The 57,671-nt window shown below is 55.6% G+C and carries 45 protein-coding genes (1 of these 45 running past the window's edge); 28 read left to right on the top strand and 17 right to left on the bottom strand.

The genetic code is table 11. From position 1 onward, the window contains the following. The first annotated feature begins 250 nt into the window (after positions 1 to 250). Both IT893_RS02910 and IT893_RS02915 read left to right on the top strand, forming a co-directional pair. Positions 251 to 1,099 (top strand): OmpA family protein, encoded by an 849-nt coding sequence (locus tag IT893_RS02910; protein ID WP_064782449.1) that lies wholly within the window; start codon positions 251 to 253, stop codon positions 1,097 to 1,099. Positions 1,100 to 1,129: 30 nt separating this feature from the next. Further along, complete coding sequence (locus IT893_RS02915) at positions 1,130 to 1,327, top strand: YqaE/Pmp3 family membrane protein (RefSeq protein WP_008890077.1); 198 nt, start codon at positions 1,130 to 1,132, stop codon at positions 1,325 to 1,327. 104 nt (positions 1,328 to 1,431) lie between these two features. Here the strand turns inward: IT893_RS02915 and IT893_RS02920 are convergent, their stop codons facing one another. From IT893_RS02920 to htpG, 3 genes are all read right to left on the bottom strand, one after another. After that, positions 1,432 to 1,662 carry a hypothetical protein gene (locus IT893_RS02920; RefSeq protein WP_197146765.1) on the bottom strand — a complete coding sequence of 77 codons (231 nt, stop codon included), beginning with the start codon at positions 1,660 to 1,662 and terminating at the stop codon, positions 1,432 to 1,434. Between the two features lie 3 nt (positions 1,663 to 1,665). Beyond that, positions 1,666 to 3,000, bottom strand: coding sequence for a deoxyguanosinetriphosphate triphosphohydrolase (locus IT893_RS02925; protein WP_252724062.1), 1,335 nt, complete (start codon positions 2,998 to 3,000; stop codon positions 1,666 to 1,668). Positions 3,001 to 3,156: 156 nt separating this feature from the next. Continuing rightward, positions 3,157 to 5,037, bottom strand: coding sequence for a molecular chaperone HtpG (gene htpG, locus IT893_RS02930; protein ID WP_197146766.1), 1,881 nt, complete (start codon positions 5,035 to 5,037; stop codon positions 3,157 to 3,159). 551 nt (positions 5,038 to 5,588) lie between these two features. Between htpG and IT893_RS02935 the strand changes: the two genes are divergently transcribed. Further along, the gene (locus IT893_RS02935) at positions 5,589 to 5,915 is read left to right on the top strand and encodes an HPF/RaiA family ribosome-associated protein (RefSeq protein ID WP_008890082.1); all 327 of its coding nucleotides are present in this window, start codon (positions 5,589 to 5,591) and stop codon (positions 5,913 to 5,915) included. A 194-nt stretch (positions 5,916 to 6,109) separates the two neighbouring features. Here IT893_RS02935 and IT893_RS02940 read toward each other — a convergent pair whose 3' ends face one another. Continuing rightward, positions 6,110 to 6,697 carry an NADPH-dependent FMN reductase gene (locus IT893_RS02940; RefSeq protein ID WP_197146767.1) on the bottom strand — a complete coding sequence of 196 codons (588 nt, stop codon included), beginning with the start codon at positions 6,695 to 6,697 and terminating at the stop codon, positions 6,110 to 6,112. A gap of 114 nt (positions 6,698 to 6,811) precedes the next feature. On the opposite strand from IT893_RS02940, the gene soxR reads away from it, so the two are divergent. The 16 genes from soxR (at position 6,812) to ftsY (ending at position 37,387) form a co-directional block, all read left to right on the top strand. Then, entirely contained in the window at positions 6,812 to 7,273 is a 462-nt protein-coding gene (gene soxR / locus IT893_RS02945) for a redox-sensitive transcriptional activator SoxR (RefSeq protein WP_197146768.1), read from the top strand. A 157-nt stretch (positions 7,274 to 7,430) separates the two neighbouring features. Further along, on the top strand, positions 7,431 to 10,367 hold the full coding sequence (locus IT893_RS02950; protein ID WP_197146769.1) for a helicase-related protein: 2,937 nt from the start codon (positions 7,431 to 7,433) through the stop codon (positions 10,365 to 10,367). Positions 10,368 to 10,480: 113 nt separating this feature from the next. Next, on the top strand, positions 10,481 to 10,888 hold the full coding sequence (locus tag IT893_RS02955) for an RNA-binding S4 domain-containing protein (protein ID WP_120225835.1): 408 nt from the start codon (positions 10,481 to 10,483) through the stop codon (positions 10,886 to 10,888). 200 nt (positions 10,889 to 11,088) lie between these two features. Next, positions 11,089 to 12,810, top strand: coding sequence for a peptidase domain-containing ABC transporter (locus tag IT893_RS02960; RefSeq protein WP_197146770.1), 1,722 nt, complete (start codon positions 11,089 to 11,091; stop codon positions 12,808 to 12,810). Further along, positions 12,807 to 14,951, top strand: coding sequence for a peptidase domain-containing ABC transporter (locus IT893_RS02965; RefSeq protein WP_197146771.1), 2,145 nt, complete (start codon positions 12,807 to 12,809; stop codon positions 14,949 to 14,951). Before IT893_RS02960 ends, IT893_RS02965 begins: the two co-directional genes overlap by 4 nt. After that, the gene (locus tag IT893_RS02970) at positions 14,948 to 16,303 is read left to right on the top strand and encodes an HlyD family type I secretion periplasmic adaptor subunit (protein WP_008890089.1); all 1,356 of its coding nucleotides are present in this window, start codon (positions 14,948 to 14,950) and stop codon (positions 16,301 to 16,303) included. The genes IT893_RS02965 and IT893_RS02970 overlap by 4 nt, the downstream gene beginning before the upstream one ends. Positions 16,304 to 16,444: 141 nt before the next feature. Next, positions 16,445 to 29,287, top strand: a complete 12,843-nt coding sequence (locus tag IT893_RS02975) for an S-layer family protein (RefSeq protein ID WP_197146772.1) — start codon at positions 16,445 to 16,447, stop codon at positions 29,285 to 29,287. 159 nt (positions 29,288 to 29,446) lie between these two features. Beyond that, on the top strand, positions 29,447 to 29,581 hold the full coding sequence (gene rpmH / locus IT893_RS02980; protein WP_007091264.1) for a 50S ribosomal protein L34: 135 nt from the start codon (positions 29,447 to 29,449) through the stop codon (positions 29,579 to 29,581). Positions 29,582 to 29,597: 16 nt separating this feature from the next. After that, on the top strand, positions 29,598 to 30,047 hold the full coding sequence (gene rnpA / locus IT893_RS02985) for a ribonuclease P protein component (RefSeq protein ID WP_231959723.1): 450 nt from the start codon (positions 29,598 to 29,600) through the stop codon (positions 30,045 to 30,047). A gap of 5 nt (positions 30,048 to 30,052) precedes the next feature. Then, positions 30,053 to 30,352, top strand: a complete 300-nt coding sequence (gene yidD / locus IT893_RS02990) for a membrane protein insertion efficiency factor YidD (protein WP_040824357.1) — start codon at positions 30,053 to 30,055, stop codon at positions 30,350 to 30,352. 45 nt (positions 30,353 to 30,397) lie between these two features. Next, positions 30,398 to 32,104 carry a membrane protein insertase YidC gene (gene yidC / locus IT893_RS02995; RefSeq protein ID WP_063087289.1) on the top strand — a complete coding sequence of 569 codons (1,707 nt, stop codon included), beginning with the start codon at positions 30,398 to 30,400 and terminating at the stop codon, positions 32,102 to 32,104. Between the two features lie 71 nt (positions 32,105 to 32,175). Further along, positions 32,176 to 32,838, top strand: coding sequence for a ribosome biogenesis GTP-binding protein YihA/YsxC (gene yihA / locus IT893_RS03000; RefSeq protein ID WP_197146773.1), 663 nt, complete (start codon positions 32,176 to 32,178; stop codon positions 32,836 to 32,838). Positions 32,839 to 32,877: 39 nt separating this feature from the next. Further along, positions 32,878 to 33,807 carry an acetylglutamate kinase gene (gene argB, locus IT893_RS03005; RefSeq protein ID WP_008891492.1) on the top strand — a complete coding sequence of 310 codons (930 nt, stop codon included), beginning with the start codon at positions 32,878 to 32,880 and terminating at the stop codon, positions 33,805 to 33,807. Between the two features lie 150 nt (positions 33,808 to 33,957). Next, positions 33,958 to 34,980 carry a GGDEF domain-containing protein gene (locus IT893_RS03010; protein ID WP_197146774.1) on the top strand — a complete coding sequence of 341 codons (1,023 nt, stop codon included), beginning with the start codon at positions 33,958 to 33,960 and terminating at the stop codon, positions 34,978 to 34,980. A 227-nt stretch (positions 34,981 to 35,207) separates the two neighbouring features. Then, on the top strand, positions 35,208 to 36,455 hold the full coding sequence (gene mtaB / locus IT893_RS03015; RefSeq protein ID WP_197146775.1) for a tRNA (N(6)-L-threonylcarbamoyladenosine(37)-C(2))-methylthiotransferase MtaB: 1,248 nt from the start codon (positions 35,208 to 35,210) through the stop codon (positions 36,453 to 36,455). Next, the gene (ftsY, locus tag IT893_RS03020) at positions 36,452 to 37,387 is read left to right on the top strand and encodes a signal recognition particle-docking protein FtsY (protein WP_197146776.1); all 936 of its coding nucleotides are present in this window, start codon (positions 36,452 to 36,454) and stop codon (positions 37,385 to 37,387) included. The genes mtaB and ftsY overlap by 4 nt, the downstream gene beginning before the upstream one ends. A 59-nt stretch (positions 37,388 to 37,446) precedes the next feature. On the opposite strand, the gene IT893_RS03025 is transcribed toward ftsY, so the two are convergent. Further along, a complete protein-coding gene (locus IT893_RS03025) occupies positions 37,447 to 38,829 on the bottom strand; it encodes a diacylglycerol kinase family protein (protein WP_252724063.1) in 1,383 nt (460 codons plus the stop codon). A 76-nt stretch (positions 38,830 to 38,905) separates the two neighbouring features. After that, on the bottom strand, positions 38,906 to 39,409 hold the full coding sequence (locus IT893_RS03030) for a Dps family protein (protein ID WP_008891497.1): 504 nt from the start codon (positions 39,407 to 39,409) through the stop codon (positions 38,906 to 38,908). Between the two features lie 228 nt (positions 39,410 to 39,637). Between IT893_RS03030 and IT893_RS03035 the strand changes: the two genes are divergently transcribed. Together IT893_RS03035 and IT893_RS03040 are read left to right on the top strand one after the other, a co-directional pair. Next, positions 39,638 to 40,093 carry a hypothetical protein gene (locus tag IT893_RS03035; protein WP_008891498.1) on the top strand — a complete coding sequence of 152 codons (456 nt, stop codon included), beginning with the start codon at positions 39,638 to 39,640 and terminating at the stop codon, positions 40,091 to 40,093. Between the two features lie 133 nt (positions 40,094 to 40,226). Beyond that, positions 40,227 to 40,781: a YqaA family protein gene (locus tag IT893_RS03040; protein WP_252724064.1), complete on the top strand. Its 555-nt coding sequence runs from the start codon at positions 40,227 to 40,229 to the stop codon at positions 40,779 to 40,781. A 76-nt stretch (positions 40,782 to 40,857) separates the two neighbouring features. On the opposite strand, the gene IT893_RS03045 is transcribed toward IT893_RS03040, so the two are convergent. Next, complete coding sequence (locus tag IT893_RS03045) at positions 40,858 to 41,067, bottom strand: hypothetical protein (RefSeq protein ID WP_197147766.1); 210 nt, start codon at positions 41,065 to 41,067, stop codon at positions 40,858 to 40,860. A 345-nt stretch (positions 41,068 to 41,412) separates the two neighbouring features. On the opposite strand from IT893_RS03045, the gene IT893_RS03050 reads away from it, so the two are divergent. The 4 genes from IT893_RS03050 to chrA all read left to right on the top strand — a co-directional run bounded on the left by IT893_RS03050 (position 41,413) and on the right by chrA (position 45,609). Continuing rightward, on the top strand, positions 41,413 to 41,940 hold the full coding sequence (locus IT893_RS03050) for an RNA polymerase sigma factor (protein ID WP_197146779.1): 528 nt from the start codon (positions 41,413 to 41,415) through the stop codon (positions 41,938 to 41,940). A gap of 1 nt (position 41,941) precedes the next feature. Continuing rightward, on the top strand, positions 41,942 to 42,184 hold the full coding sequence (locus IT893_RS03055; RefSeq protein WP_197146780.1) for a hypothetical protein: 243 nt from the start codon (positions 41,942 to 41,944) through the stop codon (positions 42,182 to 42,184). Positions 42,185 to 42,698: 514 nt separating this feature from the next. Continuing rightward, positions 42,699 to 44,174: an AMP nucleosidase gene (locus tag IT893_RS03060; protein ID WP_008891503.1), complete on the top strand. Its 1,476-nt coding sequence runs from the start codon at positions 42,699 to 42,701 to the stop codon at positions 44,172 to 44,174. Positions 44,175 to 44,385: 211 nt separating this feature from the next. Further along, on the top strand, positions 44,386 to 45,609 hold the full coding sequence (gene chrA / locus IT893_RS03065) for a chromate efflux transporter (RefSeq protein WP_197146781.1): 1,224 nt from the start codon (positions 44,386 to 44,388) through the stop codon (positions 45,607 to 45,609). A gap of 18 nt (positions 45,610 to 45,627) precedes the next feature. Here chrA and IT893_RS03070 read toward each other — a convergent pair whose 3' ends face one another. From IT893_RS03070 to IT893_RS03095, 6 genes are all read right to left on the bottom strand, one after another. Continuing rightward, complete coding sequence (locus IT893_RS03070) at positions 45,628 to 47,085, bottom strand: serine hydrolase (protein ID WP_197146782.1); 1,458 nt, start codon at positions 47,083 to 47,085, stop codon at positions 45,628 to 45,630. A gap of 86 nt (positions 47,086 to 47,171) precedes the next feature. Continuing rightward, positions 47,172 to 48,350, bottom strand: a complete 1,179-nt coding sequence (locus IT893_RS03075; protein ID WP_197146783.1) for a CynX/NimT family MFS transporter — start codon at positions 48,348 to 48,350, stop codon at positions 47,172 to 47,174. 97 nt (positions 48,351 to 48,447) lie between these two features. Then, entirely contained in the window at positions 48,448 to 49,029 is a 582-nt protein-coding gene (locus tag IT893_RS03080; protein WP_197146784.1) for a helix-turn-helix domain-containing protein, read from the bottom strand. Between the two features lie 68 nt (positions 49,030 to 49,097). Continuing rightward, positions 49,098 to 49,667 carry a 16S rRNA (guanine(966)-N(2))-methyltransferase RsmD gene (gene rsmD / locus IT893_RS03085; RefSeq protein ID WP_120225543.1) on the bottom strand — a complete coding sequence of 190 codons (570 nt, stop codon included), beginning with the start codon at positions 49,665 to 49,667 and terminating at the stop codon, positions 49,098 to 49,100. A gap of 5 nt (positions 49,668 to 49,672) precedes the next feature. Beyond that, positions 49,673 to 50,983: a pseudouridine synthase gene (locus tag IT893_RS20285; protein WP_197146785.1), complete on the bottom strand. Its 1,311-nt coding sequence runs from the start codon at positions 50,981 to 50,983 to the stop codon at positions 49,673 to 49,675. Next, on the bottom strand, positions 50,980 to 51,702 hold the full coding sequence (locus tag IT893_RS03095) for a gamma-glutamyl-gamma-aminobutyrate hydrolase family protein (RefSeq protein WP_197146786.1): 723 nt from the start codon (positions 51,700 to 51,702) through the stop codon (positions 50,980 to 50,982). The genes IT893_RS20285 and IT893_RS03095 overlap by 4 nt, the downstream gene beginning before the upstream one ends. Before the next feature lie 279 nt (positions 51,703 to 51,981). Between IT893_RS03095 and IT893_RS03100 the strand changes: the two genes are divergently transcribed. Further along, entirely contained in the window at positions 51,982 to 52,434 is a 453-nt protein-coding gene (locus IT893_RS03100) for a nucleoside deaminase (protein WP_044826992.1), read from the top strand. Between the two features lie 33 nt (positions 52,435 to 52,467). On the opposite strand, the gene IT893_RS03105 is transcribed toward IT893_RS03100, so the two are convergent. Then, positions 52,468 to 52,734, bottom strand: coding sequence for an Atu4866 domain-containing protein (locus IT893_RS03105; RefSeq protein ID WP_252724065.1), 267 nt, complete (start codon positions 52,732 to 52,734; stop codon positions 52,468 to 52,470). Between the two features lie 83 nt (positions 52,735 to 52,817). Next, the gene (locus IT893_RS03110) at positions 52,818 to 53,552 is read right to left on the bottom strand and encodes an SDR family oxidoreductase (RefSeq protein WP_349676402.1); all 735 of its coding nucleotides are present in this window, start codon (positions 53,550 to 53,552) and stop codon (positions 52,818 to 52,820) included. Between the two features lie 194 nt (positions 53,553 to 53,746). On the opposite strand from IT893_RS03110, the gene IT893_RS03115 reads away from it, so the two are divergent. Continuing rightward, the gene (locus IT893_RS03115) at positions 53,747 to 54,652 is read left to right on the top strand and encodes an AraC family transcriptional regulator (protein ID WP_197146789.1); all 906 of its coding nucleotides are present in this window, start codon (positions 53,747 to 53,749) and stop codon (positions 54,650 to 54,652) included. A gap of 72 nt (positions 54,653 to 54,724) precedes the next feature. Here the strand turns inward: IT893_RS03115 and IT893_RS03120 are convergent, their stop codons facing one another. Continuing rightward, positions 54,725 to 55,198: an Rrf2 family transcriptional regulator gene (locus IT893_RS03120; RefSeq protein ID WP_008891515.1), complete on the bottom strand. Its 474-nt coding sequence runs from the start codon at positions 55,196 to 55,198 to the stop codon at positions 54,725 to 54,727. A 172-nt stretch (positions 55,199 to 55,370) separates the two neighbouring features. Between IT893_RS03120 and IT893_RS03125 the strand changes: the two genes are divergently transcribed. Beyond that, positions 55,371 to 56,012, top strand: a complete 642-nt coding sequence (locus IT893_RS03125) for a bifunctional 2-polyprenyl-6-hydroxyphenol methylase/3-demethylubiquinol 3-O-methyltransferase UbiG (protein ID WP_197146790.1) — start codon at positions 55,371 to 55,373, stop codon at positions 56,010 to 56,012. Between the two features lie 76 nt (positions 56,013 to 56,088). Here the strand turns inward: IT893_RS03125 and IT893_RS03130 are convergent, their stop codons facing one another. Continuing rightward, positions 56,089 to 57,671: the 3' portion of a glucan biosynthesis protein gene (locus tag IT893_RS03130; protein ID WP_252724066.1), read on the bottom strand. Its footprint extends 19 nt past the window's final position; 1,583 of the gene's 1,602 nt are visible here — the last part of the coding sequence; the start codon falls outside the window, past its right edge; it ends in the stop codon at positions 56,089 to 56,091.

A 57,671-nucleotide genomic window follows, 5' to 3' on the forward strand; every position in this document is an offset into this window, starting at 1 on the left:
TATATATCTTGGGTTAGGGATAGTTATATCCACAATCTGTGTTGTCTTGGGGCTTCGACCACGGACGTGAGGTGGATCGAAATTCGGGGTCAGGTCAATTGATCTGATTATGACAAGAACGGCATGGAACAGGACGGGCCACAAGGCCCGCCATATGGCCTGACAAGACATTGGAAAAAATGTCAGCAGGGCCGAAAAAATAGAATGGGATTGGGATCCTGATAGTCGGTCAGATCAAGGAGTAACACCGATGAGAGCCAAACTGCTTGCCGTTGTATCCGCCGCCGCCTTTCTGAGTGCGTGCGCGAACATGAACATTCCCGGAGTGCGCGATATGGCCGACGAAGGATCGGCTTTTGACGCAGCTCTTCACCAGAATTATGCAGACCTTGCCCAGGCTGAATATGACGAGGCTGACTGGGCCGATGCACGTTATTTCACCAACCGTTCAAAGACTGCGGCGATGGGCATGGATTCCGGTCCGCAGGCAATTGCCGAACGTAACCTGCCCGAAGGGTCCGAGGCCGAGGTTGAAGTCGCCCGTTCTGACCTGATGGCGGCACTTGAGGCCGGTGGTCGTGAAAAGGCTGCCAGTGCCGCTGCCCGTGCACAGAGCAGCTTTGATTGCTGGTTGCAGGAACTAGAAGAAAACATCCAGCAGGAAGACATTGATAACTGCCGTTCGGCATTCTATCAGGCATTGGCCATCGTACAGGCCGAACTTGATACCGGCCCGGCCCCGATGGCAGCGATGCCGATGCCGGTTCCGATGAATGTCTATTTCGGGTTCGACAGTGCCGCCATTGATAGCAAGGCGATGTCTGTTGTGAACGGTATTGTCGAGGCCTATGGCAAATATGATCCGAAAATGATCAGCCTTGTTGCCTATGCTGACCGTGCCGGTGATGCGATGTATAACGATATCCTTGCCAAATCGCGTGTTGATGCGGTGGTCAAGGCATTGCGTGATGCGGGTGTCCCGGCAAGCAAACTTGCAATCAGCATCAGCGGTGAAGCCAATGTGCCGGTTTCGACTGCTGACGGCGTGCCCGAACAGGGCAACCGCGTTGTGACGGTTACTTTCGAAGACGGCATGTAAGCACGTCGAACTAAAAAGGGGATTTCATCCATGCGTCTATTGATTGCACTTCTTCTGCCCTGGTTGCTTTTCTTTACCATCGGGCGTCCGATTGCCGGTGTTATCTGCCTGATCTTGCAGATCACGCTGATTGGTTGGGTTCCGGCAGCAATTTGGGCCGTTTACGCGCTCAGCCAGTATAACACCGACAAGAAAATCAGCAGCGCCATGGGTGGCGGTCAGGAATGATTGGTGTGGTTTGCCAAATGGCAAACAGCAGCGATCCCGACATCAGAAGGCAGGCTTTCGAGCCTGCCTTTTTCTTTATCTGAATAGAATACCGGGCGGGTGTCCTAGTGCAGTTTACGGCGTACACCGCCGATAAACCGACCAATCAGCCGGGAAATGATAAAGCGGGTCAGAAAAAACGTCACCGCACTGGCAACAGACGGCCAGTACCACGCCTGTATTTCCGGGCGCATGCTTTGATCAACCAATCCATAGATGACTGCGGCAAGTGCGCCGGCGGCGAAAAACGCCGTTCTGCGTCGATAGCGGGCAATAAAAGGACCGAGGAGCCACATCGCCTAGTGCTGTCCGCCACCAATGTCACGTGCAAGACGGGCGGCAAAATCGTCGGTCATGCCTGATACGTAATCGAGAATGACCAGGTAAAGATCATAAAGCGACGCCCCGATGGGCATGGCATCATTGCCGATCAGTTCGCGGACCCGTCCGGTTCGATAGGAAATGTCGGCTTCTGATTGTGCATGATGCACATCAAGGGCGGTTTTGCAGAATGTCTCGAGCAAGGTTTCAAGATGGGCAAAGGCGCCGACCTCGATCTGGACCTTGCGACGGTTTAGAATGATCTGCTTTTCGGAGAATGACTTGGCCTGCGCGATCAGATCATTAAAGGGCCCCTTGGCACATGCCAGAAGATCTCCCTTCCATTCGCCAGCCAGAAGCGCCTCCTCGTTGGCGACAAAGGCGTCAACCAGTGCATCAAGAACACCGGCAATGATTTTACCCCGCAGGAATGAAATCTTGCGGCTGATATTGGGTTCACGGTTGTACTCGGCCGGCAGCTCATCGGTGATGCAGGGCAGCAGCATCTTTTCAAGAATTGCGAAATCGACAAGTTCCAGTTCAACGCCGTCCTCGATATCGATCAGGGCATAACAAACATCATCAGCAGCCTCGACCAGATAGACCAGGGGGTGACGGCAAAAGGCCTGATCGCCGGTGCGGATCAACCCGGTGGCATCGGCGACTTCTTCAAGCAGGCCGAATTCCTTTTGAAAGGCGCCGAATTTCTTTTTCTGCGGAAAGGGACTTCCGGCGGCTGACCACGGATATTTCAAAAAACTGGCCAGGGTCGCATAGGTCAGGCGCATACCGCCGTCATACAGACCGGTCCGTTTGTTGGTCAGAAGGCGGAAGCCCTGAGCATTGCCCTCATATGTTGTCAGATCGGCAAACTGTGCCTCTGTCAGGCCTTCGGTGAATTTCGGGTTTGCGTCGACAAACCATTGGCGGATGGCATATTCCCCGGCATGACCAAAGGGCGGGTTGCCAATATCATGGCAAAGTGCCGCTGCCTGCACGATGGCGGCCATATGGTCGGGCTCGATCGCGTCGGGCAGGCTGCCCTTTTCATGCAGGCGGTTTCCAACCATCAACCCCAAAGACCGGGCAACACAGGATACTTCCAGACTGTGGGTCAGGCGGGTGTGGACATTGTCATTTTCCGGCAACGGATGAACTTGCGTTTTGCGCTGCAAGCGGCGAAAGGCCGCCGAAAAAATGATCCGGTCATAATCCTTGTGAAAATCGGACCGGCCAAATGTACCCACACTGGAATGACGCGACCCAAGCCGAGCTGCAGATAGCAATTGCTGCCAGTTCATCATCGCTGTCATCGTATTTCGTACCTTCCGGTCGGACTTCAGTTCTTGGATATCTGGGATGTTTATGCCCGGTTTTAGTAAATAAGCATTTTAAATTCTGCGCAAAACCAAAAGAAAACGGCGCATCTGATGACACGCCGTTTTACAAAGATCGGGCCTGTGGAGCGATTAAGCGCCCAGACCTTTTTCCATCACAAGATCAAGGCGACGGGCAAAGCTGACCGGATCGGGCAGGGCTTCGCCTTCGAGGATGCGGGCCTGATCAAGCAACAGCAGGGCTGCGTCATGAAGGATCGGGGCCTTGGCATCCTTGGTGGCAATGTCAGACAGCTTTTTGATCAGGCTGTGCTTCGGATTGATTTCAAGGATACGCGGGCTGATTTCATCGACACGGTTGTGCTGTTTCATCAGGCGTTCCATGCGCAGATCCATGCCCATTTCATCGGCAATCAGACAGCAGGCCGAACTGGTCAGGCGATCTGATTCCCGAACGTCCTTGACCCCGGTGCCAAGGGCAACCTTGAGCGCGGCAATCAGGGCACTGACCGATGCCTCATTTGCGGCATCATCCTTTTTCTCGTCCTTGGCGTCATCCTTGTCATCTGACTTGATGTCGTTCAGGTCCGCACCGCCACGGGTGACCGATTTGAAGTCTTTGCCATCAAAGTGGCCGACAGACGGCATCCAGAATTCATCAACCGGATCGGTCAGAAGCAGGACTTCGATCCCCTTGGCGGCAAAGCCTTCAAGTTGCGGGCTGCGTTTAAGGGCGTCGATATCCTCGCCACTGATGTAATAGATGGCCTTCTGGCCGTCCTTCATGCGTTCGACATAGTCGGCAAGTGTGGTCCAGCCGTCGCCATTGGTCGAGCGGAACCGGGCGAGTTTGAGGATACGGTCACGGTTGGTTTGGTCTTCGTAAAGGCCTTCCTTGACGACCGAACCAAAGTTTTCCCAGAAGGTTTCGTAACCCTCAGTATCTTTCTTGGCCGCAGTTTCAAGTTCGGACAGGACCTTTTTGGTCAGGCCGTTCTTGATCTTGGTCAGAAGCGGATGGTCCTGCAACATCTCGCGCGAGACGTTAAGCGGCAGGTCCTGGCTATCGACCACACCGGATACGAAACGCAGCCATGGCGGCAGCAATTCGTTGGCACCTTCGGTGATGAAGACCTTGCGGACATACAGCTTCAGATGGCCTTTGCGCTGCGGATCATAGAGATCGAACGGGCGCATGGTCGGCAGGTAAAGCAGCCCGGTATATTCAATCGCACCTTCGGCCTGATAGTGGATGGTTTTCCACGGATCATCAAAGGCGTGCGAGGTGTGCTTGTAGAATTCCTTGTATTGTTCTTCGGTGATCTCGCTTTTCGGGCGGGTCCAGAGGGCGGAGGCCTCGTTCAGCGTTTCATCACCGTCGCCCTTCATCAGCACCACCGGAATGCCGATATGGTCGGAATAGGTTTTGACGATATGACGCAGACGATGTTCGTCCGTGAACTCCTTGTTGTCGTCGGTCAGATGCAGGGTGATCTGCGTGCCGCGGCCTTCCATTTCGGCCTCGGCAATGGTGTATTCGCCCTTGCCGTCAGATGACCATTTCCAAGCCTGATCATCGCCGGCCTTGCGGCTGACGACTTCGACCTTATTGGCGACCATAAAGGCGGAATAGAAACCGACCCCGAACTGACCGATCAGGTCGACATCCTTGGCGTTGTCGGATTTCGAAACGGCATCCAGGAACTTCGCGGTGCCGGAATTGGCAATGGTGCCCAGGTTTTCGACCAGATCTTCCTTGTTCATCCCGATCCCGTTATCGGCAATCGTCAGAACATTACGGACATTATCTGTCAGAAGGCGCACCTTGAAATCGGCATCACCAGCGAGCAAATCCGGTTTGGCAATCGCTTCATAGCGCAGCTTGTCGCACGCATCCGAGGCGTTGGAGATCAGCTCGCGCAGGAAGATGTCCTTGTTGGAATAAAGCGAGTGGACAACGATATCGAGCAGTCGGCTAACCTCAGCCTCGAACCGCATTTTTTCTTCCGTCATGACCTCTTTTTTCTCCTTTGTTTCAAGCGTCTGTCAGCCTCCTCCGATATTGGCAGAAGGACCGACACCTTAACGGGGTGAACTTTAGATTCAGGACCTGTTAATTTTGCCGCCATGGTCAATCGGATTTGTACGGGTACGAGGAGAAAAACTGCAGGAAGATTGCCATCTTTCAAAGTTTTACGACAAAGTAGTCCGTGCCAATCCGTTTGATCCGTAGGACAACCATTATGTTTGAGAACTCCTGTGTCAAAACCCTTGTCCGGGGAGCCATCCCGCACAGCGGGCTTTTCCTCGGATTTCTCAAACATAATGGTTGCCATGACGACAAAATTAACAGGTCCTGAATCTAAACCGAGCTTGATATGCGTCAACGCATCTTGCAGCGCAAGTCTTGTATCCTAAGTATAAACATAGAGGCTTTAACAACAGGGGCGCACGCCACAGTCTGGAAGCGTTCCCGAAAGTTCCCGAGCAGCAAAAATGCGAGGGTAATCGGCAGGGTGCAACGCCCTGTCTTGCGTCCAAGGCTTTACACAGGAGGCCGTACCATGAAGGTTCCCGTTCAAATCACCTACCGTGATGTTGATCAGTCTGATGCGCTGGACGAGCGCATTCGTTTCAAGGTGCAAAAACTGGAAGAAACCTTCGATCGCATGACCAGTTGTCATGTTGTAGTGGAACGCCCGCAGGCATCTCATAACCATGGAAACCGTTTTGCCGTGCATTTCGGCATCAATGTGCCGGGCAAGGAAATCATGGTGAAGCGCGACAGTGCCGATCATGCCCATGAGGATGTCTATATCGCGCTGAAAAACAGTTTTCAGGCCGCACGTCGGCAGCTCAAGGAATATGCCGACAAGATGCGCAACCACTAAGGTCACTGAATACGTTTGAAAAGGAGGCGGGGCGACCGGATGGTCGCCCCGCTTTGTCGTGTGGTGGCACGAGGTGGTTGGAAAAATGTATCAGCCCGACACTGCCGGGGTTGGGGGATTTAAACAGTGCCGGACTGATACAGGGGGTGAACCGACGCGGGGGGAAGTCGCTTCAGCCACGGGGAGGACGTGCGTTATGCAATCGCCTCAAGAAGATGGTGTTTGCCTTGCGGGTAACGGGCATCGCGCAGTGCGGCAGCCCACCATTTGAAGTCGGTCATCATGTGATGAAGGGCGTTATTCGTACCTTCGAGGTCTATTGGCCGACCGGTATCATCGAACTTGTCCCAGGCTTGGGCAAAGCTTATGACATCGCGCAGGGTCACCGCATGCAATTCGGCAAAGACAAGACGCAATTGTTCAACGGCGCGCAGGCCACCTGACATTCCGCCATAGGATACAAACCCGACGGGTTTGCGTTTCCATTGTTGCTTGGCGGCATCGATCAGAAGCTTTAGCTCGCCAGTAAAGCTGTGATTGTATTCCGGGGTAACGACGATGAAACCATCGGCCTCAGTCAGGGCATTATGAAGGTGCGCGACCGCAGGGTGATCAGCGCCAACATGGGCCGCGGGCAGGTTCAAAACAGCGGGATCAATCGTATCAACAGAAAGCTCGTGATCCGATTTTAGGGTTTCAACGACCCAGGTCCCGACCGTATCGCAAAAGCGACCTTCACGCGCACTGCCAAAGATGACGGCGATATTAAATGTCTCTTTCACGGCGTTCTCTCCTTGCCAATTTCGCTTCAATGAGTAAGGTTCTAAAACCTCAATTAATGTTAAGGTCAAGCGCGTTTTGGAACTTTTTCAAAGCTGGCAAGGGGAGCAGGGGAAATGGCAGAAAAAGGCGTGTTGCAGCGCTATCTGAGTGTCGGCGAAGTCGCAAGTCGTTGCGGTATTGCCGTATCGGCGGTGCATTTTTATGAACGCAAAGGCTTGATCAGCTCGATCCGGACTGACGGCAACCAGCGCCGTTTTCATCGCGGCGTGTTGCGCAAACTTGCCATTATCAAGGTCGCGCAGAAAACAGGTATTCCGCTGTCGGAAATCGGTGCGGCGCTGGATAAGCTGCCCCCCAATACCGTGCCGACCATCAAAGACTGGGAAAAGCTTTCATCGCAATGGCGCGATGATTTGAACGAACGCATCGAACAATTGACCCGTTTGCGCGATCAGCTGGGAAAATGCATCGGCTGTGGTTGCCTGTCGATTTCCGCATGCCCGCTATACAACCCCGGAGACACCCTTGGCAGCGACGGTCCGGGGGCCAGGTTGCTCGAACTCACGGAAGAATAGGCGGGTTTGCGCGGCATCAGCGGTTTGGGCCGCGATGGGCCAGTTTGATGCGCCTTAGGGCGGCAGGCAGAAAGCTTGACATGGTGTTGGTTCGCGTGTTGAAAGGCCCAATGATTGCGATGGCCCGGATCATTGGGCTGTCGATTGGAAAAGTTTGATGCAGATTTCAACCCGAACCGGTCCTCGTATCCTTGCCATATTGGGGCCGACCAACACCGGCAAGACCCATCTCGCCATGGAACGGATGTTGGCACATACGACCGGGATGATCGGGTTCCCGTTACGGCTTCTGGCGCGCGAAAACTATGACCGCGCAGTCGCCAAGGTCGGCAAGGGCGCGGTGGCATTGATCACCGGCGAAGAACGTATTCTTCCCAAAACAGCGCGCTATTTCCTGTGCACGGTCGAAGCCATGCCGGTCGCCAAGCAGGTCGATTTCCTGGCCATTGATGAAATCCAGATGTGTGCGGACCCGGAACGTGGCCACGTCTTTACCGACCGGCTTTTGCATGCGCGCGGACGCCATGAAACCATGTTCATGGGGGCGGAAACCATTCGCCCGGTGATCCGCAAGCTGGTTGATAATGTTGAATTTGACCGCCGTGAACGGTTTTCGACTCTGACCTATAACGGGGCCAAAAAGATCCAGCGTCTGCCGTCCCAGTCGGCCGTGGTGACATTTTCCGCCCAGGAAGTTTACGCCGTTGCCGAACTGGTGCGTCGTCAAAAGGGCGGGGCGGCTGTGGTGCTTGGCGCGCTGAGCCCGCGCACGCGTAACGCCCAGGTCGAGATGTTCCAGAATGGCGAGGTCGAACATCTGATTGCGACGGACGCAATCGGCATGGGCTTGAACCTTGATCTCAACCACGTGGCCTTTGCCGCGATGACCAAGTTTGACGGCAAGTTCAATCGTGGCCTGACCGCGGCTGAAACCGCCCAGATTGCCGGCCGTGCCGGACGTCACATGAATGACGGAACGTTCGGGGTAACGGGAAATCTTTCGGGGATTGATCCCGACATCATCGAACAGATCGAAGAACACGAGTTCGAGCCGCTTGCAAAAGTGTTCTGGCGCAACGCGCGACTTGATTTTCGGACGGTGGATGCGCTGCAGAAATCGCTGCGTCGTCGTTCGGATGACCCGACCCTTATTTTGGCGCGCGAACCGGTTGATGAGATCATGCTCGATCATCTGGCGCGCAACGAGGACGTCGCGCGCATCGCAACCGCCCCGGATAGGGTGCAATTATTGTGGGAAATCTGCCAGATTCCCGACTTCAGAAATATCCATACCGATGCCCATCCGAGGCTGCTAACATCTATCTATCGCTATCTTGCGAAACCCGGAAGCAAACTGCCCATTGACTGGTTGGGCGAACAAATCTTGCGTCTGGATCGTTATGATGGTGATATTGACCAGTTGTCATCACGTTTGGCAGGTATTCGCGTCTGGACATATGTATCGCATAAGCATCACTGGCTCGAAGATGCCAATCATTGGCAGGAACGCACGCGGGCCATTGAGGACAAGCTCTCAGATGTGCTACATGAACGCCTGACCCAAAGGTTCGTTGACAGACGGACCTCGGTTTTATTGAAAAGTCTCAAGGACAAGTCTGAACTCATGTCTACCATCACTGCGAATGGTGAAGTACAGGTCGAAGGTGAATTTGTCGGCCGTCTTGACGGATTCCGTTTCATTGCTGATGAAACCGATGCTGCTTTTGAAGGCAAGGCGATTGCCAGTGCCGCACGTCGCGCGTTGACCGGCGAAATTGCCCAACGTGTTAAACAACTTGAAACTGACGAAGACGACAAGTTCGCAGTAAACGGCCAGCTTCAGGTGCTGTGGAACGGTTCGCCGGTTGGTGTGCTGAAAAAAGGTGACACGGTTCTGTCGCCCGAAGTTCAGGTCATCGACAGCGAGTTCTTTGACGGTCCGACCCGCGAACGGGTACGTACCCGTCTGCAGAATTTCATCAATTCCCATATCGAAACGCGCCTTAAAATGCTGACCCGCCTGCGCGACTGTCAGTTGTCCGGGCCGATTCGCGGACTTTTGTTCCAGTTGAACGAAGGTCTGGGCTGTGTGCCGCGTTCGGAACTCGAAAGTCTGGTCAAGGACCTGTCGGACGAAGACCGCAAGGCACTTGCCAAGCTTGGCGTGCGTCTGGGTGTTGAAACCGTCCATGTGCTTGATGCGCTCAAACCGGATCCGGTTGAGCTGCGCGGCATTCTTTGGGCGGTTGCACGTGAACTTGATGCCCTTCCGGAACTGCCGCCGGCAGGCCGGACCTCGGTCCCCAATGACCGTGCGAATTCCAAGGGCTTCTATCTGGCTGCCGGTTACATGCCGGTTGGCCCGCTTGCTGCGCGTGTCGACATGCTTGAACGTTTTGCCGCCCTTCTGCGTCAGAAGGCGCGTGAAAACGACGGCAAGGTGCGTCCGGATCCCGATCTGCTGTCGCTTTTGGGCTGCACGGTCGAACAGGCCGAAGGTGTGTTTACCGCACTTGGCTGGCGTGCGGAGGTAACCAAGGTCAAGAAATCCGAACTTGAAGCCAAGGAAGTCGAGAAAAAGGCCGGAGAAGCGGCCAAGGCAGCCAAGCCCGAGGAAGCAAAGCCTGAAGCGGGCAAAGCCGAAGCTGAAACCGCAGAAGGTTCTGAGGCGGCTGCAACCGAAGCCAAGGCTGATGCCCCGGCTGAGGAAGCTGCAGCGGTTGAAGCAAAGGCAGAACCGGCAGAGGTCGCTGCGGATGCGTCTGCAGAAGCAACTTCGGAAACGCCGGCGGTTGAAACCGACGCCGATGGTGACGAACTGGTCGAAGTCAAATACTTCGTCCGTGTTGATCGTCGCAAACGCGGTGGCGGACAAAACCGTGGTGGTCAGCGCGGCCCGCGTCAGGAAGCCCGTGGTGGCGGCAAAGGTGGCCCGAAAGGCAAGGGCGGCAATCGTCCGAACCAGGGCGGTGGCAAGGGTGGCCGTGGTGGCAAACCGGGCGGTGGTCGCAATCAGGCCCCGGAAAAAGCCAACCAGATCAATGAAGATTCGCCGTTTGCCAAGCTTAAGGAAATGCTTGAAGCCAAGGGCTGATCGTTTCAGATATCATGTATCGAGCGGCGACCCTTGTGGGTCGCCGTTCTGCTTTCCAACTGTATAATATCCCGTTTGCACAATATCCCGTTGATTTCAGGAAATCGGTGGCCGTGAAGGAACAGGCAGAGAAGCTTCGTATTGATAAATGGCTTTGGCATGCGCGGTTTTACAAAACCAGATCGCTTGCCAGCAAGGCTTGCCAAGCCGGGCATATTGTTCTGAATGGTCAGTCGGTTTCCAAGGCCAGCGTCACGGTGGTTGCCGGTGATCGCCTGCAGTTCTTTCAGGGGCCGCACCTGCGCGTGGTCGAGGTTGTCGCCCTTGGTGAACGACGCGGCCCAGCGCCCGAGGCCCAGGCGCTTTATGCCGATCATTCCCCGCCGCGAACACCCAAAAAAGAAGTGGCTTCGGATATCCGTACAGCACCTGTGGCCGAACGCGAAGCGGGGGCAGGGCGCCCGACAAAGGCCGAACGTCGCGCACTTGATCGTTTGCGCGGTGACGGCAGTAATGAATAGTATGTGCGGGTATCGCTAATATATATCCGATAACTGACCCATGCCCGTTTACACGGGGTGGAATAGATCGCATCAGGTTGTAACCTCGTCACGATTTTCTTGCTTTGGCTGGTGCAATCCGGTATGCATACTATCTGATTGTATATATCCCCTACTTTGGGGTGGTAGATTTTTGTGAAGATCTGGAGCTCGCCTGCGTGATGAGACGTCGGTCTCGATTGAATATCGGTACATTGTCGCACTTGCGCACCGGCCGTTTCGCACTGTTGATCACAGCGTTGGTGATCAACCTGCTGACGCTTGCCCTGCCAATTACCCTTTTGCAAGTCTATGACCGTGTCCTGCCACACAGTTCCATCCCGACACTGACCCTTTTGATTTTCGGGGTGCTGGGGGCGCTTGTGCTTGAGGCGATCCTGCGTCTTGGCCGGGCTTATATCTCCTCGCTCTCGGCGGCGAAGTTTGAACATTACAGTTCCCAGCAGGCGGTCGGACATTTGCTGTCGGCAAGCTTGACCGACTATGGCAAAACCGCACCGGGTCTTCATCTGCAACGCCTTAACAGCCTGAATATGCTGCGCGACTTCTATTCCGGGCAGGCGATTGGTGCGGTGGTCGATCTGCCGTTCATTGTTTTGTTCCTGGCCCTGATTGCCGTGATTGGCGGTCAATTGGTGCTTGTGCCGCTGGGCATTCTTGCAGCCTTCCTTTTGACGGCGATGTTTCTGGGCCGCCAGTTGCGTGGCGCACTTGATGATCGCAGTCAGTCGGATGAACGTCGCTATAACTTCATCATCGAAACCCTGACGGGCATTCACACCATCAAATCGATGGCGATGGAAAACCTGATGATCCGCCGTCATGACCAGCTCCAGGCACAATGTTCGGGTGATGACCTGCGGGCCGCGCGCTCGGCCCACACAGCGGTCAATGCCAGCGCGACCTTTTCGATGCTGACCATGGTACTGGTGGCAGCCGTCGGCAGTGTTTTTGTAATTAACGGGACGTTGACAGTGGGTGGGCTTGCAGCCTGCACGATGTTGTCGGGCCGTTCGATCCATCCGCTTCAGCGGGCCATGACCCTGTGGACGCAGTTCCAGAACATTCGCGTTGCGCGCCAGCGGGTCAACGAGCTTTTTGAAATCGAAGAAGAAGACCAGCTTGGGGCGGCGGAAATGCCGTTGCTTGATGGCAAGATCGAATTGCGCAATGTCGCGTTTTCCCATGCGGATGGCAAAAAGATCTTCGAAAACCTTGATCTGTTGGTGGAGCCGGGCGATTCCATCGCCATTACCGGCGACAACGGTACTGGCAAAACCACACTTTTGTGGCTTCTGATGGGGGCCTTGCGCCCGGATCGGGGGGAAGTGCTTTTGGATGGCAAGGACCCGGCCGATTACACCGCCGAATCCACCCGTCGTCAGATCGCCTATCTGCCGCAGCATGGCGTGATGTTCAAAGGCACGATCCTTGAAAACATCACCGGGTTTCGCAAGGAAATCGGTGTCGACCGCGTGATCGAGATTGCGCGGCGTCTGGGACTTGATGACATCGTCATGCGCATGCCCGAAGGCTATGACACCGAAGTTGGTGGTCAGGCGTCCGAAACCCTGCCGCGTGGTGTAAAACAGCGCATCGCGGTTGCCCGTGCCCTGATTGATTACCCCCGCATTGTCCTGTTTGACGAAGCCAACAGTTCGCTTGATATGGCGGGTGACAACATCATGACCAGCCTGATGGTGGAACTTAAAAAGCATTGCACGCTGGTGATGGTGTCACATCGCCCATCCCTGATTGCCATGGCCAACAAGCAATACCGTCTGATCGACAAGCATCTTGTGCCTGTTTTGCGTCGCACCAATAAAACTGCCGATCCGGCCAAAAACACCGGCGCCCGGGCCGCAGCGGGGTCGAAGGCATGATGAAAAAGCTCGAAAACATGGACTATGCGATGAACTATCGGATGGGGCTGGAAAGCACCGATGCGCTGTCCGATTTCGACGCATGTGTCTGGCCGCTGCTTCAGGCGCTGGGCTGGCGCGGATTGCCCCGTCAGGTCGCAGAGGCGCTGCCACATATGGATCAGGCGCTTGATCTGACTGATTTCCGCAATGTCATGGCGCATCTGAACTATCAGTCGCGCGAAATCGACGCGACGCTTGACCTGATCGACGAACGCCTGATGCCGTGCCTGTTTGTCCCGGACGAGGGAACGGCCCTTGTCGTGATCCGGCCTGAAGAAAATGGTGTGCGCGTCTTTGACGGTGGCACGGATCGGGAAATGGTCATCAGGCTGTCGGCCCTTCCGGGCAAGATTTATCAGTTTTCGGCGGCGGATCGCCGTGAACGTTATCTGGAAGATGACAAGCGCGGCTGGTTTGGGGGGATTGCCGACCGGTTTTCGGGGCTGCTTCATCAGTTGCTGGCGATGACGTTTGTTTTGAACATCCTGGCGCTGGCAACCCCGATTTTCGTCATGGGCATCTATGACCGGGTCATCGGCACGCGGTCGATCCCGATGTTGATCCAGTTTTCCATCGGGATTGGTATCGTCCTCATCCTGAGCTGGGTTTTGCGCACACTTCGCAGTCAGATCATCAGCCACTTTGGTGCACGCCTCGATACGCTTGTCAGTGGTGCCATTTTCGAACGGTTGTTGTCCTTGCCGCCGGCCTTTACCGAACGTGCGCCGGTGGGTGTGCAGATCTCGCGTATTCGCGATTTTGAAAGCGTGCGTGAATTCTTTACCGGACCGATGGCCCTGGTGATCATGGAAATGCCGTTTGTGCCGCTGTTCCTGATTGTCATGTTCTATCTTGGCGGCTGGCTGGCATTGATTCCGATTGCATTGATCGGTGTGTTCGCACTGATCGGCATCGTTGCCTTTCCGATTGTCGCGCGCCGTGTTTCCGAACTTGGTCGTCATGGCGCAAACCGTCAGGAATTCCTGGTCGAGACCGTCGGCAAGATGTCGGCACTGAAATACACCGCATCCGAGCAACGCTGGTTGGCACGCTTTCGCGATATTTCCGCTGATACGGCCTATTCCGGCTATCGGGTTGCGATGGTCAATAACGTCATCAATACATTGGCCCAGGTTCTGATGATCACGTCCGGGGCGCTTGTACTGGCCTTTGGCGCGCAGCGGGTGATGGAAGCCCAAATGAGTGTCGGTGCGCTGGTGGCATCGATGATGCTGGCCTGGCGGGTTCTTGGCCCGATCAATCAGGCGTTTCTCGGCATGCCGCGACTGGCGCAGTTGCGCGGCAGTGTGCGTCAGATCAACCGCCTGATGACCATTGCGCCCGAAGGGGACCTTGTCCCGCGTTCGGTCGAGCAGCATCGCTTTGACGGGGCGGTGACATTTTCACGTGTCAGTTTCCGTTACAGTGCGGATTCCGATCCGGCCCTGGTCGGGGTTAATTTCGATATCAAGCCGGGCCAGGTGGTTGCCGTGGTCGGTGCGAACGGGGCAGGGAAATCATCGCTGATCAAACTGATTGCCGGGATGTATCAGCCGCAGGCGGGGGCTGTGTTGATTGATGGTGCGGATATCCGCCAGATGGACCCGCAAACCTTGCGTCAGGCCATTTCCTATGTGCCGCAGGATATCGAGTTTTTCCGGGGGTCGATTGCGCAAAACCTGCGTCTGGCCAATCCGGTCGCAACCGATGACGATCTGCGCATGGCCTGTATGTCAGCAGGGATCCTTGATGACGTCGAAGCCCTTCCCAACGGGTTCAAGACCCGTGTTGGTGATCAGCATTCGTCGCGCTTCTCGGCCAGTTTCCTGCAACGACTTGCGCTGGCGCGTGCGTTTGTGCGCGAAGCGCCGATCATTTTGTTTGATGAACCGACCAATGGTCTCGACCAGCGGGCCGACCGTGCCTTCCAAAGCACGATCAATCGTCTGCGTGGCGGTTCGACCATTTTCCTGATTACCCATCGACCAAGTCATCTGGATTTGGCGGACCGCATTCTTGTGCTTGAAGGCGGACAGTTGCGCGGCGACGGGCCGCCCGAACGGATCAAGCAGCAAGTGATAGACGGAGGCTACCTATGAGTGAAGCAGCAGTTCAGGATACTGCGATCCAGCGGTTCCGGCGATCCCGGCGCATGGCGCGGTATTTGTCGCATGCGGTCCTGCTTGAAGAAGGCGGGATTTCCGTCTTTGTGCGTTCTGCGATGGTGATGCTTTCGGTTGGCTTCCTTGCCTTGATCGCATGGTCTGCGACCACCGAAATCAAGGAAACCGCGATCACATTCGGGCAGGTCATGCCAACAAGTGCGGTCAACAAGATCCAGCATCTTGAAGGCGGCATCATTGAACAGATCATGGTGCGCGACGGTGACCTTGTGGAACAAGGACAGGTTCTGATCCGTCTCAAGGCCGACGGGGCGCAGGCGGAACTTTCCCAGACCGAAACACGTCTTGGCAACTTGCAGCTTGAAGCAGAACGTTACCGCGCCTTGGCCGAGGGCCGCGAACCGGATTTCACCACCCTGATGGTGCAATACCCGGAACTCGCGCAGAATCAGGATGAGATTTATCGCATCCAGACCGAGCTTGATGCCAACCAAAGCGAAATCCTTGAGGTCCAGATCAAGGAACGCAATGCCGAACTGGCCCAACTGAGCGAGCAGGAAGCAACCCTTCGCAAATCGGTTGATCTGCTGAGCCAGGAAGTCACCATGCGCCGTTCGCTCTATGAGCAGGGGCTTAATTCCAAGGTGCTGTTCCTCAATATCCAGCGCGAACTGAACGAGGCCCAAGGCAACCTTTCGGGCGTGATTGCCGAAAAGGCGCGGGCGCGCGAAACCATCGCCGAGGCCAACTTGCGCCTGAACGAGCTTGAAAAAACGCAACGCGAAGAGGCCATTACCGAACTTGGCCGACTGGGAGGCGAAATCGCCCAGGCCCGCGAAGCGCTGCGCAAATTGCGGGACCGCGTCGACCGCCTTGAAATCATTGCGCCCACGCGGGGCTATATCAAAGGCCTGCAATTCACCACGATTGGCGGGGTGATTGCGCCTGCGCAGGTGGTGATGGAGCTGGTGCCGGTCGATGATGTTTTGATCGCCGAAACCCGCATTTCGACCGAGGATATCGGCCATGTTCACCTTGGGCAGCCGGTGACGGTCAAGGTCAGTGCGTTTGACTTCATCCGCTATGGCGGGATCAACGGTGAATTGGTATCGATATCGGCCTCTACTTTTGTTGATGAGGATGGACGTCCGTATTATAAGGGTAAAGTTGCGCTGGAAGCCGATGCAGTTGGCGAAGGTGCTTCAGCTCAGAAGATCATACCCGGGATGACGGTTCAGGCCGATATCCAGACCGGGGAGCGTACCCTTCTTCAATATCTGTTGAAGCCGGTCTATGTTTCGCTTGATCAAGCGTTTAGCGAACGCTGAGCAATTTTGGTCCCGCTGGAAATGATCTCATTTCTACTGCCTGGCCGTACATTTCACTGGTTAACGCCAGTGTTTCTATACTAATGTATAGAAGTGTAGGTTGGGGCTATCCCGTCCTGCACTTTACGGAGAATGGGTTAGATGGCGGACGACGCGCGCGATACTGAAAATTCCCGCTCTGACGATGGTCGGAGTGATCTTGACCAGCAGGCCTCGACAGAGGATCTGGAGCGTTCGCTTGGTCAGGATGGCGAAAGTGATGAACTGGTCGAATTGCATCACGACCAGGACAGTTCCGCGCGTCCGCAGGAACAGGAACTGGGATCGGTTCATTACGGTACCCAGATACGAAATCCGGAAGGCGAAGAACAACAGGCTTTCCAGCGCCAGAATGCCGCTGCCCAGCGCCAGGAACGTGCGCAGGCCAGAGAGGCCACCGAACAACAGACCATTTCCCTGAACGAAGCGGCCGAGATCGAAAACAATCTCGATACCGGGGCAGACACATTCCAAAGCAACCCTGGATCGGACGGGGCCGATGACCTGTCCCTGCAATCGGAACCGAGCACGGTTGATTTACCGGAAATTCCGCTTGCGACCAATGATACCAACGCGCTGCGCGGTGAGCGCGATGAACCTGGCCCGGGTACGGACGAAGGTCTTCGACCCGATTTCATTCCCCCCGTTGAACAGGCAGCAGCGCCAGAAGCCGTGGTTGCCGACGACGAGCTTGAAGAAGACGACGAGCTTCTTCTTGAGGATGAACTTGATACCGAGGACGAGCTCGAGGTTGAAGACCCCAAGGTCGCGGATGCGCCGTCTCTGAGTGCGGATGATGTTACCGGTGCCGAAGACAGTGCCATTGCCCTTGATCTGTCGGCATCGCCTAATGATCTTGATGGCGGCAGTGAAACGCTCACCATCACGATTTCCGGGTTGCCTGACGGGGCTGTTCTTTCGGCTGGTACCGATAATGGCGATGGTACCTGGACCCTCACGCCGGGACAGCTGAGCGGTTTGACCCTGACGCCGCCCGATAATTTCAGCGGATCGATTGATCTCGACATATCGGCAACCAGTCGCGAAGCCAATGGCAGTGTTGCGACAACAAACGCCAGCTTTACCGTTGAGGTCACCGGTGTTGCAGACGGTGCAACGCTTGATGTTTCCGATGCCAGTGGCGCGGAAGACAGCGCGATCGCGCTTGATATCGATACCGAACTTTTGGATGGCAGTGAAAACCTCGCGATCACCATTGAAGGTGTTCCGGATGGTGCGACGCTCTCTGCCGGGACGGATAATGGGGATGGCACCTGGACGCTGAGTGCGGATCAGCTCGAGGGCCTGACGCTGACGCCTGCGGAAAACTTCAGCGGCGAAATCGATCTTTCGGTTCTGGTGTCGACCACCGATGGTGATGATACCGCCGTCGTGATGCAAAACCTCACTGTTGACGTCGAAGGCGTAGCCGATACACCGACGCTGGATATCAGCGATGCTGCAGGCAACGAAGATGGTGCGATTGCGCTTAATATTGATGCGGGCCTGACCGACAATTCCGAAACCCTGACGGTCACGATATCTGGCGTCCCGGATGGTGCAACCTTGTCGTCTGGTACCGATAATGGCGACGGCACGTGGACGCTGAGCTCTGAGCAGCTTTCAGGTCTGACCATCTCGCCACCAGAAGACTTCAGCGGTTCGTTTGATCTGGGGGTGACAGCGACGTCCGCTGATGGCTCCGGTTTAGCCACGACCACTGGCAGCATTACAGTTGATGTCGCTGGTGTTGCCGATGCGCCGACGCTGGACGTCAGCAATGCTGCTGGCAACGAAGATTCTGCGATTGCGCTTGATATCGATGCTGGCCTTACGGATTCCAGTGAAACCCTGACAATTACGATCTCCGGTGTTCCGGAAGGTGCTGCCTTGTCGGCCGGCACTGATAATGGTGACGGGACTTGGACGTTGAATTCGGATCAGCTGGCAGGTCTCACAATCACACCGCCCGAAGATTTCAGCGGCTCGTTCGATCTTGGTGTAACGGCGACTTCGGCAGATGGATCGGATGTTGCAACAACGACCAGCTCAATCACCGTTGACGTCGCTGGGGTCGCTGATGCACCGACGCTCGATCTCTCCGATGCAAGCGGCATTGAGGACAGTGCCATTGCGCTGAACATCGACGCCGGGCTGACGGATGCCAACGAGACCATGACAGTTACCATCTCCGGCGTTCCGGACGGTGCAACCTTGTCGGCAGGTAATGATAATGGTGACGGCACTTGGTCGTTGAGCTCTGCGCAACTTGAAGCGCTTACAATCACGCCGCCCGATGATTTCAGTGGTTCGTTCGAACTTGGGGTTACTGCAACCTCGGCTGACGGTTCGGATGTTGCAACCACCACCGACAGCATCACAGTTGATGTGACGGGTGTCGCCGATGCACCGATACTGGATGTGTCGGATGCATCTGGTAACGAAGACAATGCCATTGCACTGAATATCGACGCAGGTTTGACGGACAGTTCCGAAACCCTGACGGTCACAATCTCTGGTGTTCCGGATGGCGCCACACTGTCGGCTGGTGCGAACAACGGTGACGGCACCTGGACGTTAGGATCTGAGCAGCTTGCAGGTTTGACCATTACCCCACCTGAGAACTTTAGTGGGTCGTTTGATCTTGGGGTGACGGCAACTTCTGCGGATGGCGAAGACGTTGCGACCGCGACCGGTTCTATTACGGTTGACGTGACTGGTGTTGCCGATGCACCGACGCTGGATGTCAGCAATGCTGCGGGCAACGAAGATTCGGCTATCGCACTCGATTTTGATGCGGGTTTGACGGATAGCTCTGAAGCTCTGGCCATAACCATTAGTGGTGTTCCCGATGGCGCAACCCTGTCAGCTGGTACGAACAATGGCGATGGCACATGGTCGCTGGAGCCGGGCCAGCTTGAAGGTCTGACGATCACGCCGCCTGAGAACTTTAGTGGGTCGTTTGATCTTGGGGTTACTGCAACCTCGGCTGACGGTTCGGATGTTGCGACCACCACCGACAGCATCACAGTTGATGTAACGGGTGTCGCCGATGCGCCGACACTTGATGTCGCAAATGCAAGCGGTTCTGAAGATAGTGTGATCGCACTCGATATTGATGCTGGCCTGACGGATTCCAGTGAAACCCTGACGATTACGATCTCCGGTGTTCCGGAAGGCGCTTTCTTGTCGGCCGGCACTGATAATGGTGACGACACTTGGTCGGTGAATTCTGATCAGCTGGCAGGCCTCACAATCACACCGCCCGATGATTTCAGCGGCTCGTTTGACCTTGGCGTGACGGCAACGTCGGCTGACGGCGAAGATGTTGCGACGACGACGAGTTCGATCTCCGTTGATGTCGCTGGTGTTGCAGATGCACCGAATCTAGATCTCTCAAACGCAAGCGGCAACGAAGACAGCGCCATCGCGCTCGAAATTGATGCAGGCCTGACTGACAGTTCTGAAACGCTCACGGTCACGATCTCTGGCGTTCCAGGCGGTGCAACCTTGTCGGCAGGTACCGACAACGGTGACGGCACATGGTCGTTGAGCTCTGATCAGCTTTCAGGTCTGACCATCACGCCACCAGAAGACTTCAGCGGTTCGTTTGACCTTGGCGTGACGGCAACGTCGGCTGACGGTTCGGATGTTGCAACAACGACCGGCAGCATCACCGTTGATGTAGCGGGCGTAGCGGATGCGCCGACATTGGATGTATCGGATGCATCGGGTTACGAAGATCGGCCCATTGCGCTTGATATCGATGCAGGCCTTACGGACTCGAGTGAAATTCTGTCTGTGACAATCTCTGGCGTTCCAGACGGAGCAACCCTGACCGCTGGTACGAATAACGGTGATGGCTCCTGGACGCTAAACCCGGATCAACTTGATGGCCTGAGAGTTCGGGCACCGCAAAACTATAGCGGCTCGTTTGATCTTGAGGTAACGGCGCAATCTGCCGACGGATCTGATATCGCCAGCAGCAGTGAGACCATTACTGTTGATGTCGAAGGAGTTGCAGACCGACCGACGCTTGACGTTTCTGACGCGCAAGGGCTTGAAGATACTGCTATTGCCCTTGATATTGATGCCGCGCTGACGGATCCCAGTGAGGTGCTGAGTGTCATCGTCAGTGGTGTGCCCGATGGTGCGGAATTGTCGGCTGGCACAGACAATGGTGATGGTACCTGGACACTTGATGCCGATGACCTGTCCGGATTGACGATCACACCACCGGAAAACTACAGCGGTTCGTTTGATCTTAAGGTGGTTGCGCAATCAAGAGACGGAGATTCTGTCGCCTCTACCGCCGATCCGATCCGTCTGACGCGTGGTTCCAGTGGTGGCAATAGCACAATTACCGTCGAGGTTACCGGTGTCGCAGATGCGCCTACACTGGATGTGTCGGATGCATCTGGTAACGAAGATGGCGCGATTGTACTCAGCGTAGATGCGGGCCTCACTGACAGCTCGGAAACGCTGACCGTGACCATTTCCGGAGTCCCGGATGGCGCAAGTTTGTCTGCGGGCACGGACAATGGTGACGGTACGTGGACGCTGAGTTCCGATCAGCTTGAAGGTTTGACGATCACGCCTGCTGAAGACTTCAGCGGGTCGTTTGATCTGGGCGTGACGGCGACGTCTGCTGATGGCTCAGATGTTGCAACCGCAACTGACAGCATAACTGTAGATGTGACTGGTGTTGCCGATGCCCCGACGCTCGACTTCAGTGATGCTTCAGGTAACGAAGACAGTGCCATTGCGCTCGATATTGATGCAGGGCTTACCGACAGTTCGGAAACCCTCACAGTCACGATAAGTGGTGTGCCTGAGGGCGCGACTCTGTCTGCCGGTACAGATAATGGTGACGGCACCTGGACACTGAGCTCTGATCAGCTTGAAGGTTTGACGATCACGCCGGCTGAGGACTTTAGCGGTTCATTTGATCTTGGTGTGACGGCAACCTCCGCCGATGGATCTGATGTTGCCACCTCAACCGGTTCGATCACGGTTGATGTTGATGGCGTTGCTGATGCGCCAACGCTGGATGTGTCGGATGCTTCGGGTAACGAAGATAGCGCGATTGCGCTCGACATTGATGCAGGCCTGACTGACAGCTCCGAGACACTCACAGTCACAATCAGTGGCGTTCCGAACGGCGGGACCTTGTCGGCTGGTACCGACAACGGTGACGGCACATGGACGTTGAGTTCTGATCAGCTTTCAGGTCTGACCATCACGCCGCCAGAAGACTTCAGCGGTTCGTTTGACCTTGGCGTAACGGCGACCTCGGCAGATGGATCGGATGTTGCCACGACGACTGGCAGCATCACGGTTGATGTTGCGGGCGTTGCAGATGCACCGACGCTGGGTTTGTCTGATGCTTCCGGCAACGAAGACAGCGCCATTGCGCTGGACATCGATGCTGGGCTTACCGATAGCTCAGAAACGCTCACGGTAACGATCTCAGGCGTTCCGGGCGGTGCAACCTTGTCGGCAGGTACCGATAATGGCGACGGTACTTGGACGCTGAGTTCTGATCAGCTTTCAGGTCTGACCATTACGCCCCCAGAGGACTTTAGTGGTTCGTTTGACCTTGGCGTGACGGCGACCTCTGCGGATGGCGAAGACGTCGCGACCACGACTGGTTCGATCACAGTTGACGTGAGCGGCGTTGCAGATGCACCGACGTTGGAGGTCAGGAATGCTGCTGGCAACGAAGATTCGGCGATAGCACTCAATCTTGATGCAGGTCTTACGGACAGTTCTGAAACGCTGACGGTTACGATCTCGGGCGTTCCAAACGGCGGGACCTTGTCAGCTGGTACCGACAACGGTGATGGCACATGGACGCTAAGCTCCGAGCAGCTTGCAGGTTTGACGATCGCGCCACCAGAGGACTTCAGTGGGTCGTTTGACCTTGGCGTGACGGCGACCTCTGCGGATGGCGAAGACGTTGCGACCACGACCGGTTCGATCACGGTTGACGTCACTGGTGTTGCAGATGATCCGACCTTGGATGTTTCCGACGCCAGCGGCAATGAAGACAGCGCCATTGCCTTGAACATTGACGCTGGTTTGGCGGATTCGAGTGAGACGCTGACCATAACGATTAGCGGTGTGCCAGAAGGTGCGACGCTGTCGGCTGGCACAGACAATGGTGATGGCACCTGGACTCTGAGCAGTGATCAACTCGAAGGTCTCAGTGTTACGCCACCGTCTGATTTCAGTGGCAGTTTTGATCTCGAAATTACCGCCAGCACGCAGGACGGAATTGATATCGCATCGGTTACCGACACCGTCATGGTTGACGTTGCCGGTGTCGCCGATACGCCAACACTTGATGTCGCAAATGCAAGCGGTTCTGAGGATAGTGCGATCGCACTCGATATCGATGCTGGCCTTATGGATTCAAGTGAATCACTGACCGTGACCATCAGTGGTGTCCCAGAAGGTTCCGCCTTGTCGGCTGGAACCGATAATGGTGACGGCACATGGACGTTGAATTCTGAGCAGCTTGCAGGTTTGACCATCACGCCGCCTGAGAACTTCAGTGGGTCGTTTGATCTCGGGGTGGCGGCAACTTCTGCGGATGGCGAGGACGTCGCGACCACCACCGGTTCGATTACGGTTGATGTGAGCGGCGTTGCGGATGCGCCGACGTTGGACGTCAGCAATGCATCTGGTAACGAAGATTCGGCGATCGCGCTCAATCTTGATGCAGGTCTTACGGACAGTTCTGAAACCCTGACGGTGACGATCTCCGGCGTTCCAGACGGCGCGACCTTGTCGGCCGGTAATGATAATGGTGACGGCACCTGGACGCTAAGCTCAGAGCAGCTTAATGGTTTGGCGATCACCCCGCCCGAGAACTTCAGCGGTTCGTTTGATCTTGGTGTGACGGCGACCTCTACCGATGGCGAAGACGTCGCGACTACGACCGGTTCTATTACGGTTGACGTGACTGGTGTTGCGGATGCACCGGCTCTGGATGTCTCAAACGCAAGCGGGAATGAAGACAGCGCCATCGCGCTTGAAATTGATGCGGGCCTGACTGACAGCTCCGAGACACTCACAGTTACAATTAGTGGCGTTCCGAACGGCGGGACCTTGTCGGCTGGTACCGACAACGGTGACGGCACATGGACGTTGAGTTCTGATCAGCTTTCAGGTCTGACCATCACGCCGCCAGAAGACTTCAGCGGTTCGTTTGACCTTGGCGTAACGGCGACCTCGGCAGATGGATCGGATGTTGCCACGACGACTGGCAGCATCACGGTTGATGTTGCGGGCGTTGCAGATGCACCGACGCTGGGTTTGTCTGATGCTTCCGGCAACGAAGACAGCGCCATTGCGCTGGACATCGATGCTGGGCTTACCGATAGCTCAGAAACGCTCACGGTAACGATCTCAGGCGTTCCGGGCGGTGCAACCTTGTCGGCAGGTACCGATAATGGCGACGGTACTTGGACGCTGAGTTCTGATCAGCTTTCAGGTCTGACCATTACGCCCCCAGAGGACTTTAGTGGTTCGTTTGACCTTGGCGTGACGGCGACCTCTGCGGATGGCGAAGACGTCGCGACCACGACTGGTTCGATCACAGTTGACGTGAGCGGCGTTGCAGATGCACCGACGTTGGAGGTCAGGAATGCTGCTGGCAACGAAGATTCGGCGATAGCACTCAATCTTGATGCAGGTCTTACGGACAGTTCTGAAACGCTGACGGTTACGATCTCGGGCGTTCCAAACGGCGGGACCTTGTCAGCTGGTACCGACAACGGTGATGGCACATGGACGCTAAGCTCCGAGCAGCTTGCAGGTTTGACGATCGCGCCACCAGAGGACTTCAGTGGGTCGTTTGACCTTGGCGTGACGGCGACCTCTGCGGATGGCGAAGACGTTGCGACCACGACCGGTTCGATCACGGTTGACGTCACTGGTGTTGCAGATGATCCGACCTTGGATGTTTCCGACGCCAGCGGCAATGAAGACAGCGCCATTGCCTTGAACATTGACGCTGGTTTGGCGGATTCGAGTGAGACGCTGACCATAACGATTAGCGGTGTGCCAGAAGGTGCGACGCTGTCGGCTGGCACAGACAATGGTGATGGCACCTGGACTCTGAGCAGTGATCAACTCGAAGGTCTCAGTGTTACGCCACCGTCTGATTTCAGTGGCAGTTTTGATCTCGAAATTACCGCCAGCACGCAGGACGGAATTGATATCGCATCGGTTACCGACACCGTCATGGTTGACGTTGCCGGTGTCGCCGATACGCCAACACTTGATGTCGCAAATGCAAGCGGTTCTGAGGATAGTGCGATCGCACTCGATATCGATGCTGGCCTTATGGATTCAAGTGAATCACTGACCGTGACCATCAGTGGTGTCCCAGAAGGTTCCGCCTTGTCGGCTGGAACCGATAATGGTGACGGCACATGGACGTTGAATTCTGAGCAGCTTGCAGGTTTGACCATCACGCCGCCTGAGAACTTCAGTGGGTCGTTTGATCTCGGGGTGGCGGCAACTTCTGCGGATGGCGAGGACGTCGCGACCACCACCGGTTCGATTACGGTTGATGTGAGCGGCGTTGCGGATGCGCCGACGTTGGACGTCAGCAATGCATCTGGTAACGAAGATTCGGCGATCGCGCTCAATCTTGATGCAGGTCTTACGGACAGTTCTGAAACCCTGACGGTGACGATCTCCGGCGTTCCAGACGGCGCGACCTTGTCGGCCGGTAATGATAATGGTGACGGCACCTGGACGCTAAGCTCAGAGCAGCTTAATGGTTTGGCGATCACCCCGCCCGAGAACTTCAGCGGTTCGTTTGATCTTGGTGTGACGGCGACCTCTACCGATGGCGAAGACGTCGCGACTACGACCGGTTCTATTACGGTTGACGTGACTGGTGTTGCGGATGCACCGGCTCTGGATGTCTCAAACGCAAGCGGGAATGAAGACAGCGCCATCGCGCTTGAAATTGATGCGGGCCTGACTGACAGCTCCGAGACACTCACAGTTACAATTAGTGGCGTTCCGAACGGCGGGACCTTGTCGGCTGGTACCGACAACGGTGACGGCACATGGACGTTGAGTTCTGATCAGCTTTCAGGTCTGACCATCACGCCGCCAGAAGACTTCAGCGGTTCGTTTGACCTTGGCGTAACGGCGACCTCGGCAGATGGATCGGATGTTGCCACGACGACTGGCAGCATCACGGTTGATGTTGCGGGCGTTGCAGATGCACCGACGCTGGGTTTGTCTGATGCTTCCGGCAACGAAGACAGCGCCATTGCGCTGGACATCGATGCTGGGCTTACCGATAGCTCAGAAACGCTCACGGTAACGATCTCAGGCGTTCCGGGCGGTGCAACCTTGTCGGCAGGTACCGATAATGGCGACGGTACTTGGACGCTGAGTTCTGATCAGCTTTCAGGTCTGACCATTACGCCCCCAGAGGACTTTAGTGGTTCGTTTGACCTTGGCGTGACGGCGACCTCTGCGGATGGCGAAGACGTCGCGACCACGACTGGTTCGATCACAGTTGACGTGAGCGGCGTTGCAGATGCACCGACGTTGGAGGTCAGGAATGCTGCTGGCAACGAAGATTCGGCGATAGCACTCAATCTTGATGCAGGTCTTACGGACAGTTCTGAAACGCTGACGGTTACGATCTCGGGCGTTCCAAACGGCGGGACCTTGTCAGCTGGTACCGACAACGGTGATGGCACATGGACGCTAAGCTCCGAGCAGCTTGCAGGTTTGACGATCGCGCCACCAGAGGACTTCAGTGGGTCGTTTGACCTTGGCGTGACGGCGACCTCTGCGGATGGCGAAGACGTTGCGACCACGACCGGTTCGATCACGGTTGATGTGACCGGCGTTGCGGATGCACCGACGTTGGACGTCAGCAATGCATCTGGTAACGAAGATTCTGCGATCGCACTCAATCTTGATGCAAGTCTTGCGGACAGTTCTGAAACGCTGACGGTGACGATCTCCGGCGTTCCGGAAGGTGCTGTGTTGTCGGTTGGTACGGATAACGGTGACGGCAGCTGGTCGTTGAGCTCTGAGCAGCTTGCAGGTTTGACGATCACGCCACCCGAGGACTTCAGCGGGTCCTTCGACCTTGGCGTGACGGCAACTTCTGCGGATGGCGAAGACGTTTCGACCACGACCGGTTCGATTACTGTTGATGTGACTGGTGTTGCCGATGCGCCGACGTTGGATGTCAGTAATACATCTGGCAGCGAAGATTCGGCGATCGCGCTCAATCTTGATGCGGGTCTGACGGACAGTTCTGAAACGCTGACGGTGACGATCTCCGGCGTTCCGGAGGGTGCTGCCTTGTCTGCCGGGACCAACAATGGCGACGGCACATGGACGTTGAACCCTGAGCAACTTGACGGTTTGACGGTGACCCCGGCTGAGGATTTCAGCGGGTCGTTCGATTTGAGTGTTACGGCGACTTCCGCCGACGGCGAGGATATTGCCAGTGCGAGTGACACGATCACGGTCGATGTTGCCGGGGTTGCCGATACGCCGATATTGGATGTGTCGGATGCATCGGGTTCGGAAGACAGTAATATTGCGCTTGATATCGAGGCCGGGCTTTCCGATGCGTCGGAAGTGCTGTCGGTGACAATTTCGGGTGTGCCTGAAGGTGCGCGCCTGTCTGCGGGTACCGATAACGGTGATGGGACCTGGAGTTTGGCAGCGGCAGACCTTGCAGGGCTGACATTGACACCGGCAGAGAATTATTCCGGCGCGTTTGATCTGGATGTCACTGTGACCTCGACCGATGGCGCAGATACCTCGACGATTAGCGATACCATTACAGTGGATGTTGGCGGTGTGGCGGATACGCCAAGCCTTGATGTGTCCGATATCTCTGGCAACGAAGACACGGACATCGCGCTTGCCATCGATGCAGGCCTGAGTGACAGCTCCGAAACCATGACGATTACGGTGTCCGGCGTGCCAGACGGGGCGAGCCTTTCGGCCGGTACCAACAATGCCGATGGCACCTGGACCCTGAGTGCTGGCGACCTTGAGGGGCTGACAATCACGCCGCCAGATGATTATTCCGGCGCGTTCGACCTTGAGGTCACGGTGACCTCGACCGATGGCAGCGATACCAGCAGTGTGAGTGATACGATCACGGTGAATGTCGCTGGCGTGGCGGATACCCCGACCCTTGAAGTCGAGGATGCCAGCGGCGATGAAGGAACCGCCGTTGCACTTGATATTGATGCGGCGGTCACAGATGCCAGTGAGACCTTGACGGTTACCGTCAGTGGCGTGCCAGACGGCGCGACCTTGTCAGCCGGTACCAACAATGGCGATGGCACCTGGACGCTGACATCGGCACAGCTGTCGGGCCTGACCATTTCGGCGGCCAGCGATTATGCAGGCACGTTTGAACTGACCGTTTCGGTTCAGTCACGCGATGGCGACGATACCGCAACCACCACAGCCATTCTTGAAGTGACCTTTGACCCCGTTCAGGACGGTGACGAAGTCATCTGGGACCCGAACGATGATGGCGTGATTGAAACCGGATCCGGTAACGATACGGTCGGCGGCAATGATGGGGATGACACCATCAGCACCAATGCCGGGAACGACACGATCTGGGCCGGCAATGGTGATGACGTGGTCTATGCCGGGGATGGCGATGACAGTGTTACCGGTGATGGTGGTAACGACACGATCTATGGTGGCGGAGGCAACGATACCCTGCACGGTGGCGAAGGCCGCAACACTATCGATGGCGGCACCGGGAATGACTATATTACCGGCGGCAGCGACCGTGACACGATCAGGTCCAGTGCCGGTGACAACATTGTTTATGCCAGCGAAGGCCAAAACTATATCGAAACCGGTGCGGGTAATGACAGTCTCTATGCCGGAAGTGGTGATGACACCATTCTGGGCGGTGATGGCGATAACTATGTCAGTGCGGGCGAAGGTCGGAACGACATCACGACCGGATCGGGGGATGACAGCATCCTGGCCGGCAGTGGCAACGACACCATCAGTGCCGGGGATGGCGACAACTATATAAATGTCGGCGAAGGCAAAAACACCATCGCATCCGGGATCGGTGATGACACCATCATGACCGGATCGGGCGACGATGTGATTGATGCCGGTGATGGCAATAACACCATTACCGCCGGCGAAGGCCGCAATACCATCGATACCGGCAGTGGGGATGACAGTATTACCACCGGCAGCGACAAGGACACCATTTCGGCTGGTGACGGTAACGACAGCATTGATGCCGGGAGTGGTCACAACACCGTCTGGGGCGGTGATGGTGATGACTCGATCCACGGCGCCTGGGGGGATGACACCTTCTATGGTGGCGATGGCAACGATATCCTCAATGCTGATGGCGGTGACAACGTGTTTGACGGTGGTGCCGGGGACGATACCCTGAGCGCCGGTTGGGGCGAAGACACGTTCACTGGTGGTGCTGGCAACGATACGCTTGATGGCGGCGGTGGTGACGACAGCCTTGATGGTGGTGACGGCAATGACCGCCTTCTTGGTGGTGCTGGCAGTGACATGCTGCTTGGTGGGACTGGCAACGACATCTTGCTGGGCGGTGAGGGGGATGACACCCTGATCGGCGGCATTGGCGATGACAGCCTTTATGGCGGGGGTGGATCGGATCTGTTCATCTTCAACATGGGCGATGGCAATGATCATGTGGATGGCGGTGCCAACGGATGGACCACCGACACCATTGAATTGCACGGGGCCGGTGGTGGCAATATCGACTCGAGCGACTGGACCCTTGTCCTTGATGAGGGCGAGATTACCAAAAGCAAGGGACACTCCCTTGAACTCAGCACCGATTCGTCGGGAACAATCGTGTTTTCTGACGGTTCCGAGTTGACATTCTCCAATGTCGAACGTATCGAGTGGTGACGAATTCGCATTTCGGATGCCGTCGGGACGAAATCCCGGCGGCATTGCCGGTTTTCTGGGGGTAAATGCCCTGTCACGAGTTGACAGCTCTGGTGTGAAGCCCTATACAGCGGACCTCGAATTTTATCGGATTACCTTATTTAGAACGGAGTAAGTGCAGTGAAGCGCACCTACCAGCCAAGCAAACTCGTACGGAAACGCCGCCACGGCTTCCGTTCCCGCAGCGCGACCGTCGGTGGCCGCCGTGTGCTGACCGCACGCCGCGCCAAGGGCCGCAAGCGTCTGTCGGCCTAATGTCGTGACCGTTTCGGTGGAACGCCTTAAAAAGCGGGCGGAGTTTCTCCGTGTTGCGGGCACCCGCCGGAAATGGGTTACACAGGGATTGATCCTGCAGGGCGCACCGCGGCCGGGGATCAAACCGGACACAGAATACGCCGGTGAAGACCGACTCGTACGAGTCGGGTTTACCGTCACCAAAAAGGTGGGAAAGGCCGTCGTCCGCAATCGCGTTCGGCGGCGTTTGCGTGCTGTGGCAGAGCAATTGATGAGCGAACACGCATTGCCCGGTTGGGACTATGTTGTGATCGGTCGTGCGCAGACCATTGATCGGCCGTTTGACAAGCTGATTGATGATATGCGTTTTGCCCTGCGTCGGGTTCCTGATGCCAAGCCGTCTGCGCCTGATGCGCGTCGTCCGAAAAAAGGACGCGCCAACAGCAAGTCAGCCGGTTCGACGAAGGCAGGAGGCCCGGGAAAATGACATTCATGCGTGCTCCCGGTTTTTTTGCCCGTCTTCTTCAAGTCGCAGTTCGCGGCTATCAGCTGTTTTTGTCGCCATATATCGGGTGGTCGTGCCGTTATCAGCCGACCTGTTCGGCTTTTATGCTCGAAGCATTGGCCCGTCATGGTGCATTAAAAGGCGGCTGGATGGGATTTAAACGGATAATGCGTTGCCATCCATGGGGTGGTCATGGTTATGATCCCGTGCCCGGATGTGGCTGTGAACAGAACAAAGCGTCGTCGGATGGTGAAAACCGGTCCCCGGCGCTTTCGTCATGTAAATAGAATATGCGGTCGGCACCTGCTGGCTGAAAAAAGCGGAAAGAGGCGATGAACGAACAACGTAACCTGTGGGTAGCAATTGCATCGGCAGTTGTGATTCTTATCGGGTGGCAATTCTTCTTTGCGCCCGAGCCTGGTCCTCAGGTTCGTGAAGCGCAGGTTCGCGAACAGCTTAATGCGGACGGAACCAACGCGCCGCAGGTATCCGGTCCGGCCGTACCGGGTGGTCAACCCACTGTTCCGGCTGTTAAGCGCGAAGACGCGCTGGCCAAATCGCCACGAATCAAGATTGATACCCCGCGCGTCGAAGGTTCGATTCGTCTTGTCGGTGGTGTGATCGACGACATTCAGCTTCAGGATTACCGCGAGACCGAAGAACCTGACAGCCCGCTGATCCACGTTCTGAACCCGACCGGCAGCAACGATGCCTATTTCGCAGAGTTCGGCTGGGTCGGTGCGAAAAGCGGTATGGCGCTGCCAAGCAGCGACACCCAGTGGACCGCTGATAAAGAATTGCTGACACCAGACAGCCCGGTCACCCTGACCTGGGACAACGGTGAAGGCCTGACCTTCAAACGTGAAATCGCGATTGACGAGAACTATCTGTTTACCGTCAACCAGTCGGTGGTCAACAATACCGGCGGCGATGTCGTTCTGTATCCCTATGGCCTGATTTCGCGCAAGAACAAGCCGCAGACTGCCGGGTTCTATATCCTGCATGAAGGTCCGCTTGGCGTGATCGACGGTACGCTCACCGAGATCGATTATGACGATCTGGCGGATGACGGTGCGATCGAACAGAAAACCACCGGTGGCTGGCTTGGCATTACCGACAAATATTGGCTGGTTGCACTGGCACCTTCCTCGGACGAGGAAATGACCACGCGCTTTAGCCATCATGTTGCGGAAAATGCTGACAAGTATCAGACCGACTACCTTGGTGCCCCGCGCACGATTGCGGCTGGTAGTGAAGGTGCTGCCGAGACGCGCCTGTTTGCCGGTGCCAAGGAAGTGACCCTGCTTGATACTTATGCCGAGGATTACGGGATCACCAACTTCGATCTCGCGATTGACTTTGGCTGGTTCTACTTCCTGACCAAGCCTTTCTTCCTGTTCCTGCAGTATCTCTATCATCTGGTTGGCAACTTTGGCGTTTCGATCCTGATCATCACGGTCATCATCAAGGCGATCATGTTCCCGCTGGCCAACAAGTCGTACAAATCGATGAGTGCGATGAAAAAGCTGCAGCCGCAAATCACCGAGATGCGCGAGAAGTTCAAGGACGACCGTCAGCGTCAGCAACAGGAAATGATGGCGCTTTACAAGCGTGAGAAGATCAACCCGGCTTCGGGCTGTCTGCCGATCATTGTGCAGATCCCGGTCTTCTTTGCGCTGTATAAGGTTCTGTTTGTCAGCATTGAGATGCGCCACGCGCCATTCTTTGGCTGGATTCAGGATTTGTCGGCGCCCGATCCGACCTCGCTGTTTAACCTGTTCGGTTTGATCCCATGGGATCCGCCGCAGATGCTGATGATTGGTGTCTGGCCGTTGATCATGGGTGTTACCATGTATCTGCAGCAGAAACTGAACCCGGCGCCGGCTGATCCGACCCAGGCGAAGATCATGATGTTCCTGCCGTTCATCTTTACCTTCATGCTGGCAAGCTTCCCGGCAGGTCTGGTGATTTACTGGGCGTGGAACAACCTGCTGTCCATCGCACAGCAGCGCTACATCATGTACAAGATGGGGATTTAATCCCCATCTACCCTTCACGGGTTGACCTTCCCTTCGGGGAGCATCCCCGACAGATCGGGGAAGGAAAGACGATGACACAAGAAAACCTGCCGTCGGCAACTTCAATACCGACGCATGAAGACTCAGTGATCGAAGCCGGGCGGAAGCTTTTTAGCCGCCCGGTTAACTTCGTTCTTGGCGTCGCACAGCTCGAACAACTGCCGCCGGAAGACAAAACAGAAATCTGTTTTGCCGGGCGTTCAAACGTCGGCAAGTCCAGCCTGATCAACGCGATCACCGGCCGTAAGGACATTGCGCGTACGTCAAACACGCCGGGCCGGACCCAGCAGTTGAACTATTTCGATCTTGATGGTGCGTGCTATATCGTGGACTTGCCGGGCTATGGCTTTGCCCAGGCACCCAAGGATATCGTTGATACGTGGCATGCTTTGATCAAACAGTATCTGCGCGGGCGTGTAACGCTGCGCCGTGTGTTTGTTTTGATTGATTCCAGACACGGCTTCAAGAAGGCTGATCTGGATATGATGAAGCTGCTTGATGAGGCTGCTGTGCCTTATCAGGTTGTGCTGACCAAGGCAGACAAGTTAAAAAAGGGACAGCTTGAAAAACGCATCAAGGAAGTGGTCGACGGGTTGATCAAACACCCGGCAGCCCTGCCGCAAATTTTTGCGACTTCAAGCGAGAAGAATACCGGCCTTGCCGAATTGCGGGCAGAAATATCCACCCTGCTTTGATCCCGGCAGGCACATAAAGCGACAATATGGGGAAGTGACATGAACGACCAAACCCGTTCTGAAGAAGACCAATCGGAAGCCAGCGCATATCGCATGCTGGCACGTGCCCAGGTGCTTTCCGAGGCTCTTCCCTTTATGCGCCGCTTTAACGGGCAGAAAATAGTCGTCAAATATGGCGGCCATGCGATGGGTGATCCTGAACTGGCGCGTTTGTTTGCCCAGGACATGGTGCTGCTCAAACAGGTCGGCATGAACCCGATTGTTGTGCATGGCGGCGGACCGCAGATCGGTCAGATGCTCAAGCAGCTTAATATCCAGTCGGAATTCGTTGATGGCCTGCGTGTCACCGATCAGCAGACCATCGATGTTGTCGAAATGGTTCTGGCCGGCAAGATCAACAAGGAAATCGTATCAAACATCAATGCCGCAGGCGGCGTTGGTGTTGGTCTGTGCGGCAAGGATGCCAACCTGATTACCGCGCGTAAATTGACGCGGACCAAACGCGATCCGGAAAGCAATATCGAGAAGGTCCTTGATCTTGGCTTTGTCGGCGAACCGGTGAAGGTTGATCCGCACGTTCTAGATTGCTTTATCGATACCGACATTATTCCGGTCATTTCACCGATTGGTGTTGGTGAAGACGGTCAGACCTATAATATCAACGCCGATACGGCTGCCGGTGCGATTGCAAAGGCCGTTGGTGCCAGCCGTCTTTACATGCTGACCGACGTAAAAGGGATCCTTGATCAGAACAAGAACCTTGTACGGGACGCCGACACCGCCCACATCAATGCAATGATTGCGGATGGCACCATTCAGGGTGGAATGATTCCCAAAACCGAAACCTGCATGGATGCTGTTGAAAACGGGGTCGAAGCCGCCGTGATCGTTGATGGTCGCGCACCACATGCAGTTTTGCTGGAACTGTTCACCGAACGCGGTGCAGGCACAATGATCAGAGGTAACTAAAGGTCGATATTAAACCACCACTTTAGGGTAGTTTATTTCGACCTATATCTGGCTCCGAAGGGCAATTTGGAGTATGTTGAGGCAAATCGGTATGCACTAAACGCATAACGCATTGTCTTTGCGAATGAAAACAAGCCCGGAGCACCCGTTGTGACCACAGCGGAAAAACAGATTTCCCGTCATTGGGATTTTGCGGATGCGACCCTTAAGGCGTTGCGTGAGCGTGGCCTGCGCCCGACACCCGAACTGTATCATGTTTGGTTTGTCTATTTTGCCGAGGAAAACCCCGAAATCCTGCGCGTCATCGACGCTGTGCAGGCCAGCGGGGAACCCTTGGCCGAGGATACGCTTCTTCAGTTGTATTACCGCTATATCTTCGACCGTCAGGCCGCAGACTTCCTGCAGCGCGGGATGGAAGATTTTTCCGAGCTTGTCGAAAGCAGCGATGAATGTTTGACAACCGCGCGAAGCGGTTTTCAGGATTATGGTGCGCTGCTGACGCGATCTCTTGATACGCTCAAGGATCATCAGCATGTCAGCCCGGTTCTAAGCGAGATCATCGAAAAGACCGACGAGATGCAACACACGGTTGAAGGCCTGCATCAGCGCCTTGATCAGTATCTTGGCAAGGTCGAAAGGCTGCAACGCGAACTCGAAGAAACCCGTGAACGATCCTATACCGACGGCCTGACGCGCGTTTCCAACCGGATGTATTTTGAAGAACAGCTCAACCTGCTTGTTGCAGAGCACGACTCGTCAAAGCACCCCGAACCATTCTGTGTGATGATTGTCGACCTTGACCAGTTCAAGGCGATCAATGACCGGTTTGGTCACCGCATCGGGGATGAAATCCTTGTCCTGATTGCGTCGATGTTGAAGGCCAATATCAAGGGGCGCGATGTTGTCGCGCGCTATGGGGGTGACGAGTTTGCCATTCTGCTGCCGCAGACGCCGCTGGTCGATGCCATGTCACTGGCAAATGATATGAGTAAACGCATTGCCGAACGTGAAATCAAGGCAAAGCAATCAGGCGTATCGTTTGGTCAGATGACCATATCGATTGGTGTTGCGGAATATGTCGCCAAGGAAGGCGGCGCAAAACTGATTGACCGTGCCGACGGCGCGCTTTACCGGGCGAAGAAAGAGGGCCGTAATCGCAATTTCGCGGCGTAAGCAGCCTTTTCCAACCTTTGATATCAGTGGCAGACGATGATTTGCGCGCCCGATGCATGCGTGCCATGAGGGCCGCGGACTTGCATTGAAGCGTTCAAAAGCGTATGTAACCAGCGCCCGGCAAGGATCAATGTCCTTGCCGGGCGTTCCGCACTTGCAGCATCCTTTTTGAATTGCGCTGGCGGAATAATTCCCAAAACCGAACTTTGGATCGCAGAAGTCCGAGCATGAAAGAGCCGCGCGTCGTCACATTTGGTTGTCGCCTTAACACCTATGAATCCGAGGTGATGCGCGACCATGCCAAAAATGCCGGACTTGATGATGCCATCATCATCAACACCTGTGCCGTCACGACCGAGGCCGAACGCCAGGCACGTCAAAGCATCCGCCGTCTGCGCCGCGAAAACCCGGACGCCAAGATTTTCGTTACCGGCTGTGCTGTTCAGGTCAATCCTGACAAGTTCGCCAATATGGGCGAGATTGATCGCATTTTTGGCAACGACGCCAAGATGAAGGCCGAAACCTTCATGATGCCTGAACATGAACGGGTCGTGGTCAACGACATCATGTCGGTCGAAGAAACTGCAAGCCACCTTGTATCGGGCTTTGAGGGCCGTGCGCGCGCCTTTGTGCAGGTCCAGAATGGCTGTGACCATCGCTGCACGTTCTGCATCATTCCCTATGGCCGCGGTAATTCACGCAGTGTGCCGATGGGGGAAATCGTCAGCCAGGTCCGTGAACTGGTGGCGAATGGTTATGGCGAAGTGGTTCTGACCGGGGTCGATATCACATCCTATGGCCATGATTTGCCCGGCAAGCCGACACTGGGGCAAATGTCGCGCCGGTTGCTGGCGCAGGTGCCGGAACTGCCGCGCCTGCGCATTTCATCGATTGACCCGGTCGAGGTGGACGAAGACCTGTTTCGTCTGATCGAAACCGAGCCACGCCTGATGCCGCATATGCATATCAGCCTGCAGGCCGGGGACGACATGGTGCTTAAGCGCATGAAGCGCCGCCATCTGCGTCAGGACGTTGTCGATTTCTGTAAAAAGGTCCGCGATCTGCGCCCGGATGTGACGTTCGGTGCTGATATCATTGCCGGTTTCCCGACCGAAACCGATGAAATGGCGGAAAATACCCTGCGTCTGGTTGATGAATGCGGCCTGATTTATCTGCATGTCTTCCCGTATTCCTCGCGCCCGGGAACACCAGCGGCCAAGATGCCGCAAGTGCCCAAGGACCTGCGCAAGGAACGGGCAAGTGCCCTTCGCGAAGCGGGCGAGATACAGCTGAACAAGTTCCTGCAATCGCGCATCGGCATGACCGAGAATGTGTTGGTTGAAAAGGAAAATACCGGCCATACGGAGCATTTTGCTCCCGTTCTGCTGGATCGCGTGATAGAAGCGGGCACGATAGCAAAGGCCAAAGTCACCGGCCTTGAAGATGGAAAACTGATAGCGGAGCTTGCGGGATGAGTGAAGAGGGGAAAAAAAGCTGGTTTAGCCGCCTGAAAGACGGGCTGAAACGGTCCTCCTCAAAACTGACCACCGGCATTTCCGATATCTTCACCAAGCGCCGTCTTGATGATGAAGCGCTTGAAGAATTCGAAGACCTTCTGATCACATCCGACCTTGGCGTGACGACAGCCGCGAAACTGAGCGCGGAACTGTCCAAGACCCGGTTTGACAAGGAAGTCGATTCCGCCGAAATCCAGGAATTCATCGCCGAAGAAGTTGCCAAGATCCTTGAACCGGTCGCGCAGCCGCTGGTGATTGATGCCAGCAAGAAACCGCATGTGGTGCTGGTGGTTGGTGTGAACGGATCGGGCAAAACCACGACTATCGGCAAGCTTGCCAAGACCTATAAGGATCAGGGCCTCAAGGTCATGATGGCAGCCGGCGATACGTTCCGTGCGGCTGCGGTCGAGCAGCTTAAAGTCTGGGGCGAACGCACCGATTGCCCGGTGATTGCACGCGACACGGGGGCCGATGCCGCAGGTCTTGCCTTTGATGCGATCGAGCAGGCTCAGCGTGAAGGTTATGACCTGTTGCTGATTGATACGGCCGGTCGCCTGCAAAACAAGGCACACCTGATGGACGAGCTTAAAAAGATCGTCCGCGTGATTAAAAAGCGCGATGAAACGGCACCGCATGACACGCTTCTGGTGCTGGATGCCACCACCGGTCAGAACGCGCACTCACAGGTCGAGACCTTTGGTCAGGCAACCAATGTATCGGGTCTTATCGTCACCAAGCTTGATGGCACAGCAAAGGGCGGCGTCGTTGTCGCACTGGCCGAGAAGTTCGGCAAGCCGGTGCATGCGATTGGTGTGGGTGAGTCTGCCGAAGATCTGAGACCGTTCGAGGCCAAATCCTTTGCCAGAAGTCTTGCCGGTCTGGAAGACTAACCAAGAGTTACAAAAGAAAGCCCAAAAAAAAGACCGCCGTTTGGCGGTCCTTTTGTATCTCAGAGATCCTTGGCGATACGATCCAGCGTTTTGGAAAAATCGACTATTTCCGTTGCCAGCCCGTCGAGGGCCTTTGAGACCTCAGCCGGTTGGTTGTCCAATGAGATCGCGTGTATTTCTGTTGTCAGGGTGTCCGCCCGTGCTTTCAGGCCATTGGCAAGGCGGGTATCGGCATTGCCCAGCAACCAGCCCATAACCTTGTCGCGGAGTTCTTCAAGGTTCTGAAGATCCGGGTCGGGGGAGGCGGCATTGATCCCGAAGGGACGCACGCCCAGTTCAAGCTGGCGGGCATGGCTGCGCAAATGGCCTGCCGCGTCATGGCAAAGCGATTTGAGCGCGCTGTTCTGTGCGACAGGGTAAATCGCCTCCAGACGTACGGCGAAATCAATGGTGTCGCGCATGACGTCATTAATCTCGTTCTGCTGGGGCAAGGTTTTGGTCTTTGCCTCCCCGTCATTGATAACCTCGTCGACGAAACTGTTCGGGGCAAAGACCGGCAGAACCGCCGCCCGGATGGCAAATTTGGCCGGAAGTTTGCCGATGATTTCGCCGTCGGCCAGAATGGGCGCACCGTCTTCGCCGTCGACCTTGATCGTGTCGCACTGAATTGACGTCGCATAGCTGCTGTCATCGACCGAGCCAAACAACAGTTCGGCTGCGATATCAAGGCCGCTTAGCGTGTCGACACTGTCGCGAATGGCAAACATGTGCAAAAGACCGTCTTCCGGGCTTTTGGTTTCGCTCGGGCGCAATCCGCCGCCGAAATATCGGCCATTGGTGATGGTGACCTGGCGCAGCTTCATGGCTTGTGGGTCGTCTTCGCCGCACGTGATGGTCAGATCAAGCGGATCCATTTCATGCCAGCTTTGCCAGTTGGCAACCGCATAGCTGATGGCCCCCAATGTCTGCTTAAGGTCGGGATTGATGCGTTTGCGGGCATCGGCGGGTACGCCAATGCTGGCCGCATTGACAAAGCTTTTGTCATTCACGCTGCCGATATCAAGCATTCTGATCTGGCCGTGGATGGACGCGCGCGCCGCATCAATCAGATCGTCAGGCAATGTCAGGGTGCGGGCAAAATCGTTTGCCGTGCCAAGCGGCACCGGAATGAGAACGACCTTTTGCGAAATCACGGTATCAAGGACCGCATTAATGGTGCCATCACCACCGCCAACCGCGACGATATCACCCGGTGCGCAGGTGGTGCTGATCTGTTCCTTGATGACGTCCGGGTTATCGCACAGCGTCAGCTCGGTCTTGTAACCGGCATCTTCGAACACATTGCGCAGCGGCTGTGCGCCGTTATCACGCCACTCGTCGGGGAGTTTCGACTTCGTCAGCAGCAAGTGGACCTTGCCAGTCAGATCAGAGCTTTTCATCATGCTGTACCGTTGGTTTGGGGGCACAAAAAAGAACCGGCACCCGAAGGCGCCGGTTCATCATATCATATTGGCATGATTACGAGATCGTTGCACGCAGCATCCATGCTGCTTCTTCGTGAACACCGATCCGCTCGGTCAGCATGTCGGCGGTTTTCACATCATCAACTTCCTCGGCGGCAGCCACCCCGTCACGGAGCAGGCGGGCCATTTTTTCGTGATCCTCGACCAGTTCCTTGACCATGTCTTCGGTCGAAAGAAGTTTGGTCTGATCCTTGATGGACGAGTTTTCCATCATCTCGCTGAGACCCGTTGGCGCCGTAAAGCCGATGGCGCGGATGCGTTCCGCCATGTCGTCAATGGCGGTGTTGAGGTCCTCGTAATGCTCCTCGGTCATGTTGTGGAGCGAATAGAAAGCCGGACCCACCACATTCCAGTGAACACCACGAACTTTGGCATACAGTACATGCGACGAGCCAACGATCTTGGTCAGCATTTTCGCCAGTTCGCGACGATCCTTGCGGTCCACGCCGGTCTCGACGGGAACTTCCTTCGCAACGGTCTGCATACTGCTATGTGCCATAACTAAAACTCCTTTTGTTTACAGCGTGCCCGTGAAATCGGATTGCGCATTCTTTATTGCGCTGTACCCCGTTTCGTTTTGTGGGCGCTTGCAGATGAAACGTGCATTCCGCCAGAAGGTTCCAGAAAATAAAATCAACACAATTGGAACATTCTTTCGCACCATCCGTTGTGAATGGTAAGCAGCGTGCAAGTAATTGTGCTGTGTTTGTTTAATAAGGAGGTTGTGATGTTGAACAAGAATATGCTGATGATCGGTACTGTACTTATGTCTGTTTCTGTAATGGCGCCGGCTTATGCCGGGTCTGACAGCTCGGACACCATGGCGACCGACGATGCAGTGAAGTCCGACGTCAATGAACTGGGCAATGAAATTGCAGCCCAGTATGAAGAAGCCAAAGACTTTACGTTCGAGCAGAAAGAAGACTTCCTTGCCTGGGTTGACGCCAAATCCAAACAGCTTGGCGAACAGTACGACGAGGTTTCTGCCGAAGTTAAGGATGATAGCGAAGATGCTGTCGAAGAAATGGCTGAGGCCTGGGACAGCGCAAGCGATGAGCTGAGCGATGCCCTGGAAAATGCCAAGGATGCATCTGCGGAAACCTGGGAAGATGTAAAGGCCAACACTGTAAATGCGCTTGAAGATGCGCAGAAGGCCATCTCGGATACTCAGACCGCCGAATAAGACGTCACAACCTGAACTCGGCGGATGACGTCCGAGGTTAGCAGCCCGCCCGGCTTCGGGCGGGCTGCTTTTATTTTGGGGCAGGACCGCCAACAAGGAACAGAATATGTCGGGCGATAATCAAAAAACAGGAATGCGGATAAAAAACGGGTTGGCATATGCCAAGTCCCGCCTCGCCAAACTTGCAGAGGGACGCAAGGGACTTGGGGGGATTTCTGTCGCGTCGTTTCTTGAAACCACGATCATCCCGATTCCGATCGAAGTCATCGTTGCCCCGATCATGGCGGCTTCACGGACGCGCGGGTTTATTGTGGCATCCGTAACACTGGCAGGCAGTGTGCTGGGTGCGGTGGCCTTATATCTTTTGGCGTGGGTTTTGTTTGATGACCTTGCCCAGCCGCTTATTGATCTGGTTGGCGGGCAGCAGGAATTCGAAGATCTGGAAGGCCGATTTGCCGAAGGCGGATTCTGGGTGGTCTTTGCGATCAGTATTACACCGGTCCCGATGCAGCTTGCCGCCCTGGCCGCAGGGGCGACATCCTATCCGATCTGGTTGTTTCTGATTGCGATCACGGCATCGCGTGCGATCCGATATTACGGATTGTGGTTGCTGGTTCTGGGATTTGGTGCAGGAATTGCCCGAATCTTCGAAGGCCGAAAGCCCGAACTCGGGCGTGAAAGTCCGTAATTTCGGTTCAAAATATCTGCGAAATACAAAAATCCCCGGCTTTGGCCGGGGATTTTTGTTAGGGAAATCAAATTTTTTATTCCGGCTCGATGCGGAAATCACTGGTGCTTTTGCCCTCGGTGTCGGGATCATCGATGTCCTCGGTGACCAAGCCGCGACGAATAAGTTCGCGGATTGCGGCCGCACGGGTCGGCATCCGATGGTCAAATCGCCAGTCATCAATGACTTTCAGCTCGTCGTCATCAAGCATGATCTGGAGCTTTTCTGTTCTCTTCGACGTCGGCACTTAGGGGTTTCCTGTCATTTTCAGGGGTTCTTAAAACCGCCTGAAGCCATTGAAAATCAAAGCGTTCAAGAATTTTGGAGTAAGTTACGTTACCGCTGTTTGTTCCATAACACAACCATCTTGCTGAGTATGTGTCAGTTCGATATCTGATGTAAGTAATGTAAAGTAATCATAAGTCGTAAATAAGGTAAAGTGATCAATCGAATTACGTTGTGTAAAGTAGGTTTGTTCATTGTGTTGTGTAGTATATGTGTGTTCCTTGTGTTGCATAAGTAGAGCATACGATTTTACTTTTATTTTTATTTTGGTTTGTTACGGTCAGCTCATCCGAACAAGGAGGTTGTGATGTCTGAACAAGTGATGAACGAAATCGAAAATCATGTGCCTGCACTGCGCCGTCATGCATATCGTCTGACCGGCAGCAACGACATGGCTCAGGATCTGGTCCAGGACACGCTGTTGAAAGCCATCAGCAAAAAGGACCAGTTCGAAGAAGGCACCAGCCTGAAAGCCTGGTTGCACCGTATTCTGTTCAACACGTTCATTTCCGGAAAACGTCGTGAAAAGACGCGTGGCCCGCAGGTCGATTGGGATGACCTTGGCGATGTCTATGGTCACGGCAGCAATCAGATGGCCCGTCTGCAGCTTCGTGATGCTGATCGCGTACTTGAAAGCCTGCCCGAGCAGGAACGCGAAGCCATCATGCTGACGGCTGTTGATGATGTGTCTTACCAGGACGCCGCCGATCAGATGTCAGTTGAGATCGGTACCGTTAAGTCCCGCGTGGGTCGGGCGCGTCGCAAGTTGCGCGCATCGGTTGGTCGAATCGAAGCCCGCGAACACGCATCACGTTATGTCTCGGAGGCCGCATGATATGAGCCTGGTTCTTGCGATATATGGCAAAGATCACATTCTTGGCTATGTACGCGGGACGCTTGAAGACGACGAAGAAAAACAGGACATCGAGAGCCTGGTCGAGAGTGACCCGCGCGCTGCCAGAATCGTCAAAAAGCTTGAAGTTACCGACTGTGGTGACCATTGGACATCTAAGGATACTGTGCGCAGACGGCTTAAAAGATTGCAGAGCATAGCGGATAATTCAGATGTCCTGAATTGATGCGAAAGTGAGAAAATTTCATCTTGCATTAAATAGAATTGACATAAATGACCGCTGGTCATATAAATACAGTACATCAGGGTTGATCGTCTTTTCCCTCAACGTCTAAGGCCCTTCCCTGAAATTGCCGAAACCGTCCCCCGGTTTCGGCATTTTTTTTGCCCTGTTTTCAAAATACCGGTCGTTTCGCGCCGCCAGCTTTGCGTGCAGACCTTGCGGGTTATGACGGTCTCCTCAAAACTGTCATTTGGAATTTTTGAAAATAGACCCGACATATATTTCATAAGTTTCTGAAAATGCCGGGAAAGGTGCGAATTATAAACTTTCCGATATCCACAAATCAGCCGTTTTGACGTCTGGATTGAAAGTGATGGCAAAGTTTTCGGTTGTCAGAAGCCGGGCGAGCGGTGATAAATCTCTCGCTCCAAGGGGTTTTGTCATTGATCCGTCGCTGTTTTATGCTTCGTGATCTGGCAAAAGACCCAAACAACAATAACAAAAAGGAGCAACCAATATGGTTTCAGAAGTCCATGGATCGGTACGCGATCTGTTTGAATTCACGGACGCCGACCGGGCACTTGCGCGCATCAAGGATATTTATGCGACCGGTGCCAATGCCGTCCAAGAGGCGTTTAACCGTTTCGGTCAAGGCCAACAATCTTCTCCGATACGTGCGTATTATCCGTATCTCGGCATCGAAGTGCCGCCGGAAAAGCTGCATGTCGAAAGCACCCTGTCATTTGGCGCACCGCGCGATCCGGGTGTTTATGGAACGACCTTGACCCGGCCCGACCTGTTTGAAGAATATTACCGCGAGCAGATCGAACTTCTGCTCAAAAACCATGACGTTCCGGTCGTGGTGGGGGTGTCGGACCGTCCGATCCCGTTGCCGTTTCTGGTTGAAACGGCGACGGACAGTATCGGTCCGAATGATATCCGCCCGATGCAGCTGATTTTTGATATGCCCGATCTGGCGCGGACCGATGATGATATCGCCAATGGCGTTCATTACGGCGCGAACGCGACCCCGGGGCCAAAGCCATTGTCGCTGTTTTCCGGTGAACGTGTGGATTATTCGCTGGCACGCCTGCGTCACTACACGGCAACAGCCCCCGAACATTTCCAGAAGTTCGTTCTGTTCACCAACTATCAGCGCTATGTCGATGAATTCATCGAATTCGCCAAGGCACAGCTTGATGACCCGAAAAGCCCCTATGTCGCATTTGTCGAGCCGGGGCCGAAAGTCAGCGTGCGCAAAAACGCGCCGAAGGGCTGGGTTGAAAGCGGTGAGGCGGTCAAACAACTGCCGCAGATGCCATCCTATCATCTGATCCGCGAAGATGGTCTTGGTGTCACGCTGGTCAATATCGGTGTGGGGCCGTCGAACGCCAAAACGGCAACCGACCATATCGCCGTTCTGAGGCCGCATTGTTGGTTGATGTTGGGGCACTGTGCCGGATTGCGACGTAGCCAGCTGCTTGGTGATTATGTTCTGGCACATGGCTATGTCCGTGACGATCACGTGCTTGATTCGGACCTGCCGCTGTGGATTCCGGTGCCGCCAATTGCCGAGGTGCAGGTCGCCCTGGCAGATTCGGTCACAAAAATCACCGGCCTTAAGGGCCGTGAAATGAAGGCGCGCATGCGGACCGGCACGGTGGCAACCACCGATAACCGGAACTGGGAACTGCGGTATAGCGAACTGTTTGTTCGCCTCAACCAGTCACGTGCCATCGCAGTCGATATGGAAAGTGCGACCATTGCTGCCAACGGTTTCCGGTTCCGGGTACCGTATGGCACGCTTTTGTGTGTGTCGGACAAACCAGTCCACGGCGAATTGAAGCTGCCCGGTATGGCGAACAATTTCTATCGCCAGCGTATAGGTCAGCATTTGCAGGTGGGTCTGGATACGATTGATACGCTCCGTCAGGACGTCAATCAGCTCCATTCGCGCAAATTGCGTTCCCTGGACGAACCAGCCTTCCGCTAAGGCGTGAATGATCACACCAAAACCCCGCCTGTGGCAGATCGCCACAGGCGGGGTTTTGTTATGGAATTGTGACGAATGGCTGTGGTCCCGATTTTGGCTTTGCCGCCTTTGTGCGATTGCGTATGGTCAGGCAAAATCAGGGGTAGGGCAGGACAATCATATGCCAAACGCAACGCCACACAACAAAACCACAAAAAGTTCCACAGATAACATGGCATCTTCATTGCCGATTGGTGATGTTGGTCTTTGGAAAATCTTCCTGATTTTTCTGCGTCTTGGCTTGACCAGTTTTGGTGGGCCGGTTGCGCATATCGGTTATTTCCGTGAAGAGTTTGTCGCGCGCCGCAAATGGCTGAGTGATGCGCGCTATGCCGATCTGGTGGCACTTTGCCAGTTCGTGCCGGGGCCTGCCAGTTCGCAGGTCGGTATGGGTATTGGCATGGCGCTTGGTGGTTTGCGCGGATCACTGGTCGCCTGGCTTGGATTTACCATGCCATCCGCGATTGTGTTGGCCGCCCTTGGCATGGCCTTTGTCGGATTTGATCTTGGCACGGTCGAGGGGATCATTCGCGGCCTTAAGCTGGTGGCGGTCGGGGTTGTTCTTCATGCCCTGCTTGGCATGGCGCGCAGCCTGTGTCCGGATGTTCCGCGTGCCATTCTTGCCGTGTTGGCCGCGGCTATCATGATTGCCAGTGAAACGGTGATGGCCCAGTTTGGCGTCATCCTTGGCGGGGTGCTGGCGGGCTTTTTGCTGCTTCGCGACAAGGTGGGCGCGGATGCCGATCCCGGCTCTGTGCCGCGCTCGGCCAAGGGGGCTGTTGCGGCCCTTTGCGCATTCTTTGCTCTGCTTGTTCTGTTGCCCATTTTGGCAAAGCTCGATCCCACCGGACTTTTTGCCGTGATTGACGGCTTTTATCGCAGTGGTGCCCTGGTGTTTGGTGGCGGGCATGTGGTTTTGCCCCTGCTGCAAAATGCTGTGGTGACACCGGGCTGGGTTGATGCCGAGACGTTCCTTGCGGGATATGGCGCAACCCAGGCCGTACCCGGTCCGATCTTTACCTTTGCCGCCTATTTGGGGGCAGCCCTGCATACCGGGTCTGGTGGTACGGGAATTTGGGTCAGTGGCATCACATCCGTTGTGACATTGATCGCGATTTTCCTGCCGGCATGGTTATTGGTGGTGGGGCTTCTGCCGTTCTGGGATCGTGTGCGGCATATCCCATCCATGCGGGCCGGGCTGATGGGGGTGAATGCGGCCGTGGTCGGCCTTTTGGCGGCGGTTTTGTATGATCCGATCTGGACCGGTGCCAATCTTGATATCTTTGATATCGGGTGCGTGATTTTGGTTTTCGCAATCCTGCAATGGCGGATTGCCCCGGTCTGGGCCGTTGTCGGTGCTGGTGCTGTGGTTGGGTATCTGACGGGTCTTTTGTGATTACACCAACTGGCGCAATCAGCCGTCATTTGCCCCTGTCGTTGTGGCGTCCGATCCGATCGGCGCATCCGCCGGGGCATCTGAAGTCGCCGGGAAAATGGCACTCAGGTCGGCAATGAACTGACGCAGCTTGAATGCGCCGGAATTGCGGGTGACGCCGAAACGTGCCACCACGAGGTTTCTGGACGGAATGACAGTAAGCGACTGGCCATCATGACCAAGCGCGAAATAGGCGTCCTCGGGGATGTGCGGCACGTCATTACGGGGGGTGCCATCCTCGTTCCGGCTGCCGGGCAGGTCAATCCACCAATGTGCGCCATAAAGACCATACGGGTCTTCTGCGGCGGGGCTGGTGGAATATCCGACCCATCCTTCGGGCAGCAGGCGTTCACCCTCCCACACGCCATCTTGCAGGAACAACTGGCCGATCTTGGCCCAGTCGCGTGCGGATGCATGCATGAAGCTTGAGGCGATAAAATAGCCTTCCGGGTCGGTTTCGATCACCGCACTGCTCATGCCAAGCGGACGGAACAGAAGTTCTGTCGGTCGGCTGAGATAGGTCGAACGTGACCCGCTCAGATTACGGATGGCTGCTGACAGGATGTTACTTGCCCCGGAATTATAGGCGAAATCACTGCCCGGCGTGTTTTCCAGCGGCATGGATACCGCATAACCCGCCGCCGCAGGTTCGATAAACAGCATCTGCACCACGTCTGATAGCGGATTGGCGTAGCTTTCATCGAACTCAAGGCCGCTTCGCATGCGAAGCAGATCATCGTAATTGATGGTTGCGCGAGGGTCGTTTGGCTCTGCCTGCCATTCGTTGATCAGGACCGGGTCCTGGATGTCGGGCATCATGCCTTCGAACTGCATGCGACCGAGGATGACGTTGAAAACGCTTTTGGTCATCGACCAGCCGGGCAGCGGCGTGTCGGTTGTTATACCCTCGGCATAGCGCTCCGCAACCACCTTGCCGTTATGTAAGATCACAACTGCACGCGTCCGCCGTTCCGGATTCAGGCCCGGCTCATCCATGACGTCAAACAGGATGTTGTTAAGCGCCCGTCGGTCAACATTGGCGGGTGGCGGTGTCGTCAGAAGCGGGCGCGGTGCGACCGGCCGCATCACCGGGGTCGAATTGCGCAACTGGGCGACATGATCCAGATCGTCTGCCAGCGTGCAGCCAAGGTTGGGGCGATAAACGGCAAACCGTTTGCGGAACCCGAAGGCATGCGCACTGACAGTCTGGTTGCGCAGATCCACATTGGTGGTGATCAGGGATAAAAGGGCATTGTTGTCGGCGAGAACATCAACATCGCGCGCCCGTGTGGAGGTCAGGCCATCGACAAAAATGGCGGAGCACATGATCTTGGCGCTATAGGCAGCCCCCACCGGGGCCAGCCAGATGAAGAAGACAGCAAGAACGGAAATGCCGATCAATACCAGTCCGATAAAGATGGCTTTGATCAAATGCATTCCACTTCCCTGAATCTTTTTGATTTGTGTGGGAGGGAAGGGTCGCCTGCTTCGCTGGATAGGTCAAGCCATCGTATCGTATAGTTCTAAGATGAATTTTGTCTAATGGGGGCTGCCATGCCCGGTTTTCGTAAGGTAATCAGGAAGCCTGCAAAGTAAAAACCACCCAGAACCACAGCCGCCCCGGCCCAGCCATTTTGATCAATCATCGCCCCGGCAAATGGGGGAACAATCACGACAAAAATCTCGGCGAATTGTGCCAGCATGCCCTGCAGGGCGGGCATGGAAAGGCCGTCCTTTGCGATCCTTGGCAAAAGTGCAAAGCACGTTCCGGCGACCATGCCTTGACAGACGTTAAATATAATCAGCGCGGTGACGCTAAGCGGTAGAGAGGTACTGACATAGAGGGTCGAAATGGCAGTCGCCATCATCGGCAAAAATATAATCAGAATGGTCCGGCCAGCAACATCACGGCCCAGAACAGTCCCGGCGGCGACACTGCCGACAATATTGCCGGCAATTGCGGTTGTGCCGATGATCCCGGCCGACAGCGTAATGCCAATATCAAGGTTGTCTGCCAGCATGGCCGGCATGAACGCCAAAGCGGCCGACGTTGCACCCGCAAACGCACCAAAGGTCAGCGCCACCTGAAGGGCGGCGCGCGATTTCAAAACACCGACCACCCCGACAACAAGTGATCGCCGTGCGGTTCCGATTTCGGGTTTTTCCATCAGGGCAAGAAGCGGCAGCAAAACCAGAACCGGCAGGGTGCAAACCCCAACAGCGATCCGCCAGTCCATCCATGTCACCACAGCCGCACTGACCCAGTTGCCAAGGGCAATGCCAACCGGGATGAAGGTGCCCCAGATGCTCATGGCCATGGCGACAAGCTTGGGGTTTGTGAAGGCCGCCATCCAGCTTGGCGCGCCGACAACAATCAGAAGATAGCCAACACTGGTGACAATCCGCCCGACATATAGAAGGCTGCTCACGCTTGCGGTCGCAAAGATCAGCGCGCCCGCAACCATCATCATGCAGCCAAGGACGAGTGACCTCCGCAGCCCGGCCCGTGCCGCCCAGACACCGGCGGGTATGGCACAAAGTGCGCCTGCTGCGGTGATCAGGGACGCCACCAGTCCGAACTCCGCCTGACTAAGCCCGAAGCTTGCGCGCAAGTCAGGTGCAATCGGGCCAATCAGACCGACCTGCATGGATGCGGTCAGTCCAAGTCCGTAAAGAATGATAACGGCGGTGATGGGCGGCATGGATCAGTTCCGTGGGGCAGGACGGTGCACTTGAAGGGACTGATTACCGATATTCTGGAAAGAATGCCACGTATGAAATATGCGCGGATGATCCGTATCAGATATGAACCGGCTTCTGATCAAACCCGGTGGTCAGGCGCACTGCCGTGCCATCAGACAGGAAAAACCGTTCCCAAAGGATATATGTATCGACAATCCGCAGCGGTGCGCCCTCCCGGCGGGAGTTTTCAAAGGTCAGGTGATCGGTCTGATCCTCGTGCCAGCCAAGGTCATGCAGGCTTTTTTCTGCTGATGCGATTTCCGGGGTCGCAAAGCACCACAGCGAGGTGCCAAGCAGCGGCGTGCTGTCACGTTGCCACTCGTTTTCACGCGGGCGCGACAAACAAAGAAGACGGTGTGATCTGTCTTCGATCAGGTGGACACGCTGTGATGAATGCAAAACCAGCCGTTTGATCGCCTGATCAAGGCGGAAATTGCGTTTGCGCGTCATCATTTGATGGATCAGGTCGTATTGCAGCGGGGCCGGACTTTGCGCGCCGCTTTCCCAGCGCGAAACGGTTGCCTGTGTTACGCCCAGAATATCGGCCAGACGCGATTGTTTGATGTCGCTTGCGCGCCGCCACTGGCGCAAAAGGCGACCAAATTCCTTGTCTGGTGAACTATTGGATAGGCGTTTCATGACGATCAACCGGTAGTGCAGGTAGTCAAATCTATCACAGAATGCGCTGCCGGGCAGCTTTGCTGCAATCAGGCGATAAAACGCCCGATATCAATCTGGCAGCGGCCATATTTGCGACTGTCGCACAGATAAAAATCTTCAAGTGCGATTTCCGGATCGCGCGGATCGCGTTCGGCAACAATCAAGGTGTTATCATCAATCCACCCGGCCTGGGCCAGGGCCGTGATGCTGGGATCGATCAGGTCTTTGCCATAGGGCGGATCCAAAAACACCATGCTGGCGGGAGTGCTTGCGCGTGGTGGCTTGGTGGCATCCGCGCGCCGTGCGCTTGCCTGGTCGGCAATGCGAAGGGTGTCGATATTTTGTTCGATGATTGCAATCGCCTTGCGGTCATTGTCAAAGAACACTGCGCGTTCCGCCCCGCGTGAAATGGCTTCAAGGCCAAGCGCACCCGATCCGGCAAAGGCATCAAGGATCACGCCATCATAAAGCGGATTAAAGTCATCCTCATACCAGCGCGATGCGTGTGACAGGATGCTAAACAGGGCTTCGCGCACCCGATCAAGGGTCGGGCGCGTATCGCGTCCTTCCGGTGCGTTCAGAAGCCTGCCACGATGGGTGCCACCGACAATCCGCATTCAGCTTAGTCCTTCTTGCCGCGCGGACGGTTACCGGACGGCTTGCGACCGGGCGCACTATGTGTGGTATCGCCGGAACGACCAGCAGGTTTTCCCGATGGTTTGCCATTTGGCTTTCCACGACCGCGTCCTTCGATGAAGCCCGGCTTGCCTTCGCGGCCACCAGTGCCCCGTCCGCCATCACGACCGCCGTCGCGACCGCCATCACGTCCACCGGAAGCTTTGCCTTCGGCACTGTAACGGCCACGGCCCTTGTTGGTCGGGCGTGATGATCCGCGTTCTTCGCGCATATCGCGTTCCTGGCGATCCCCGCCAGAAGCCGGTTTGCCACGGCCACCGGCACGCGGGGCAGCCCCGATGCGCGGGCCTTTCCGTGCAGCATCACCAGATGGGCGTTCGCGGGTTTCACGCTGTTCGTCGGCCTCGGCATTCTGGGCGGCGGTGTTCGGACCGCCTTGCGGGCGTTTGCGCTGTGCCGGTTGGCCAAAGACAGTGCGCGGGGCCTTCGGGCGCGACGTGCCGCCACGGGCAACCGATTTCTTTTCGGAAACCTTGGAATAGTCGCCCTTAAAGAACGCAGCGAGCTGTTCTTTCATGACCTTGCCGGTGATTTCTTCGCACTCGCCAGGGGCCAGATTGCCCAACTGGAACGGGCCATAGGAAACACGCATCAGGCGCGTCACCGGCCAGCCAAGATGTTCCATCACACGGCGAATTTCACGGTTCTTGCCTTCGCGAAGCGTTACGGTCATCCAGGCATTGGTGCCTTTCTGAACGTCAACCTCAGCCTGGATGGAGCCATAATTGATCCCGTCGACCGTGACGCCGTCTTCAAGCTGCTTGAGCTTGGCCGGGTCAATTTGCCCATGCACGCGCACGCGATAACGCCGCGCCCAGCCGGTGGCAGGCAGTTCAAGATAGCGGGCAAGCTCGCCATCGTTGGTCAGCAACAGCAAACCTTCGGAGTTGAGATCAAGCCGACCGACCGAAATCACGCGTGGGACGTAACTTGGCAGATGCTCAAACACCGTGTCGCGGCCCTGCTCATCGCGGTGGCTGGTGACCAGACCGCGCTTTTTAAACAGGCGCCAAAGACGCGGCTTTTCCTTTTCGGGAAGCGGCTTGCCATCGACGATGATTTCATCTTCGTCGGTGACGGTGACGGCCGGGGTATCAAGCTTCTTGCCATTCAGACGCACAAGCCCTTCGGCAATCATGCGTTCGGCATCACGTCGCGAACAAACACCTGAGCGCGCAATGCGCTTGGCAATGCGTTCGGGCTTGTTGTCATCCGGGGTGGTGTTCTTGTCGCTCATTTGCGGGCCTCGGAAATCAGGGCGTCGAAAATCTTCGCATCGCCCGAACTGATATGGAATTCGGGATGCCACTGGACCCCGAGACAATAACGATATTTCGGATGCTCAATCCCCTCGATCACGCCGTCTGGCGCATAGGAATTGATGATCACATCCGGGCCAACACCCGCCACCGCCTGATGGTGAGCGGAATTGACCGAAAGGTTTTTCACATCGCCAACGATCTTCGCCAGAAACGTATCGGGTTCGACCGTGACATCATGGCCGGGCTCGTTGCGCGGGTTCGGCTGTTCGTGGGCCAAGCAGTTTTCAACCGCATCCGGGATATGCTGGATCAGCGATCCGCCCAGAATAACGTTCAAAAGCTGCTGACCACCGCAAATGCCCAGAACCGGCATGTCGCGCTTAAGCGCGCCTTCGGCCATCGCCCATTCAAATTTGGTGCGCCGATCCTTGGTGACAACCGTGTCGTGTTTTTCCGTCGCACCAAACAGGCTCGGATCCACGTCAAACGCGCCACCGGTCACGACCAACCCGTCAATCAGATCAAGCAGATCGGGCACCAGTTCCACCTCGTGGGGCAAAGGCATCGGAATGCCGCCTGCCTCGGTCACCGCACCGGCATAGTTTTCACGCAGCGCATACCACGGGAATTTGGAATAGCCCCCCGGTTCTTCGGAATCGAGTGTGATACCAATGATCGGCTTGCGCGTGGTCATGATCGAAATAGCCTTGATGCTGGTGACAGGTTCGCGAATAAAGTCACGCGGAAACTACCTGTGTAACCCTTTAAGGGCAACGGCAATTCACGCGGATGGTCCATGCGTTTCTGCGGGCCGTCGTCAGTAAAGCTTCACCGGCAACCCGCCAGATGATCGCTTGACCCATTATCTGCTTGGTAGCACTGTGAACATACAGGCCCTAAAATGAAGTAAAAACAAGATCAGCCCTGATAATCGACCTGATTTGTCAGATGGCACAAGCGGGATGGAAAGATCATGAGTGCAGACAGCTACATGGATATGGCACTTGAAGAAGCCCGCGCTGCTGCGCGTCGGGGCGAAGTGCCCGTCGGTGCCGTTCTGGTCGACGCTGATAGCGGCGAGGTTTTGGCACGCGCCGGCAACCTGACCGAGGAAATGAACGATCCAACGGCACACGCCGAAATCCTCGTCATCCGGGCCGCTGCCGGGGCCAAGGGCGAACCAAGACTTCCCAATTGCGATCTGTATGTCACGCTTGAGCCTTGCCCGATGTGCGCAACCGCCATTTCATTTGCCCGTCTGCGCCGGGTTTATTTCGGGGCTTATGATCCGAAGGGTGGTGGCGTTGATCACGGTCCGCGCGTGTTCGAAAGCACAAGCTGCCATCACCGCCCGGAAGTCTATGGCGGCATTGGTGAGGTCGAGGCGGCCAAGCTTTTGAAGGACTTCTTTGGCAGCTTGCGCTAGGGATTTGATTGTTCGGTTGGCCAGCGTCGGAACTTAGTTTTCCGGCACTTCACGGAACATCACCATCCCACCGTGATACAGGACATCATTTTCGAAATAGCCATCGGCGGTAAAACCGGTGTCATCCTGATAGGTGATGTAGTTCCCCGAAACCTGATAGTCGCCCTGATAGGCTGACTTTCGTTCGCCACGGGCCTCGTCATAGCGGCCATCGGCACGCAGTTCCTGGCGGATATGACCATCTTTGGTCACCCACATGCCGACATACGGGTGCGGGGCGATTTCAGCGCTTTTGTTCATACCGGCCTCCTGTTGGGGCCATGCTGGTGATGCGAACACCACCAGCACGGAAAGAAAATACAAGGATTGCAGAATGATTTTCATCAGAACGCCGATGCTGTCGGACGGACGATGACTTCGTTGATGTCGACATCTGCTGGCTGATCAAGAGCATAAAGAACCGCCCGCGCAATGGCATCCGGGCTGAGGGCGATCTGGCGGAACTGGGTCAGGAGCTCCTTACTGTTTGGATCGGAAATATCATGGCCCAGTTCGGTCTCGACCACGCCCGGTGAAATGGTGGTGACACGGACATTGGTGCTTTCCTGACGCAGGCCTTCGGAAATCGCCCAGACCGCGTATTTGGTTGCGCAGTAAACCGCGCCACTTGGCACAACCACATGTGCACCGATTGATGCAGTGTTGATGACATGGCCGCCACCTTGTTCCTGAAACAGCGGCAGGACAGCAGCAATGCCGTTCAGAACACCGCGAATATTGACGTTGATCATGTTGTCCCATTCGTCGGTTTTCAGTGCCGACATCGGGGCAAGCGGCATCACGCCAGCATTGTTGAAAATCGCATCCACACGGCCATAAAGGTTCTTTGCGTTGTAAACCAGTGCCTCGACGCTATCGGCATTGGTGACATCCACCGAACGGGCCATGGCACGACCGCCGGCAGCTTCGATTTCGGTGGCAATCTCATCAAGGCGTTCTGTGCGGCGTGCGCCAAGAACCACATTCGCCCCGCGGGATGCAAGAAGGCGGGCGGTGGCTTCGCCAATGCCGCTGCTGGCGCCTGTGATGATAACGGTCTTGTTTTCGACATGGTTGATCGGGTTCGACATGACATGCTCCTTGGGTTGGTGTGTCGGTGTTTGTTCGTGGCGCTTACTCTGTCGATAAATCCCCGATTGTTGAATACACAGAACTCGAATTGGATTGCCTAATCCTCCAAATCGAAGATTGAGTGCTTTGTCCGTGTGAAGGCGGGTGTATAGTGGGCCTATGGAAAACAAAGGGTTTTACGATGGATAGCTATCAGAAGCTGTGTCGTCTGATTGACAAATACTGCGAGGCGGATGGTGCGGTGCGCACGGCTGTTGAGCCGGTCTGGATGTTTCGATCAACCGGCCCGACCCTTAAGGTGCCAACGATCTACAAGCCTTGCCTGTGTCTGATTATCTCAGGCGCAAAGGAAGTCACGCTGGGGGATGAGCTTTATCGCTATGAGCCCGGTCAACTGCTGGCCGCATCGGTCGATTTGCCACTTGTTGGCCATGTAACGCTGGCGGCCGAGGATGCGCCGTATCGCAGCCTGTCACTTGATCTGGATGCGAAGATTCTGGGCGAACTTGTTGCCAATATGGATATCAAGATGGGCGCAGACGGTGAAAGTACACGCGGGCTTTTTGTAGAAAAGACAACCGAAAGCCTGACGGATGCTGTCTTGCGGGTGGTTGAGTTGCTTGATCGTCCCGATGATGTGCCGGTGATGTTGCCGCTTTTGATGCGCGAAGTGCATTACCGCTTGTTATGTACTGCCAAGGGCGCGGCGATTGCGGGGCTTGCCATCGGCGGCAGCAACATGCAGCGGATCTCGGCGGCCCTTCAACTAATCAAGGATAATTTCGACAAGCCGCTTAAGGTGGAAGACCTGGCAAACCGCGCCAATATGAGCCCGTCGTCCTTCCATCACCACTTCAAGCAGGTGACAGCCATGAGCCCGCTTCAGTACCAAAAGCGGCTCCGCCTGACCACGGCGCGCCAGATCATGCTGGCCGAAATGAAGGATGCCGCATCGGCGGCCTACGCGGTCGGATATGAAAGCGCGTCACAGTTCAGTCGCGAATATGCCCGCATGTTTGGCGCACCGCCAATGCGTGACATTTCAGCCATTTTGGGACATTCAACAAGCCTTGGCGCACAGGTTTAAGCGCCGCGCCAGAGACAAAAGGCGCAAAGCACATCAAGCTGCTTCTCGCCAGAGCCCATACGGTTCTGGTGGTTACTTGTATTTCCCAGACTGATAAGAGAAGTCGTTGGTTGGCAGTCCAAGTTCGAGCATTTTGGCTTCAAAGTCCTTGGCAATGTCAGCCATGGTCACAGTGCTCAGCGATGCAATAAAAGTATCGGACGCGGCCTGAAGGGCCTTGGCCGTCGCCGAATTGGCTGCTTGTTCCATCAAACAGCTAGACGTATCATCACCGCATCCTAATGCGAACAGTCTTGGTGCGCCAAGTGCCTCGTAAACATCGGCAAGCGTGATCTCCGATAAAGGTTTTGCCAGAAACCACCCGCCGCCATGTCCTTTCATGGAGGTGACAAGACCCTGTTCGCGCAAACCTGACATCGTGCGGCGAACAACTGCCGCATTGGTGTTGAGCATGCCAGCCAATTGATCCGAGGTTGCTGGATTTGTCATCTCGTTCAGGTGCAGGAGCGCATGCAATACGCGGGGAAGGCGGTTGTCCTGGCGCATTTGGGGCTCCGGTTTGCGGTCAACTGCTGCGAGTGGGTATTCATCCTTCTATTACACGTAACACTAAAAGATACATGAAAATTGACAGGTAAAGCGAATCATGTAACTTGAGTTGATACGTGATTCGCTTTTGTGGATCTCCCCCGCGCCACCCTTTTGGAAGGTTGAGTTGATGAAAATGGAAAAAGATGAACCAGCGATGGCCCCTGTCGAATTTTGGGAAGACCGCTATGAGGCGGCCTCGGCTGAAACAAGTGGTCGCCCTACCACCGTTTTAGAGAAGTTTGTGAAGGATCGCCCTGTTGGGCATGCGCTGGAACTTGGCTGCGGGAAAGGGGATGACGCTGTTTGGCTTGCCAAGCAGGGATGGTTTGTTACTGCTCTCGATATTTCCCAGGCAGCAATCGACATTGCGCGTAAAAATGCCGAGCGCAACAACGTCGCCGAAAAGATCAATTTCAAGGTCTGTGATCTGACAAAGGATTTCCCAGAGGGGGATTATGATCTGGTTACGGCCCAGTTTCTTGAGTCACCCTTTGAGTTTCCCCGCGAGAGGATATTGAACCACGCAGCAAGGCACGTTTGTGCGGCGGGCATGTTATTGGTCACCACGCATGGTTCGGTGCCACCATGGTCGGAGACACAATGGGAAACGGATTTCCCGACACCGGAAGAAGCTTTGGTCGCACTGAACCTTGATCTAACAGATTGGACGCGGATCTTTGTTGAGAATTTCTCGCGCATCGGCCAGAAACCCGGCAGCAAGCCGGGGAAACTGATCGATACGGTGATTGCACTGGAACGAAACCGGTAACCTTTCAGCGCCCAAAAGACGGGTCAGTGCAAATGACATTGCCCTGTCTTTCTTTTGGTCGCGTTTGATTGCCGAGTTAACCTTGCTGCTGGTTACCAACGGCCGGCAGGTGCTGGAACATCCAGGTTTCACTGAGCGGTTCATCACCGCGTTTCAGATACATGCGCAGGTCAACCGGGTCTGTGCCCGCCGCCTTAAGGTCAAAGGCCGCGCGCCAGATGCGGGTATCCATGATCGGTTCGATCTTGGTGCGCACAATCTCCCCGCGCGAGGATGTCACAACCACTTCGGGGAATTCGCCATATGCAAGCGTTCCCAGAACCTCACCCTCGAACTCGACGGAAAACTTGATCTCGTCCTTGGGTCGGTTGGTGCCGGGCTCCCCGCCACGGCCCATGCGGGTTGCGGTTGCGTGTGCCAGTTCCTTGACCGGGAACGGGTTATGGGCCTGCCAATACAGGCGGTATTTGAATTGATAAGAATTGCCCGCCTTGGCTTCGCCATTCGGGACCCAGAAGGCGGCAATGTTATCGTGGATTTCATCGTCGGTCGGGATTTCGATCAACTGAACCGCACCGTCATGCCAGTCGCCTTGCGGTTCGACCCACAGGCTGGGGCGGCGGTGATAACGCACACCATCAAGATAGTTTTTCACATCGCGATCGCGCTGCATCAGGCCAAAACCACGCGGATTATTGTCACCAAACGCCGATGCGCGGATGGTTTCCGGGTTGTTCAGCTGTCGCCAGATGCGTTCCCCGCCGCCAGTCCAAAGCTCCAGCCCGTCGCTGTCATGCACTTCCGGACGCCAGTCAAAGCGGAACGACTTGTTCTGTTCGGAATACCAGAACATGCTGGTCAGCGGTGCGATGCCAAGCCGTTCTATGTCTTTGCGCAAAAACAGATGCTTTTCGACATCCGTCGTCACCCCTTCGCCGCGATAAAGCAGGAATTTATAAGCACCCGTGATGCTGGGCCCATCCAGCAGGGCATAGACCGTCACCGGGTCTTCGGGGTTTTTGGCCGGTTTGATAAAAAATTGACGGAAATCGGGGAATTCTTCGGGAACCGAGGTCGCCGTATTGACCGCAATGCCGCGCGCCGACAGGCCATATTGGCCTTCATCGCCAATCGCGCGGAAGTACGATGCGCCAAGAAACGCTGCCCAGTCCTGGGTTTTCCAGTCATCGCGCGCCTGATTTTCATGCAGGCGGAAACCGGCAAAGCCGCTATTGGCGGGCAGTTGGCGGGCAATGCTGTCTTCGGGCATGTCAAAGTAATCGGGCTTATAGATCACTTCGCGTGCCTGCCCGTTTTCCAGAAGATACATATGCACCGGTTTGGCGAAATACATACCCAGATGGAAGAAGGTCAGCGGATAGGTGCCCGACCCATCGGAAAACGGCGAATGGTCGCGTTTGTAGTGCAGCTTGCCATGGGTGTCGTAATCGATCTTGCCGACAATTTCCGGGTTTGGCGCAACGGGTGCTTCATATGCCGATGCGGCCATGGATTTGGCGCGTGCAATCAGATCGGCAAAATCAAACGGCTGTGCCGAACCCAGATCAAGGCCGTCGACATCTGCCAAAGCATGCTGATAGATCGACATTCCCGGCAGGATAAGACCGGCTGCCGCGATGGATTTCAAAAAGCGTCTGC

Source organism: Thalassospira sp. A40-3 (assembly GCF_015871485.1).
In the GTDB taxonomy this organism is placed as follows: domain Bacteria; phylum Pseudomonadota; class Alphaproteobacteria; order Rhodospirillales; family Thalassospiraceae; genus Thalassospira; species Thalassospira tepidiphila.

Bases quoted from the DNA above. Each gene is read 5' to 3' on its own strand.
- IT893_RS03055 (WP_197146780.1), top strand. From the start codon at position 41,942: ATGAGCCTGGTTCTTGCGATATATGGCAAAGATCACATTCTTGGCTAT.
- IT893_RS03070 (WP_197146782.1), bottom strand. From the start codon at position 47,085: ATGCATTTGATCAAAGCCATCTTTATCGGACTGGTATTGATCGGCATT.
- IT893_RS02920 (WP_197146765.1), bottom strand. From the start codon at position 1,662: ATGTGGCTCCTCGGTCCTTTTATTGCCCGCTATCGACGCAGAACGGCG.
- IT893_RS02910 (WP_064782449.1), top strand. From the start codon at position 251: ATGAGAGCCAAACTGCTTGCCGTTGTATCCGCCGCCGCCTTTCTGAGT.
- rsmD (WP_120225543.1), bottom strand. From the start codon at position 49,667: ATGCGGATTGTCGGTGGCACCCATCGTGGCAGGCTTCTGAACGCACCG.
- IT893_RS03125 (WP_197146790.1), top strand. From the start codon at position 55,371: ATGAAAATGGAAAAAGATGAACCAGCGATGGCCCCTGTCGAATTTTGG.
- yihA (WP_197146773.1), top strand. From the start codon at position 32,176: ATGACACAAGAAAACCTGCCGTCGGCAACTTCAATACCGACGCATGAA.
- yidD (WP_040824357.1), top strand. From the start codon at position 30,053: ATGCGTGCTCCCGGTTTTTTTGCCCGTCTTCTTCAAGTCGCAGTTCGC.
- IT893_RS03060 (WP_008891503.1), top strand. From the start codon at position 42,699: ATGGTTTCAGAAGTCCATGGATCGGTACGCGATCTGTTTGAATTCACG.
- IT893_RS03115 (WP_197146789.1), top strand. From the start codon at position 53,747: ATGGATAGCTATCAGAAGCTGTGTCGTCTGATTGACAAATACTGCGAG.
- IT893_RS02950 (WP_197146769.1), top strand. From the start codon at position 7,431: ATGCAGATTTCAACCCGAACCGGTCCTCGTATCCTTGCCATATTGGGG.
- IT893_RS02915 (WP_008890077.1), top strand. From the start codon at position 1,130: ATGCGTCTATTGATTGCACTTCTTCTGCCCTGGTTGCTTTTCTTTACC.
- htpG (WP_197146766.1), bottom strand. From the start codon at position 5,037: ATGACGGAAGAAAAAATGCGGTTCGAGGCTGAGGTTAGCCGACTGCTC.
- IT893_RS03030 (WP_008891497.1), bottom strand. From the start codon at position 39,409: ATGGCACATAGCAGTATGCAGACCGTTGCGAAGGAAGTTCCCGTCGAG.
- IT893_RS03105 (WP_252724065.1), bottom strand. From the start codon at position 52,734: ATGAACAAAAGCGCTGAAATCGCCCCGCACCCGTATGTCGGCATGTGG.
- IT893_RS03025 (WP_252724063.1), bottom strand. From the start codon at position 38,829: ATGATGAAAAGCTCTGATCTGACTGGCAAGGTCCACTTGCTGCTGACG.
- soxR (WP_197146768.1), top strand. From the start codon at position 6,812: ATGGCAGAAAAAGGCGTGTTGCAGCGCTATCTGAGTGTCGGCGAAGTC.
- IT893_RS02935 (WP_008890082.1), top strand. From the start codon at position 5,589: ATGAAGGTTCCCGTTCAAATCACCTACCGTGATGTTGATCAGTCTGAT.
- IT893_RS03075 (WP_197146783.1), bottom strand. From the start codon at position 48,350: ATGCCGCCCATCACCGCCGTTATCATTCTTTACGGACTTGGACTGACC.
- IT893_RS03040 (WP_252724064.1), top strand. From the start codon at position 40,227: ATGCGGATAAAAAACGGGTTGGCATATGCCAAGTCCCGCCTCGCCAAA.
- yidC (WP_063087289.1), top strand. From the start codon at position 30,398: ATGAACGAACAACGTAACCTGTGGGTAGCAATTGCATCGGCAGTTGTG.
- IT893_RS02965 (WP_197146771.1), top strand. From the start codon at position 12,807: ATGATGAAAAAGCTCGAAAACATGGACTATGCGATGAACTATCGGATG.
- IT893_RS03100 (WP_044826992.1), top strand. From the start codon at position 51,982: ATGAGTGCAGACAGCTACATGGATATGGCACTTGAAGAAGCCCGCGCT.
- IT893_RS03080 (WP_197146784.1), bottom strand. From the start codon at position 49,029: ATGAAACGCCTATCCAATAGTTCACCAGACAAGGAATTTGGTCGCCTT.
- ftsY (WP_197146776.1), top strand. From the start codon at position 36,452: ATGAGTGAAGAGGGGAAAAAAAGCTGGTTTAGCCGCCTGAAAGACGGG.
- IT893_RS03120 (WP_008891515.1), bottom strand. From the start codon at position 55,198: ATGCGCCAGGACAACCGCCTTCCCCGCGTATTGCATGCGCTCCTGCAC.
- IT893_RS02975 (WP_197146772.1), top strand. From the start codon at position 16,445: ATGGCGGACGACGCGCGCGATACTGAAAATTCCCGCTCTGACGATGGT.
- argB (WP_008891492.1), top strand. From the start codon at position 32,878: ATGAACGACCAAACCCGTTCTGAAGAAGACCAATCGGAAGCCAGCGCA.
- IT893_RS03050 (WP_197146779.1), top strand. From the start codon at position 41,413: ATGTCTGAACAAGTGATGAACGAAATCGAAAATCATGTGCCTGCACTG.
- chrA (WP_197146781.1), top strand. From the start codon at position 44,386: ATGGCATCTTCATTGCCGATTGGTGATGTTGGTCTTTGGAAAATCTTC.
- mtaB (WP_197146775.1), top strand. From the start codon at position 35,208: ATGAAAGAGCCGCGCGTCGTCACATTTGGTTGTCGCCTTAACACCTAT.
- IT893_RS02970 (WP_008890089.1), top strand. From the start codon at position 14,948: ATGAGTGAAGCAGCAGTTCAGGATACTGCGATCCAGCGGTTCCGGCGA.
- IT893_RS20285 (WP_197146785.1), bottom strand. From the start codon at position 50,983: ATGAGCGACAAGAACACCACCCCGGATGACAACAAGCCCGAACGCATT.
- IT893_RS03035 (WP_008891498.1), top strand. From the start codon at position 39,638: ATGTTGAACAAGAATATGCTGATGATCGGTACTGTACTTATGTCTGTT.
- IT893_RS02960 (WP_197146770.1), top strand. From the start codon at position 11,089: ATGAGACGTCGGTCTCGATTGAATATCGGTACATTGTCGCACTTGCGC.
- IT893_RS02925 (WP_252724062.1), bottom strand. From the start codon at position 3,000: ATGACAGCGATGATGAACTGGCAGCAATTGCTATCTGCAGCTCGGCTT.
- IT893_RS03095 (WP_197146786.1), bottom strand. From the start codon at position 51,702: ATGACCACGCGCAAGCCGATCATTGGTATCACACTCGATTCCGAAGAA.